The 41,880-nt window shown below is 26.6% G+C and carries 51 protein-coding genes; 1 reads left to right on the top strand and 50 read right to left on the bottom strand.

Going from position 1 to position 41,880, the window contains the following annotated elements; translation table 11 throughout:
* Positions 1-146: 146 nt before the first annotated feature.
* The 33 genes from spoIVB to dapF all read right to left on the bottom strand — a co-directional run bounded on the left by spoIVB (position 147) and on the right by dapF (position 25,093).
* Positions 147-1,328 carry a SpoIVB peptidase gene (gene spoIVB, locus SPJ33_RS02605; RefSeq protein WP_321116429.1) on the bottom strand — a complete coding sequence of 394 codons (1,182 nt, stop codon included), beginning with the start codon at positions 1,326-1,328 and terminating at the stop codon, positions 147-149.
* Positions 1,329-1,487: 159 nt separating this feature from the next.
* Positions 1,488-3,179 (bottom strand): DNA repair protein RecN, encoded by a 1,692-nt coding sequence (gene recN, locus SPJ33_RS02600; protein ID WP_321116428.1) that lies wholly within the window; start codon positions 3,177-3,179, stop codon positions 1,488-1,490.
* Positions 3,180-3,196: 17 nt separating this feature from the next.
* Positions 3,197-3,649 carry an arginine repressor gene (locus tag SPJ33_RS02595; RefSeq protein ID WP_321116427.1) on the bottom strand — a complete coding sequence of 151 codons (453 nt, stop codon included), beginning with the start codon at positions 3,647-3,649 and terminating at the stop codon, positions 3,197-3,199.
* 22 nt (positions 3,650-3,671) lie between these two features.
* Positions 3,672-4,499 (bottom strand): NAD(+)/NADH kinase, encoded by an 828-nt coding sequence (locus tag SPJ33_RS02590; protein WP_321116426.1) that lies wholly within the window; start codon positions 4,497-4,499, stop codon positions 3,672-3,674.
* Positions 4,500-4,513: 14 nt separating this feature from the next.
* On the bottom strand, positions 4,514-5,323 hold the full coding sequence (locus SPJ33_RS02585) for a TlyA family RNA methyltransferase (RefSeq protein WP_321116424.1): 810 nt from the start codon (positions 5,321-5,323) through the stop codon (positions 4,514-4,516).
* Positions 5,313-7,199, bottom strand: a complete 1,887-nt coding sequence (dxs, locus tag SPJ33_RS02580; protein WP_321116423.1) for a 1-deoxy-D-xylulose-5-phosphate synthase — start codon at positions 7,197-7,199, stop codon at positions 5,313-5,315. Before dxs ends, SPJ33_RS02585 begins: the two co-directional genes overlap by 11 nt.
* An 18-nt stretch (positions 7,200-7,217) precedes the next feature.
* Entirely contained in the window at positions 7,218-8,087 is an 870-nt protein-coding gene (locus SPJ33_RS02575) for a farnesyl diphosphate synthase (protein ID WP_321116422.1), read from the bottom strand.
* The gene (locus SPJ33_RS02570) at positions 8,077-8,298 is read right to left on the bottom strand and encodes an exodeoxyribonuclease VII small subunit (RefSeq protein ID WP_321116421.1); all 222 of its coding nucleotides are present in this window, start codon (positions 8,296-8,298) and stop codon (positions 8,077-8,079) included. The genes SPJ33_RS02575 and SPJ33_RS02570 overlap by 11 nt, the downstream gene beginning before the upstream one ends.
* On the bottom strand, positions 8,282-9,505 hold the full coding sequence (gene xseA, locus SPJ33_RS02565; protein ID WP_321116419.1) for an exodeoxyribonuclease VII large subunit: 1,224 nt from the start codon (positions 9,503-9,505) through the stop codon (positions 8,282-8,284). Before xseA ends, SPJ33_RS02570 begins: the two co-directional genes overlap by 17 nt.
* Positions 9,495-10,343, bottom strand: a complete 849-nt coding sequence (locus tag SPJ33_RS02560; RefSeq protein ID WP_321116417.1) for a bifunctional 5,10-methylenetetrahydrofolate dehydrogenase/5,10-methenyltetrahydrofolate cyclohydrolase — start codon at positions 10,341-10,343, stop codon at positions 9,495-9,497. The genes xseA and SPJ33_RS02560 overlap by 11 nt, the downstream gene beginning before the upstream one ends.
* 11 nt (positions 10,344-10,354) lie before the next feature.
* Complete coding sequence (gene nusB, locus SPJ33_RS02555; protein ID WP_321116416.1) at positions 10,355-10,759, bottom strand: transcription antitermination factor NusB; 405 nt, start codon at positions 10,757-10,759, stop codon at positions 10,355-10,357.
* A gap of 114 nt (positions 10,760-10,873) precedes the next feature.
* Entirely contained in the window at positions 10,874-11,257 is a 384-nt protein-coding gene (locus tag SPJ33_RS02550; RefSeq protein WP_321116415.1) for an Asp23/Gls24 family envelope stress response protein, read from the bottom strand.
* 81 nt (positions 11,258-11,338) lie between these two features.
* Positions 11,339-11,851, bottom strand: a complete 513-nt coding sequence (locus SPJ33_RS02545; RefSeq protein WP_321116414.1) for a SpoIIIAH-like family protein — start codon at positions 11,849-11,851, stop codon at positions 11,339-11,341.
* 37 nt (positions 11,852-11,888) lie between these two features.
* On the bottom strand, positions 11,889-12,494 hold the full coding sequence (gene spoIIIAG, locus SPJ33_RS02540; RefSeq protein ID WP_321116412.1) for a stage III sporulation protein AG: 606 nt from the start codon (positions 12,492-12,494) through the stop codon (positions 11,889-11,891).
* Positions 12,495-12,507: 13 nt separating this feature from the next.
* Entirely contained in the window at positions 12,508-13,086 is a 579-nt protein-coding gene (gene spoIIIAF, locus SPJ33_RS02535; protein WP_321116411.1) for a stage III sporulation protein AF, read from the bottom strand.
* Positions 13,087-13,091: 5 nt separating this feature from the next.
* The gene (gene spoIIIAE, locus SPJ33_RS02530; RefSeq protein ID WP_414627198.1) at positions 13,092-14,270 is read right to left on the bottom strand and encodes a stage III sporulation protein AE; all 1,179 of its coding nucleotides are present in this window, start codon (positions 14,268-14,270) and stop codon (positions 13,092-13,094) included.
* A gap of 36 nt (positions 14,271-14,306) precedes the next feature.
* Positions 14,307-14,690: a stage III sporulation protein AD gene (gene spoIIIAD / locus SPJ33_RS02525; RefSeq protein WP_321116408.1), complete on the bottom strand. Its 384-nt coding sequence runs from the start codon at positions 14,688-14,690 to the stop codon at positions 14,307-14,309.
* 11 nt (positions 14,691-14,701) lie between these two features.
* Entirely contained in the window at positions 14,702-14,899 is a 198-nt protein-coding gene (spoIIIAC, locus tag SPJ33_RS02520; RefSeq protein ID WP_321116407.1) for a stage III sporulation protein AC, read from the bottom strand.
* A gap of 14 nt (positions 14,900-14,913) precedes the next feature.
* Complete coding sequence (locus SPJ33_RS02515; RefSeq protein ID WP_321116406.1) at positions 14,914-15,432, bottom strand: stage III sporulation protein AB; 519 nt, start codon at positions 15,430-15,432, stop codon at positions 14,914-14,916.
* Positions 15,420-16,340 (bottom strand): stage III sporulation protein AA, encoded by a 921-nt coding sequence (spoIIIAA, locus tag SPJ33_RS02510; protein ID WP_414627197.1) that lies wholly within the window; start codon positions 16,338-16,340, stop codon positions 15,420-15,422. Before spoIIIAA ends, SPJ33_RS02515 begins: the two co-directional genes overlap by 13 nt.
* A 141-nt stretch (positions 16,341-16,481) precedes the next feature.
* Entirely contained in the window at positions 16,482-16,847 is a 366-nt protein-coding gene (locus tag SPJ33_RS02505) for a CD1247 N-terminal domain-containing protein (protein WP_321116404.1), read from the bottom strand.
* Between the two features lie 62 nt (positions 16,848-16,909).
* On the bottom strand, positions 16,910-17,467 hold the full coding sequence (efp, locus tag SPJ33_RS02500; protein WP_321116402.1) for an elongation factor P: 558 nt from the start codon (positions 17,465-17,467) through the stop codon (positions 16,910-16,912).
* Between the two features lie 213 nt (positions 17,468-17,680).
* Entirely contained in the window at positions 17,681-18,031 is a 351-nt protein-coding gene (locus tag SPJ33_RS02495) for a hypothetical protein (protein WP_321116401.1), read from the bottom strand.
* Positions 18,028-18,420 (bottom strand): hypothetical protein, encoded by a 393-nt coding sequence (locus SPJ33_RS02490; protein WP_321116400.1) that lies wholly within the window; start codon positions 18,418-18,420, stop codon positions 18,028-18,030. Before SPJ33_RS02490 ends, SPJ33_RS02495 begins: the two co-directional genes overlap by 4 nt.
* A 4-nt stretch (positions 18,421-18,424) precedes the next feature.
* Positions 18,425-18,994 carry a hypothetical protein gene (locus SPJ33_RS02485; RefSeq protein WP_321116399.1) on the bottom strand — a complete coding sequence of 190 codons (570 nt, stop codon included), beginning with the start codon at positions 18,992-18,994 and terminating at the stop codon, positions 18,425-18,427.
* Positions 18,995-19,405: a hypothetical protein gene (locus SPJ33_RS02480; protein ID WP_321116398.1), complete on the bottom strand. Its 411-nt coding sequence runs from the start codon at positions 19,403-19,405 to the stop codon at positions 18,995-18,997.
* Between the two features lie 29 nt (positions 19,406-19,434).
* Positions 19,435-19,914 carry a hypothetical protein gene (locus tag SPJ33_RS02475; RefSeq protein WP_321116397.1) on the bottom strand — a complete coding sequence of 160 codons (480 nt, stop codon included), beginning with the start codon at positions 19,912-19,914 and terminating at the stop codon, positions 19,435-19,437.
* Entirely contained in the window at positions 19,875-20,342 is a 468-nt protein-coding gene (locus SPJ33_RS02470; RefSeq protein WP_321116396.1) for a hypothetical protein, read from the bottom strand. Before SPJ33_RS02470 ends, SPJ33_RS02475 begins: the two co-directional genes overlap by 40 nt.
* Positions 20,323-20,757 (bottom strand): type II secretion system protein, encoded by a 435-nt coding sequence (locus SPJ33_RS02465; RefSeq protein ID WP_321116395.1) that lies wholly within the window; start codon positions 20,755-20,757, stop codon positions 20,323-20,325. The genes SPJ33_RS02470 and SPJ33_RS02465 overlap by 20 nt, the downstream gene beginning before the upstream one ends.
* Before the next feature lie 2 nt (positions 20,758-20,759).
* Positions 20,760-21,791, bottom strand: a complete 1,032-nt coding sequence (locus tag SPJ33_RS02460) for a type II secretion system F family protein (RefSeq protein ID WP_321116394.1) — start codon at positions 21,789-21,791, stop codon at positions 20,760-20,762.
* Entirely contained in the window at positions 21,763-23,154 is a 1,392-nt protein-coding gene (locus tag SPJ33_RS02455; protein WP_321116393.1) for a GspE/PulE family protein, read from the bottom strand. The genes SPJ33_RS02460 and SPJ33_RS02455 overlap by 29 nt, the downstream gene beginning before the upstream one ends.
* Before the next feature lie 81 nt (positions 23,155-23,235).
* Positions 23,236-24,246 (bottom strand): hypothetical protein, encoded by a 1,011-nt coding sequence (locus SPJ33_RS02450; protein ID WP_321116392.1) that lies wholly within the window; start codon positions 24,244-24,246, stop codon positions 23,236-23,238.
* Positions 24,247-24,274: 28 nt separating this feature from the next.
* A complete protein-coding gene (dapF, locus tag SPJ33_RS02445) occupies positions 24,275-25,093 on the bottom strand; it encodes a diaminopimelate epimerase (protein ID WP_321116391.1) in 819 nt (272 codons plus the stop codon).
* Positions 25,094-25,189: 96 nt separating this feature from the next.
* On the opposite strand from dapF, the gene SPJ33_RS02440 reads away from it, so the two are divergent.
* Positions 25,190-26,911, top strand: a complete 1,722-nt coding sequence (locus SPJ33_RS02440) for an NFACT family protein (RefSeq protein ID WP_321116390.1) — start codon at positions 25,190-25,192, stop codon at positions 26,909-26,911.
* 37 nt (positions 26,912-26,948) lie between these two features.
* Here the strand turns inward: SPJ33_RS02440 and SPJ33_RS02435 are convergent, their stop codons facing one another.
* From SPJ33_RS02435 to SPJ33_RS02355, 17 genes are all read right to left on the bottom strand, one after another.
* Positions 26,949-28,112 carry a class I SAM-dependent RNA methyltransferase gene (locus SPJ33_RS02435; RefSeq protein WP_321116389.1) on the bottom strand — a complete coding sequence of 388 codons (1,164 nt, stop codon included), beginning with the start codon at positions 28,110-28,112 and terminating at the stop codon, positions 26,949-26,951.
* Positions 28,113-28,144: 32 nt separating this feature from the next.
* Positions 28,145-28,687: a bifunctional pyr operon transcriptional regulator/uracil phosphoribosyltransferase PyrR gene (gene pyrR / locus SPJ33_RS02430; protein ID WP_321116388.1), complete on the bottom strand. Its 543-nt coding sequence runs from the start codon at positions 28,685-28,687 to the stop codon at positions 28,145-28,147.
* 14 nt (positions 28,688-28,701) lie between these two features.
* Positions 28,702-29,622, bottom strand: coding sequence for an RluA family pseudouridine synthase (locus SPJ33_RS02425; RefSeq protein WP_321116386.1), 921 nt, complete (start codon positions 29,620-29,622; stop codon positions 28,702-28,704).
* A gap of 109 nt (positions 29,623-29,731) precedes the next feature.
* The gene (locus SPJ33_RS02420) at positions 29,732-30,334 is read right to left on the bottom strand and encodes a DivIVA domain-containing protein (RefSeq protein ID WP_321116385.1); all 603 of its coding nucleotides are present in this window, start codon (positions 30,332-30,334) and stop codon (positions 29,732-29,734) included.
* Between the two features lie 16 nt (positions 30,335-30,350).
* Positions 30,351-31,118: an RNA-binding protein gene (locus SPJ33_RS02415; RefSeq protein ID WP_321116384.1), complete on the bottom strand. Its 768-nt coding sequence runs from the start codon at positions 31,116-31,118 to the stop codon at positions 30,351-30,353.
* Between the two features lies 1 nt (position 31,119).
* Positions 31,120-31,395 (bottom strand): YggT family protein, encoded by a 276-nt coding sequence (locus SPJ33_RS02410; protein ID WP_321116383.1) that lies wholly within the window; start codon positions 31,393-31,395, stop codon positions 31,120-31,122.
* An 11-nt stretch (positions 31,396-31,406) separates the two neighbouring features.
* On the bottom strand, positions 31,407-31,886 hold the full coding sequence (locus SPJ33_RS02405; RefSeq protein WP_321116382.1) for a cell division protein SepF: 480 nt from the start codon (positions 31,884-31,886) through the stop codon (positions 31,407-31,409).
* 13 nt (positions 31,887-31,899) lie between these two features.
* Positions 31,900-32,562 carry a YggS family pyridoxal phosphate-dependent enzyme gene (locus SPJ33_RS02400; protein WP_321116381.1) on the bottom strand — a complete coding sequence of 221 codons (663 nt, stop codon included), beginning with the start codon at positions 32,560-32,562 and terminating at the stop codon, positions 31,900-31,902.
* A gap of 94 nt (positions 32,563-32,656) precedes the next feature.
* Positions 32,657-33,391, bottom strand: a complete 735-nt coding sequence (locus tag SPJ33_RS02395) for a DUF881 domain-containing protein (RefSeq protein WP_321116380.1) — start codon at positions 33,389-33,391, stop codon at positions 32,657-32,659.
* 17 nt (positions 33,392-33,408) lie between these two features.
* Complete coding sequence (locus tag SPJ33_RS02390; RefSeq protein ID WP_321116379.1) at positions 33,409-33,747, bottom strand: small basic family protein; 339 nt, start codon at positions 33,745-33,747, stop codon at positions 33,409-33,411.
* A complete protein-coding gene (locus tag SPJ33_RS02385) occupies positions 33,747-34,484 on the bottom strand; it encodes a DUF881 domain-containing protein (RefSeq protein ID WP_321116378.1) in 738 nt (245 codons plus the stop codon). Before SPJ33_RS02385 ends, SPJ33_RS02390 begins: the two co-directional genes overlap by 1 nt.
* Positions 34,485-34,499: 15 nt before the next feature.
* Positions 34,500-35,264: a cell division protein FtsQ/DivIB gene (locus SPJ33_RS02380; RefSeq protein WP_321116377.1), complete on the bottom strand. Its 765-nt coding sequence runs from the start codon at positions 35,262-35,264 to the stop codon at positions 34,500-34,502.
* A 164-nt stretch (positions 35,265-35,428) separates the two neighbouring features.
* Complete coding sequence (gene spoVE / locus SPJ33_RS02375) at positions 35,429-36,565, bottom strand: stage V sporulation protein E (protein ID WP_321116376.1); 1,137 nt, start codon at positions 36,563-36,565, stop codon at positions 35,429-35,431.
* 25 nt (positions 36,566-36,590) lie between these two features.
* Positions 36,591-37,565, bottom strand: a complete 975-nt coding sequence (gene mraY / locus SPJ33_RS02370) for a phospho-N-acetylmuramoyl-pentapeptide-transferase (protein ID WP_321116375.1) — start codon at positions 37,563-37,565, stop codon at positions 36,591-36,593.
* Positions 37,566-37,610: 45 nt separating this feature from the next.
* On the bottom strand, positions 37,611-38,966 hold the full coding sequence (locus tag SPJ33_RS02365; RefSeq protein ID WP_321116374.1) for a UDP-N-acetylmuramoyl-tripeptide--D-alanyl-D-alanine ligase: 1,356 nt from the start codon (positions 38,964-38,966) through the stop codon (positions 37,611-37,613).
* Between the two features lie 11 nt (positions 38,967-38,977).
* A complete protein-coding gene (locus SPJ33_RS02360; RefSeq protein ID WP_321116373.1) occupies positions 38,978-40,435 on the bottom strand; it encodes a UDP-N-acetylmuramoyl-L-alanyl-D-glutamate--2,6-diaminopimelate ligase in 1,458 nt (485 codons plus the stop codon).
* 107 nt (positions 40,436-40,542) lie between these two features.
* The coding region (locus tag SPJ33_RS02355) for a penicillin-binding transpeptidase domain-containing protein (protein ID WP_321116372.1) at positions 40,543-41,880 on the bottom strand (1,338 nt) is incomplete at its 5' end.

Genomic DNA, 41,880 nt, shown 5'->3' with positions numbered 1-41,880 from the left:
ACCTTATTTTTTAGTTTTAGTCTATACTTTTTAATATTATTTTATTTATTTTTTCATTTTTCTATGTTCATTTACTTTATAATATTTCTTTCCTTAAAATAAAAAAATTTAGTAGTAGCTTAGACATTATAAGCTACTACTAAATTTTATCCTATTATTCCTGCATCTTTTAGCATCCAATCTATATAAATTCCATATCCTGTATCAGGTTTATTTATAAGAACATGTGTTACTGCTCCTATTATTTTTCCGTCTTGTATTATAGGGCTTCCACTCATTCCTTGAATAATTCCTCCAGTCTTTTCTAAAAGTTCTGGATCAGTAACCTTTATTATCATGCTTTTAGGACTAGGATTATCTTGATTTAACTTTTTAACTATTTCTATTTCATATTCTTTAGGTCCATTTTCATCTATTGTAGTTATTATTTTAGCCTTACCAATTTTAATTTCATCCCTAGACCCTACTGGAAGCGGACTTGTTCCTGTTTGTTTTAGATAATTACTTTTTTTGCATCCAAAAATCCCACATTGAGTATTTTTTTCAATATTTCCAATTGGACTATCTTCATTTGTAAAAATACCTTTTAATTCTCCTGGTATTCCCTTTTCACCTTTTCTTAAACTAATCACAGATGCTTCTAATAATTCTCCAGATTTAACAGTAAATCTAGTGTTTGTATCTCCATCTGTTATTGGATGACCTAATGCTCCAAATTTTCCACTTTTATCATCATAAAAGGTTAAAGTACCAACTCCAGCTGTTGAATCCCTTATCCAAAGGCCTAATTTATAATCATTATCTTCTTTTTTCATATTTACTAATTTAGTGATATTTTTTCCATCTCTATTTATTACTAAACTAATCTTTTCATCTTTTGAATTTCTGACTATACTCATTATTTCTTTAGCTGTATAAACTTTTTTTCCATTAACCTCAGTAATTAAATCACCTAGTTCTATACCATAAATTTTTGCTGGACTTTGACTTTTTTCTTCATCTTTGATTATATCAGAATAACCTACAACTAATACACCATTAGATGATAATCTTACACCAACACTAGTTCCACCAGGATATAATCTTAACTCTTTTACACTTTTTGTAGTAGCAAACTCAAGAGGATTCGCTCTAATTAAGTCTATATTTTTAGTATTATTGCAGACTGAATTATTAATACAATTAATATTACTTAAAATAGAATCTGATTTTGTATCACTTGCATATGTCTCATTTGATACACCATTAATAACAAAAATCATAGTCAATATAAGAATAGTTATCAAGGTTATTAAGAAACTTATTGATTTTACTGCTCTCTTTTTCATCTCTTCTCCTCCTTTGTCTATGTTCTTAAGTTACCCTGAAGACATGCCATCTATTCTATATTAACTTTACTATAATAGACAAATTTTTTTAAAATAAAAAAATAAAACCACAGAGTTAACGTAGTTTTATTTTTTCCTCATACACGCTTATATATGTATTTATATTGCTTTTAATTCTCTTTTTTTTGTATTTGAATTGTTAAACATCTCTCTTACATTTTCCAAAGTTGCATTAGTTACACTATCTCCACCTAACATTTCAGCTACTTGATGTATTTTCTCATCAGTTGATAATAATTTTATTTTTGTAAATGTTTTGTCATTTTTAACTTCTTTACTAACAAAATAGTGGTGATCAGATAATATAGCAATCTGTGGAAGATGTGTTATACATAAAACTTGATGATTTTTAGATACTTGATACATTTTTTCTCCAACTCTTTGACCAACTTGGCCACTAATTCCAGTATCTATTTCATCAAATATTAATGTTGGAATATCATCTTTATCTGCAAAAACACATTTTAATGCAAGCATTATTCTAGATAATTCTCCACCTGATAAAACTTTTTCAAGAGATTTTAAAGGTTCTCCAGGATTAGTTGAAATCATAAAGGTTACATCATCAAACCCTTTTTCATTAAAATCATCTTTAAATTCTACAAGTATATTCATTTTTGATTTATCTAGTCCAACATAAGCTAATTCTTTTAAAATCTTTTCTTCAAGCTCACTGCTATAAGACTTTCTAATAGAAGAAATCTTTTCGCCTACTTTTTGCATTTTTTCAAAAATTTCTTTTTCTTTTTGTTCTAATTCTTTTATTATTTCTTCAGAATGAACTAACTCTTCATATTGTTTTTTTAAATCATTATAATTAGATATAGCATTTTCAACTGATCCACCATATTTCTTCTTATAATTATTTATAGTAAATAGTCTTTCGTTTATCCTTGATAATTCCTCTTCATCATATTGGATTTCATCTGACATATCTCTAATTTCTCTTGAAGCTTCTTCTATATTATAAAAAGCTTCTTCTATAACTTCTCTTTTTTCTTTTATTTTGATAAAGTGTTCTTCAACAGAAGTTAATTCTGATATTACCTTAGATAAAGATTCTAGTATGCTTGAAGATTCCATTCCATTTAAAAAATTATAGCTATTACTAAGTGCAAGTGTTATTTTCTCTGAATTAGATAAAATATCAAATTCTTTTTTAAGCTCTTCTTCTTCACCTATTTTTAGTTTTCCTTTTTCTATATCTTCAATTTGAAATTTAATATAATCTACTAATTTATCTCTATCTTTACTTCCATTAATGTCTTTTATCTTTTCTCTAACATTTAATAATTCTTCTCTTAAAGCTCCAAATTTATCTAGTTCTTTTTTAATTTTTTCACCAATATAATTATCTAAATAATTTACATGCTTACCTTTTTGAAGTAAGCTTTGACTTTGATGTTGTCCATGAATATCTAATAATCTTTCTCTTATTCTTTTTAGTTGAGATACAATTAAACTTCTATTATTTACTTTTACAATACTTTTTCCACTTAAAAGTGTTTCTCTTGATATTATTAATGTATCATCAAATTCTATTTGAAATTCATTTAATATATCAAAAAGTTTATTGTCTTTAATATCAAATATAGCTTCAACTTGAGTCTTTTTTTCTCCTGTTCTTATTAAGTCTTTTGAAAATTTACCCCCAAGTACATAGTCTATTGCATCTATTAAAATTGATTTACCAGCACCAGTTTCTCCAGATAATATATTAAATCCTTCACCTAAATCTATAGATAAATCTTCAATAAGTGCAAAATTTTTAATATTTAGCTGTACTAACATCTATATCACCCATAACTCTACTCATTAATTCTATCTTTTATACTAGATACAAGCTTTTCTGCCCCTTCAATACTTCTAACTAAAATAAATATAGTATTATCCCCTGCAACAGTACCTGCTATATCTTCAAAGCCTAAACTATCAATAGCTTCAGCAGCTGCTGATGCACCACCTGTAAAAGTTTTTACAACTACCATTTTATCTACATTTTCAACATGTGTAACTGCATTTTTTAATATGTTTACAAGTTTATCATTAATGTTAGATGATTCTTTTGTAGGAACAACATATTTATATTTTCCTGAAGTTGATTGTATCTTTAATAATTTTAAATTCTTAATATCTCTTGAAACAGTTGCTTGAGTAACATCAAATCCTGATTTTTTTAACTCTTCTGCAAGCTCTTCTTGAGTTTCTATATCTTTTTCTTTAATAATTTCTAATATTTTTGTATGTCTTTTTGACTTCAATGTATTTCACCATCTCATTCTATCATTTACTTAAAATCTTAGTTCTTAAGACTTTAAAATAATCATAATCATCAAATTGTATTAACTTTACTTCTTTTTCCGCTCTATTTATTTCAATTATAGCCTTTTTATTTACTTCATATACTTTTTGACCATCAACAGTTAAATAAATATCCTCTTCTTCATGAAATGTATTAATTTTTATCTTGCTATCTCCTCTAAGCACCATAGTTTGCATACTTTTTGTATGTGGACAAATAGGAGTTATTAATATAACATCTAAATCTGGATAAATAAATGGTCCTCCTGCTGAAAAAGAATATGCTGTAGAACCTGTAGGTGTTGCAATAATAAGTCCATCTCCTTTAAAAGAACTATAATATTTATCATCAACATATATATCAAATTTAGTCATTCTTGATAGTGTTCCTCTTGCAATTACAATATCGTTTAAAGCTATCTGATCATCATTTTTTATATTATTTATGCTGCATTTTAAAAGCATTCTCTCTTCTACTTTAAAAAGATTATTTTTAAGCTTAAATATAGCTTTGTCTATATCTGAGATATCAACACTACTTAAAAACCCAAGATTTCCAATATTTATTCCAAGAAGTGGTATGTCTAACTTGCTTGATATTTTTCTTGAAACTCCAAGTAAAGTTCCATCCCCACCTAATACAATAAGAATCTCCATATCTTTTGAGATATCACTTACATTTATCTCATATGTATTGAATATATCTATTTTAATATCTTTAAATGCATCCTTTAACTTTTTAACAACTAAATTAAGAATGTTTCCTTCTAAATCTTTAGAATTATTTATTGCAATACCTATGTGTTTCATAAACACCCTACCTTCTATATTTCTAAATGTGAAGCAGATACTACTTTTTCTATATCTTCCATTTTAAAATCACTATTTTTTTCTTTATCCTTAGTAAAATATACTAAGTATTCTATATTTCCTTCTGGTCCCTTTATAGGAGAATAGCTAACTCCTAATACATTTAGGTTATTTTCTAGTAAGTAATTAACTATAGAAGTTACTACTTCTTTATGAGTGCTTTCTTCACGAACTACACCTTTTTTACCTACTTTTTCTCTTCCAGCTTCAAATTGAGGCTTAATTAAAGCAACAACTTCCCCATCATCTTTTAAAAGGTTTATAGTAGCTGGCATTATTGTCTTTAGTGATATAAAAGAAACATCTATTGATGCAAAATCAATCTTTTCTCCTATGTCTTCTGGTGTTACGTATCTTATGTTAGTACGTTCCATGCAAACAACTCTTTCGTCTGTTCTTAACTTCCATGCAAATTGTCCATAACCAACATCTACTGAAAAGACTTTTTTAGCTCCATTTTGAAGCATGCAATCTGTAAATCCACCTGTTGATGCTCCAATATCCATACAAACTTTCCCTTGCAAAGTTAATGGAAATTCTTTTAAAGCTTTTTCAAGTTTAAGTCCACCTCTACTAACATAAGGTATAGTATCTCCCTTAAATTCTATATCAGAAGTTACACTAACCTTTGCTCCTGCCTTATCAACTCTTTGGCCATCTACAAATACTTTTCCTGCCATTATATTTGTTTTAGCTCTTTCTCTTGATGCTATTATTCCTCTTTCTACTAATAATACGTCAAGTCTTTCTTTTTTATCTGCCATTTTTATCTCCTTGTTTTAGCAATCTTAATACTTCTTCTTTTATTCCTTTAGGATCTAAATTCCAATCATTATAAAGAATTGTAGTATCACCTTGTTCAACAAATTTATCATCATAACCTAAAGCCTTAAACTTACCTTTAAATCCATAATGATTAAGTGATAATAATATATTTGATCCTAAGCCACCTTTAATCACATTATCTTCTATTGTTATTATATCATATCCTTTTTCTGATAATTCTTTTAGTATTCCTTCATCAAGTGGTTTTATAAATGTTGCATTAATAAGTTTAGGATATATACCTTCTTTATTTAAAAGCTCATTTGCTAATATTGCATGCTGACTCATCTTACCAGTTGCAATTATTGCACACTTACAGTCTTTACCTTCTTCTAAAACTTCCCACTTAGAAAACTCTACCTTTTCTATTGGTTTAAGTTTTGAAATCACATCTCCACCCCTTGGATATCTTATAGCTACAGGCTTATCTTGATTAAAAGCCCATTTTAAAAGAATATCAACTTCCTCTAAGCATTTAGGAGCAATCACTGTAATATTTGGTATAATTGAAAGGTATGATATATCAAATATACCTTGATGTGTTTCTCCATCTTCACCAACTAATCCTGCTCTATCTATAGCGAGTACAACTGGAAGCTCTTGAATACATACATCATGTAATACTTGGTCAAATGCTCTTTGAAGAAATGTTGAATATACAGCAAATACTGGCTTTAATCCAGCACATGCCATTCCAGCTGCTAATGTTACTGCATGCTGTTCTGCTATTCCAACATCAAAAAACCTTTCAGGATATTCTTCCATAAATTGTCTAAGTCCTGTTCCATCAGGCATAGCTGCTGTTATTGCTACTATATCTTTATTTTCTTTAGCTAACTTAACTAATGAATTACCAAAAACTTTAGAATAATTACATTTTGCTATACTTTTAGGTTCTCCGCTTTCTAAATTAAATGGAGAAACTCCGTGGTATTTATCAGGATTTTTCTCTGCAAATTCATATCCTCTACCTTTTTGAGTTACAACATGAATTATTACAGGTTCATCTATATTTTTTGCTTTTGATAATACATCCTTCATAGCACTTATATTATGCCCATCTATAGGTCCTAAATATTTAAGTCCCATATCTTCAAATAACATAGATGGCATAACTAACTGTTTTATACTACTTTTCACTCTACTAAGCTTTTTGGCAATTCCTTTTCCAAATGAACTAGCACCTAATTTACTATTTATTCCTTTTTTGAATTTATTATACTCAGGTTCTATTCTTACTTTACTTAAATAAGATGATAGCCCTCCAACATTATTTGATATAGACATTTGATTATCATTTAAAATTACAATCATTTTTGTTTTTTTAAAGCCTAAATCATTTAATGCCTCAAGTGCCATACCACCAGTTAAAGCACCATCTCCTATAACAGCTATTATATTGCTATCTTCATTTTTTAAATCTCTAGCTCTAGCAAAACCTAATGCAGCTGATATAGAAGTGCTACTATGGCCAGTATCAAAAAAGTCATATATACTTTCATTTCTTTTTGGGAATCCACTCATACCATTATGTTTTCTTAACTTTTCAAAATCATCTTTTCTACCAGTTAATATTTTATGAATATAAGTTTGATGCCCAACATCCCATATTATTTTATCTTTTTTAAAATCAAATTCACTAAATAAGCTAAGGGTTAATTCAACAACACCAAGGTTAGAAGCAAGATGACCACCTGTTTTAGATACTGAATCTATTAAAAAATTTCTTATCTCATCTGATAGTTCATACATATCAGATATACTTAAACTTTTCACATCTTCAGGAGATTTTATTTTATTTAAAATATCCTTCATACTACCCCAACCCTCTTCTTAAAATTCCCTTACTAAAAGGTTTTTTGTTAATTCTACTAAATCATCTGTATTTACTGTTAAGCTTCTTAGTAATTCTATACATTCTTCTGTAAGCTTTTTGCATAAATCTTCACATTTTTCTATTCCATATACAGAAACAAAGTTTGTTTTGTCATTAGCTTCATCTGCATGAACTTTTTTGCCTAACTTTTTTTCATCTCCAACAACATCTAATAAGTCATCTTTTATCTGAAATACAAGTCCTAATTTTTCTCCAAAACTATTTAAATTATCTATATCTTGTTTTGGAGCTTCTGCAAGCAATGCACCAGATACTATTGAAGATCTTATAAGTTCTCCTGTTTTCTTAAGATGCATATATTTTAATTCATCTTCTGATATAGCCTTACCTTCACTTATAACATCAACAACTTGACCTCCAATCATTCCTTCAGATCCAGCTGCTTTTGCAATTTCAAGCGCTGCATTTAGTGCATTTACTCCATTTTCTTTTGCATTTTCCATAAGTAAAATCATAGCTTCATTTAAAAGTGCATCTCCTGCAAGTACTGCTATATTGTCTCCATACATTTTATGATTAGTAGGCTTACCTCTTCTAAAATCATCATTATCCATACATGGAAGGTCATCATGTATAAGTGAATACGTATGTATCATTTCTATAGCACTTGCTAATTTTAATGCCTTTTTCCAGTCCTTTTTATAAGCATTATATGTAAGTATTGATAATATAGGTCTTATTCTCTTTCCTCCTATATTTAAGCTATAGCTTTGAGCATCATATATTAACTTATTATAGTTATCTTTACCTAAAAAATAATTTTTTAAATATAAATCTATTTCACATTTTAAATCATTAATATCCATTGTTACTATCAAGCTCCACTTCTTCATTATCTTTTATTATAGATATTTTACCTTCATACTCATTTAAAGTCTTATAAAGTTTATTTATTAGTTTAATTCCTTTTTCATATTCTTTCATAGCTTCTTCTAAAGTTAATTCATTATTTTCAAGGTCATCTAAAATATCTCTTAAATTTTGAAGCATATCTTCATAACTAACTTTCCTTGCCATAATTTTCTCCTTTTTTATCAGGCCTAAATTCTCCTTTTATACTTCCATCTTTAAATATAATTTCTATATTTTTATCATCAATTAGCTCTTCTTTGCTCTTTATAACTATATCATCACTTTTTATAACTGAATATCCTTTATTTAAAATTGATAAAGGATTATTTGACATTAAAAGTGAATTTAACTCTTTTATTTTATCTTTTTCTTTATCTAATCTATTTTTAATAATCTTATCTAAGTCTTTTTTTATAGATCTAAGTTCTAGATTATTGCTTTCTATCTTAGAAATAGGAGAATTTAATGATAATATTCTTTTTAAAGAATCTAAATTATTTTTATTTGATTCTATTATACTATCAATATTTTTATTAAGTAAAGTTTCTATATTTATTAATTCATCTATCATTTCATTTTTATTATTTACAGCAATTTCTGCTGCTTGTGATGGAGTTGCAGCTCTTAAATCTGATACAAAATCTGAAATAGTATAATCAATTTCATGTCCTACTGCTGATATTATAGGAATTTTAGATTTAAATATTGAATAAGCTAGTTCTTCTTCATTAAAATTCCAAAGTTCTTCAGTAGATCCGCCACCTCTTCCGATTATTATAACATCAACTGATTTATTTTTATTAAAATATTCAATTCCTTTTATTATGGTTTTATATCCGCCTTCGCCTTGAACTTTTGCAGGATACAAAACGATATCAACTGATGTATTTCTTCGCCTTGAGACATTTAAGATATCATGTATTGCAGCTCCAGTACTAGCAGTTATAACTCCTATTCTCTTAGGATTTTTAGGTATTTCTTTTTTGTATTTTTCATCAAATATCCCTTCATTTGAAAGCTTTTGCTTTAATCTTTCAAATTCAATATGAAGCTTTCCAACTCCACTTTGTTCAATTTCTCTACAATAAAGCTGTAAATTCCCATTAACTACGTATATAGAAGCCTTTGCTTTAATAATTACTTCCATACCCTCTTCTAACACAAAGTCTAAATCTATTGCATCTTGTTTAAACATAACGCAATCTATTTTATTTATCTCATCTTTTAAAGAAAAATATATATGTCCGCTATAATGATACTTTAAATTAGAAATCTCTCCTTTTACAGAGAGATTATTTAATATAAAGTCATTATCTATAATTTTTTTTATATAATTATTAACCTCTGAAACCTTTAAAACTTTAATCTTCATTCTTTCTAGCTGCCTCACAAACATTATTAATTAAAAGTGTAGTTGTAAGTGCACCTACTCCACCTGGAACTGGAGTTATTAATGATGCTTTATCTAAAACGCTATCAAAATCAACATCACCTGTTATTTTTCCTTCAAATGATGAAGTTCCAACATCAATTATTATTGCACCATTTTTTACATACTCAGAGGTAATAAATTTTGGGCTTCCAATAGCTACAACTAGTATATCTGCCCTTTTACAAATTTCTTTTAAATTTTTAGTTCTTGAATGACAAATAGTAACTGTTGCATTTTCATTTAAGAACATTTCAAATGCTGGTTTCCCAACTATATTACTTCTACCTAAAATCACTACTTCTTTACCTTCTATATCCACATTATGTTCTTTTAATAATGTGATTATAGAATTAGGTGTACAAGGTAAAAACGTATCTTCTCCAAGATATAATTTCCCAACATTTTCATAAGTTAAGCAATCAATATCTTTTTTAGGAGATATTAAATTAATAACTTTCTTTTCATCAATATGTTTTGGCATAGGAAGCTGAATCATTATTCCATGAATGCTTTCATCATTATTTAATCTATGAATTTCTGATAAAAGATCTTCTTCTTTTATATTTTCATCTAATATAATTTTATCAAATAAAACTCCAAGAGAAGTTGCTATCTTCTCTTGTGAATTTAAATAGTATTTTGATCCATCATCATTTCCAACTAAAATAGATGCCATCTTAGGAACTTTTTTATTTTCTTTTATTCTGTTTTCTACAAAACTTTTTATACTTTCCTTAATGCTTTTTGAAACCTCTCTACCATTGATGATTTTATTCAAAATAAATCCCCCTATTTACCTTTATATATATTATCTAAAACTCCATTTATAAATGAAACTGATTTTTCATCTGAATATCTCTTTGTTATTTCTAGTGCTTCGTTTATAGCAACCTTTTCTGGTACATCATTTACATACTTCATTTCATAAACTGCAAGTCTTAATATTGCAAGATTTACCTTTGAAACTCTTTCTATTTTCCATTTTTGAAGATTTTCTTTTATTAAATTATCTATTGATTCTTTGTTTTCTTCTACACCTTTTAAAACTTCTTTTATGTAATCTAAATCTAAATTCTTTATATTTTCTTCATAATTATCAACAAAAGTTTCTATTACTTCATCATGTGACTCCTTTGTTAACATCATGCTAAATACTAATTCCATCGCTTTTTCTCTTGATAATTTTCTGCTCATATTTTCCTCCTAGTGACTTGTGTGTTTCTAATCTTATTATAGACTTATTCTAATAGTGTTAAACATTATATATTAAAGCAAGGAAACACCCTCTGAAAATATCAGAGGGTGAGCTTACATTTCCTTTGATTCTTTTTCTTGAGTCTTTGGTAGGTATATGTTTTGAACATATATATCTACACTGCTTACGATTAATCCTGTCATAGCTTCTACAGTATTTTTAACATTTTCTTGAACTGCTCCTATAACGTCTAAAATCTTCACACCATACTCTACAGTAACTGCCATTTCAATCTTTGCTCTGTCTTCCTCTAAAGTAACTTTAACAGATTTTCCTGATGATTTTTTACCTTTAAGTAGTTGTGATATGTTGTTTGTAACTCCGTGTTGGAATTCCATAACTCCATCGATTTCTTCAGCAGCAATACCAGCTATAACTGATACAACTTCATCTGAAATCTTAACAATTCCAATGTTTTCATTATTGAAGTTTTCCATTCACCTTGACCTCCTAGACTCCACATCTTGTGAAACTATTATCTTATGCCTATTATATCAAATATGAATTTATATTACAATTTATTTTTTTACTTCTATAGATATATCATTTATGTTTGCAACGTCTTGAACTATTTCTTGTATTTGTAAACTCATCTTTTCATCTATACCATCTGTTTTTACAAAAACCTTTGCTTTAGTTCCGTCTATAGTACATAATGCATCTTTTACACCTTTATTTTTTATGTTAATTTCAACTCTATTTTCATTATCTTTTTGTTTAGTTTTTTCTAAAAGTTGTTTTTGTGCACTAGTTTTTTGATCTTTTGAAGTATTACCATCTTCAATTATAGCTTTTAAGTTAGCAATAGTTTCTGCATCCTTTGATTCTTTTTCGCTTCTAGAATCATAGAAGAAATCTTTTTGAGCAACTGTTTCAGCATCTTTTGATTCTTCATCATCATTAGTTGAAAGCACTTGACTTAAATCTGTTGGATCATTTAAGCCTCCTTCATTAAGTTTTGTTGCTAAAAGCCCAACACAAATTATTAAACCTAGCAAAGTGAAAATAATACCAAATTGTTTTTTATTCATTTTAATAACCCCCCATCACTTTCTATTGAATTATATGCTAATTTTTCATAGAATATACATTTACTTTATCAATAGAAAGGTTATATAAATTTGATACAACTTTTTGTATTTCATACTTTGTTTTACTATTTTCAGCTCCTTCTGCTACAACAAAAACACTTATTACCTTTGGCTTATATGTTTGAATTATAAATGGTTCATTTCCCTTATTATCTGTTGTCATAACTACTTTTGAACCATCATTTTTTTGTTCATTTACACGTTTTCCACCTTCACTATCAGTTTCTTCTGTAACTGAAGTTTGAGTATCTTGATCATATGCTGGAACTTTTTTCTCTCCACTTTCAAAAGAAATCATAACGTCAACACTACCAACACCATCCATCTTTTTTAAGATTGATATAAGTTCTTCTTTTTGTTCTAATTCATATTGATTTGTTTCTTTGCTCTTATATGTGCTATCTTCTGAATCTTTATTTTCTACTAAACCTGACGTATAAACTTCTTCCTTATTATCAGAAGGTTTTACTACACTTAATCCTAAAAGCAATACTATAACAGCAATAACAATAGCAACTAATTTACTTACATTCTTACTTTTAAAAAAGTTATCTATACTCTTTCTTAATTTTTTTTTATCCACCCTTTTATCCCCTTTACTCTATTTTATATATGTCAATTTTATTCTCATCAATATTCAATTCTTTTGAGATAAATTTAACTACATCTTTATATTCTTTATTTACTGTATCTTTTTTATCTTTTTTAGAATTTATATCTACCTTGTCTATCTTTTCTACTTTCTTTACCTTTTTATCTTTAATCTGTATACTTAATTTATTTATTGTAAAATCGTTATCATTAAAATCTACTACACAATCAACATTGCATTTAAACTCTAAGTCTTTAAATTCTTGTTTTAACATACTTTCGCAATTTTTATTAAAGTTATCCTTAAAGCTATCTTCCTTTATTTTCATTATATTTTCGGTGCTTTCGTTATCTTTTTTATTAACATTATATTCTTCTTCATAACCACTAATTACATCTTTTAATTCTTGTTCACCATTTAAAATTATTGTTAAGATAGGATTTAAAATAACTGTTATAAGTATTAATCCTAAAACAAATTTTAAATACTTTTTCATGCTATTATCTGGTGCAATTAACTCAACTGCAGTCATAAATATTAATGTAGTTACTAGCGTGATCACAAATTTATTTAATAATTCCAAAAGATCTATCCTCCTACTATAAATTTACCAGCTGATGCCATTATTCCTAGCAAAATAAAGAACATAAGACTTACGCTCATAACACATGAAATAAGTAGTATAAGAGTATCTCCAGCTGATGCTATAGATGAAGTTATTCTTTTATCGCTTATAGGCTCAACTAAAGATGCTGATAATTTATATATAAATGACATAAGCATTAATTTTATTATTGGATATAATAGCACAAGTACAATTACAATAAGCCCTACACCTGTTACTGCATTTTTAATTATCAAAGAATAACCTGCAACTGATGTTATGGCATCTGAAAATGATTTCCCAACTATCGGAATAAAATTATCAATAGCAAATTTAGTCGTTTTTAAAGCAACTGCATCCATTGTATTTGCCGTAATACCTCTTATAGTTAAAGTAGCAATAAAAGCTGTTATAATTATTCCTTGAATCCAAAGTATTACTTGCTTCATTAATTTACACAAGTTATCTATTTTATGCTGATTTGACATATTATTTGCAAATTGCATTACAAAACTTATTAAAATCAAAGGTATTATTATAGTTATATATATCCTAGGTATTATTGTAACTGCTGTTAAAATTATTGGATCTAATGTGGCTGCTTGTACAAAACCTCCTGCTAAAGATATCATTGTAACTAATATAGGAAGTAAAGCTGCCATAAAATCTGCAATATCCTTAATCGTATCTGTTGCAACATCTATTGATATCATAAAGCTTTTTGTAAGTATCATAATTAATATTGAGTAACATGCAAAAAAAGCAATTTGCGATATATTGTCATTTTTAAAAGCGTCTTGTAAATTCTTTAATAAAGAACATAGTATAGCAATGACTATAATTGATATGACAAATTTTAATACGCTTCTAACTTCTTTAAATAATAGATTTACTACTGCCTTTAAAATCATTGAAAAACTTAAGTTTCCATGACCTTCTTTAATATAAGTTTTTACATATTCTACTGGATTAAGCTCATTTACTAATTCCACATCTGTTTTCATCTTATTTATATAATCATATAAATTGTTAAGTTCTTTATTAGCCTCATCATTAATAATCGTTTCTTCATTTATTTTTATAACGTTACCTTTAGCTTCTACAGCCTTTATATTAAGTGATGATATTTTTATAAATACAGCTAAAAAAATCATCATAAACATTAAAATCTTTTTAAATCTTGTATTCATAAACTTCACCTACAAAATCTTTAATATAGAATCTAAAACAGCCATAAGTATAGGTATTGCAAGAGATAAAATCATGATTTTCCCTGCAAATTCTACCTTAGAACCTATAGTTGATGCACCTGCATCTTTACATATCTCTGATGCAAATGATGCTAAATATGCAATAGCAAGTATTTTCATTATTATTCCTATATAAACAATATCTATCCCAGCTTTATTTGCAATACTTTTTAAAAATAAAACTATATTTTGAATTTCACCTATAGTAAAAATTAAAATAAGTGTCCCAGCTACAAGAGAAATTAATAAAGCTAAATCACTTCTTTTATCTTTAAAAAGAAGATATATAAATAAAGCTATAAGTGCAAAAGAAACTACTTTTAAAATACTCAAAACTTTTCACCTTATAACATAAACATAGTTTTAACTGATTGAAATAAATCTCCAATAAGTGAAACAATCATAAGTAATATAATGACTACTCCAGCTATATTAGTTATTACTGCTATGTCATCCTTTCCACTACTTTTTAAAACTTTATCTAATACTACTAATAATATTCCAGCACCACCAATTTTAAATAATATACTTACATCTAACATGAAAACCTCCTATTTTATAATAAAAATATTATTACCATTGCACCTATGCATATACCTAAATACCTATAAAGCTTAGTGTTTTTATTTGCTATTATTTCTGAATCTTTTATATTAATATTTAAGTTAGATATAACTAGATTAAACATCTTTTCTTGACCATATACTCCAAGTTCACCTAATGATTTTAAAAAATCTGATATAACTCTTTCATCTTCTTTATTTAAATAAAATTTATCCTTTTTATTTATATAAGCATTATTAAATTCATCATATACACTTTCTCCCTCACCTTTTGATAGCAAACTAGCTACATCTTTAAATAAATCATCAAAAGGTTCTCTACACTTTGTTCCAATTGAAAATAGTGCCTCAGGTAATGGAGTCATATTATATACAATTTCATTTTGAAGAAGTAATATACTTTTTAATATCTCTTTAAGATTTTCGTGTCTTTTTTTAAATCGTTCTCCTAGAATATATCCACCATAACAAAAGCAGCAAAATATTAATAATAAACATATTATTTTAAACATATTATTTCACCATCTCTCTTTATGGAATATATATTTTCAATTGTCCCAACGCCTAATCTATTGCTTAACACTATTATTCTTTCTATAATTCCACTTAATAAAAAATCATCAAAAGCTCTTCTTTTTTTAATATCACCAAGACTTGAACCATGCACAGTAACTACAATATTCACACCTGAATTAAATGCTGTATTTAATGCATCTATATCTTCCTTTGTTCCAATTTCATCACATATTAAAACATCTGGTGATAATGATCTTATAGCCATAAGCATTCCTTCTCTTTTTAAACAATTATCTAAAACATCTGTTCTAATCCCTAAATTCATCTGAGGAATACCATTATAGCTAGCCCCTATTTCGCTTCTTTCATCTATTACAACAACCTTTTTACCAGTTAGATTTTCTTTTAAACTGCCAGATGATAAAACCCTTGTTATATCTCTTAAAATCGTTGTTTTACCACATTTTGGTGGCGATATAATAAGCGTATTTTTAATAATATTATTACTTACTATATATTTAAGAACATCTTTGCTACATCCAATTACTTCTTTAGATATTCTTATATTTAAAGATGAAATATTTTTTATCGTCTTAATCTTGTTATTCTCCATAACACATTCGCCAGCTATACCAACTCTATGTCCACCTTTTAATGTTATAAAGCCTTGCTTTATCTCTTCTTCATAAGCATATATAGAATAATTAGATATTCTCTGAATTATAAATTTAAAATCCTCTTTAGTAACATTATTAGATAAAATAATTTCTCCTCTATCTGTATATAAAATTATTGGCTTTTCTATTTTTATGCGTATTTCTTGAATTTTTTCATCTTTATATTTATTGATTTCATCTAAAATTTTTGACGGAAAAATATTTAACTGTAATTTTTCTTTTATCACTCACTCTACCTCCTTCTGTACTATATCCTTTTATTCTTTATAATTAATATTTCTTTTAGAGATTAAATATTACTGTTTTTTAAAAAAATATGTAAAATAGGCATAAAAAAAAGAGCTTTGAAATCAAAACTCTTTAAATAACTACTTTATCATATTATTATTACAATATGGACATGGTATATTATTGTTTTCTTCTATAGCTGAAGCTTCAACAAATACAGGTTTATTACAATGAGCACATTTTATTTCCTTGTATTCATCTTCTATTTCAGTTAATTCTTCTAATGAAACTTCCTCAAATAATTCTTCTTGAATTCCTGAAAGATCATCATCCATATATTCTAAATTTTCTTGCATTGTTTCTTGGTTTATAGCAAGTTCTTCAATTTTATCTGTTATATCATTTAATATATTAAAAACTTTACTTAATATTTCTTTATCTTTATCAGTTTCTAATTCTTTTATAAAACTATTTAACTCTTGAATTTCTTTTCTTATATGATTCAAATCAACACTTCCCTTTATATTAAAATTGCTAAGTTCTTAGAACTTAGCAATTTATTATAATATTAAACTCTTTCCATGTATTCGCCAGTTCTTGTGTCGATTCTTATAGTGTCTCCTTCGTTAACGAACATTGGAACGTTTATTACAGCACCTGTTTCTACAGTAGCTGGCTTTAATGTATTTGTTGCAGTATTTCCCTTAACACCTGGTTCACTGTGTGTTATTAATAATTCAACAAAATTTGGAGCTTCAACTGAGAAAGCATCACCTTTATAGAATTTAATAATAGCAAACATATTTTCCTTTAAGTATTTTATAGCGTCTTCAACTTTTTCATAATTTAAAGGAATTTGATCATATGTTTCTTGATCCATGAAGTAGTATAACTCTCCATCAGTGTATAAATATTGCATTTCTTTTCTTTCAATTACAGCTTCTTGGAACTTAGCTGTTGGGTTGAAAGTTGTATCAGTAACTCCTCCTGATATAACGTTTCTTAACTTTGTTCTAACAAAAGCTGCACCTTTTCCTGGTTTAACATGTAGAAAGTCTACAACTGTATATACTTGTCCTTCATGTTCGAAAGTTGTACCTTTTCTTAAATCTCCTGCTGATATCATTAAATATCCCTCCAAAAGTATAAATTCAATTCCAAATAAGTTATAGTATTAAGTTTAATCATATATAATCATAATTTGGTTTCTTCTGACATACAATGTTATTTTATCAAAAGTTACTGTTAAATGCAATTAAATAACTTAGTAATTTAACAGTATTTTTATATATTTAAATTGTTTCCTTAAATATTATTATATATTTTATCAGTTTTTATACTACTCAAGTAATAAATTAAGCAAAAATCTTTTATTTTCATACTTTATTTCATAATCTGATATATTATATTCCTTAATGTTATTCATAAAATCAATTAAGCTTTTTTTATCGCCTTTAAAATCTATGTCTATTTTTGTTTTATCCTCATTATCTATGCTATTAATTTTTACACCTTTAATATTTTTAAAATCATTAAAAACTTTATCAATATCTTTTTTATTATAAGTGCATTCTATAATATTTTCATTACTCTCTATATTTTGTTCTTTCTTATTGTAGCTACTCCAAATAATCCCCTGAACAATTATAAGAATAATTAATAATGTATGTTTTATATAAAGCTTTTTCATCTTTCATCTCCAACCACATCTATAAAATATCCTCTTTCGTCATTATTTATCTTTATTATATTTGTTTTTTCTTTAATTTTTTCTAATGATTTATTATTCTTTATAAGCATTTCCCCACTATTATTTTTTATTTCTCCTAAATTTGAATAAGTTTCTAATATTTCAGCCCACTTAATAACTTCTTTTTTAAAATCAAAAAAGCCTTTATCTTTAGTTACCTCTAAAGATATATCTTCATTTAAATTTTTATTTTGCATAATGTTATTTATGTTAATTGGTAATACTAAAAGATTTCCTAGTAATAAAATTATAAGTCCTCTTTTTATGCTTTTCTCTTCTTTTTTAGCTTTTATTTTTAAAAACTTTTCTGGAATAAAATTTTTATTCATAAGATTAAACCTCTTCAATAATTAGATTTTTATACTTAAATGGATAATCAAATTTTCCTTTTATTATATCTTTCTCTTCTATGATTTTTTCATCTATGCTAAACAATACATTTTTAATTATTATATTGTTTTTAACTTCTATATAATAATGCTTATCTTCAATTTCTATTAAAGCTTCAAAATTTCTTTTTTTAATATTTTTTCGTATATTTTTTAACATCAGAAATTGAATTGGAGTAACTTTTATCTTATTAAGGTAATCTAAAAAAGGCATAAGTCTATCTCCACCTTTTATCGCATATATAAAAGTCTTTTTTTCTTTATTATCAATACAAAAATGTATTAAATAATTATCTGAATTAAATTCCTTTTTAATTTTATCGTTTATTATAGTTTTAATCTCCGAAATTTTAGTTGTATCATACTGCTTTATATAGATCTCTTCATCTAATATTATAAAACTTCCCTTTTTCTTCTTTTTAATAGTATCTTTCATATTTTCTATATTAATTTTTTCAAATCCAAATCTGTACTGATCTTTACATATGATAAATTCTTTATTATTTAATATCACTTAACTTAAAACCTCTCTTTTTAATACAAGATTTATTTTAAAATTTTTATTATCCTCTTCTTCTGTATCTTCTTTATCTATAAAATACTTATTATAAGTACAATACATAAAATCTTCTATTTTGTTTTTTCCATAACTTATCTTAAAAGTATCTGTATTTTTACAGTAAAACAATTTAATAATATATTCTTCACTGTTTACTATGTATTTTATATCTCTATCCATGTTATTTATAATTTCATCATTATTTCTTTCAATCCACTTATTAGTTGTTTCTATTATAGTTTTTTGCACTGCATTTAAATCTTTAATGCTTTTAGTTACATTGTATTTAGTGCTGTATCTTAAGTTCATCTTAAATATAGTCATTCCACTTATAAGTAATATCGTTATAAAAATGATTAAATTCATAGAATTTAACAAAATATATCCTTTTCTTTTTATAAACATATAAAATACTCTCTTTCATCGACTTTAAGTTCAGCATATAATAAATTTTTCTTTACATATATATTAAATTTTTCTACATCTTTTAAAATTAAATTTGATGTTTTAAATTCCTTAATTCCATCATTAATTTTATAATATTTTACTTTCAAGTTTCCATCTATAACTTCAAACTCTTTTAAGCTTATCTCATTATAGTCATCTACTTTTTCTTCATATTCTTTTATTATTTGTATACGATTGTTTTTTACCATATAAGTTGTATTATCAGATTCATTAAATATTTTTCTAATATTTAAAATAGCATTATCTATAGAGTCTTCACGATTAATTAGTTCTGCTCTTGTAACAGCATACTTATATGCTTCTAGCGTTGTATTTACTATTATCATAGTTAATAAGCTTGAAATAAATATATAAGCAATACACTCAATTAATGTATTACCTCTTTTACATCTTTTTCTTCCATCCAAAGCTCTTTTTCTACCTCTTTTTCTAAAATTATATCTTTATTATTTTCAAAAAATCTAAAGTTTAGTAAAAGCCTATTGTCTTCATTTTTTATCTTAATTATCTCTATAAACTTATTTAAATCAGTACTATTTATATCTAATACATTATCTGTTTTAAGCTTTTTTAAAGTATTATTATCTATGCCTATTTTTATTTTATCCTCCTTAAATTTATCTTCTAACTCCTCTATACTTGTATTAAATTTAATTTCATTTATTATATTGCTAAATATGATGCTATCTACTCTCATATCATTTCTTATTTTAAATGACTTATTATCTACCTTAACCATATTTAAGAATAATGTAAAACCTATACATATAACAAATATAGCTAAGATACATTCAAGAATCATTGAACCCTTGCTTTTAAATTTTACTTTTTTCAATATTTATATAGTCAACTCCTACTCTAATTATTATCTTATACATTTCTTTATCTTTAATATTTTCTAATATAGTTGTGCTAGCTATTGCCTGCCCCTTAGAAGTTATATTAATATTTTTATTTTTTATAAGTTCAATATAGTTAGGTATATCGATAGAATTTATTTCATCATCTTTATTCATTAGTTTTATCTTTTTATTTTCATTTTCTATTACTATATTTAAGTCTACTTCATTATCTAATGCATCTACTTTACCTTCTGTTATTAAATGCTTAAATGATACTAAAAAATTTTCTATTTCAACATCTCTGTTTAGTTTTTTATAATATCTAATTGATGTTCCGCTAAACGTAAAAATAATAGATACTATAGCTAAAACCACAATAACTTCTATTAAAGTAAAGCCTTTTTTCACCTTTATACCATTCCTCCATACATTCCATCAAACATCGGTAATATAAAAATACCAAGAAAAAATACAACTAAAAACGCCATAAGTATTATTACAGTTGGCTGAAATAATGCTGTGATTTTCTTAAATCTATCATTACAATTTTTGCTTAATGTTTCAGTTAAAGATTCAAGCCTCTCATCTAAAGAACCACTTTCTTCTCCAAGTTTAATTATTGCAATAGTATATTTTGAAGGCTTAATCACATTACTAATTGCACTTGAAATGTCTTCTCCTTTTAAGATTTTTTCATTTAACTTTTTATACAATTCGTTTTTACTGTTTTCTTCCTCGCAATACTTTAATGCTAAGGATAGATTAATTCCACTTGAAACAATAACCTTTATAAGCAAAATAATTTCATACTCTCTTATCTCTTTTAATATATTTACTTTTTTCATAAGCATAGAGGTTATATTTTTAAAATATGGCTTAATTAATATTATAGGTATTATAACTCCCCATATAATAATAAAAGAAAAGGCTGATATTTTAGATTCATTAGCCCACTTAGAAAAATTTAAAATTAGCTTTGTTATATAAGGAAGATTTCCACCTAAAGATAAATATATTTCTTCTAGCTGTGGAATTAAAAAGAATATAAAGAAATTACACATAAGTAACATACTTCCTAATAAAAATGCTGGATATATAGAAGCTCCTATTATTTCTTTTTTTATGTTATCTTTTCTTTTATAATATATACTCATCTCTCTAAATACATCATTTAATTTTCCTGTCTTTTCTCCAATAGAAATCATCCCAGCTAAAAATTGTGGATACAAATAATCAAATTTAGAAAATCCTTCACTTAAACTTGATCCTTTTTTAACTTCATCTGATATATTTTTTATTGATAATTTATAATCTTTTTTTAATGGAAATTCCTCTAATAATTCAATTGACTTTGCCATTTGAAGTCCATCGTTATATAAAGAATATAAATTTTCACATATTATAGATATATCTTTATAAGAATACTTCTTTATTTTCTTCATATCTTGTTAAATCTTCTCCATTAATAAATTTTTTATATTGGTTATGACTTATTATTCCTTCTAATAATAATTTCCTACATACTTCATACATTTGTTTATTTGAAAATAATTCTATATCAGAATAAATATCTTTAAATTTTCTTTTCTTATCTTCTCCTATAAAATGAACAGCACAAACCAATCTTCTTCCCTTAATTCCAGTAAAGTTACATTCTTCACATCCATTTTCTTTGTAAAGGTTATGAACTTTCCCCTCAAAAATATCTTCATATTTTATTTTGCAATTATTGCAAAGACAGCCTATAAGTCTTTGTGATATAGCTCCTACTAAAGAATCCTTTATCAAATAATTCTTTATATTCATATCTTCAAGTCTTAAGAAAACTTCTCTGCTAGATTTAGTGTGAATTGTAGAATATACCTTATGTCCAGTAATTGCAGCTCTTATTGCCATACTAGCTGTCTCTTCATCTCTGATTTCACCAACCATTATTACATCTGGATCCTGTCTTAATATGCTCCTTAGCCCTTCTGCAAATCCAAAATTAATTTTTCTATTAACATTCATTTGATTTATTCCTTGAATATTGCATTCAACTGGATCTTCTATTGTTGTTATATTTATATCTTTTTCTTTAATACTTGAGATAATTGAATATAATGTACTAGATTTTCCACTTCCAGTTGGGCCATTTATTATTACCATCCCATTTTTTATGTTTATTATCTTCTTTAGATTTTCTAATTGATAATCAAGCAATTTTAATCCTTCTATACTGTAATCTAATTTTTCTTGATATAAAATTCTTATTACCATTTTCTCACCATATATTACAGGCACAGTAGATATTCTACAATCAAATGTATCTAAATCATTTGTTATTAAAAACTTTCCATCTTGAGGTTTTCTTTTTTCTGTGATATCCATATTTGCATTTAATTTAATCCTAGATAGTATTTGATTATAATCTTCTTTTCTTAATTTCCCTATAATTGTTAGCATACCATCTATTCTAGCTCTTATAATTACAGAATTTTTTGAAGGTTCAAAATGAATATCACTTCCATTTTTATTTATTACCTTTAAAATAATTTCCTTTTCTATATCTTTATAGATATCAAACCTAATAGAAGAAAATAATTTATTGAATTTAATTTCATCAACATTTATAAAATTCGCCTTTTTTCCAAATAAAAACTCAACAAAATCCTTCTTTTCATTATTTTCATTGCAAGTTACTACGAAAATTTCTGAATTCTTTTCATATAAAGGTATTATCTTAAGTTCAATCATCTTTTCTGACTGTATTTTATATACACAATCTAAGTTAGCTTTTTCTATTAAACTCTTTATGAAGTCCACCTCCCTTTTATCTTGATTATTTCCATATTTTGTAAAAATATTCTAAGTAAATAAAAAAAAAGCCTTGATTAAATCAAGACTTTAATTAATATTTATAAAATTATAATTTCCCTCTCTATTACTTACAAGCGAAATGCTTCCATCACTATATGAAAAAACATCTTCATTATTATTGTTATCTGTATCATTAGATCCTATAAATAAAATATCTTTATCTGCTCCAAAAGATAATCCTTTATCTACATTAATATTTTTAGGAAATGAATATACTAATCGTTTAGCATCTTCTTTATCTATTCTGTATAATGATGGTAGATTTTCTGTTTCTGTTCCTAAAACATAATAATTATCTGATACTTCTATAATATCTTTAATATTTTTAAATCTATCACTAATATCTTCTATATTATTATCTATATTGATCTTTTTTAATAGATTTTTATCTTCCCCTGTCTTTTGAAGTATTAAAACTCCATTATCGCTTGATTTTAAAAACTCAACATATCCACTATCTAGCTTATATAATAATTCTTCTTTCTTTGCATTTAAATCAAACTTAAATATTCCATTTACATTATCACTAGATATTCCATAATAAACTATAGAATCATTACCTAAAAAATCATAAAACTCTCCTGATATTGCTACATCAGAATTTATTTCTATTTCTTTATCATTCTTTAATGATAATACCTTTAATTTATATCCATCATCATAAACCATATATGAAACATAATTTCCATCTTTAGATATCTTCATAAAACTATAATTTTTATCTTTTATTTCTTTTTCTTTTCCATCATGATAAATATAGTGTTTATTATCCCTTAAAAATATATATGTTCCACTTTCTATATTATAATTTGTTATAATATCACTAGTTTTTAAATTTTCATATTTTCCATCTTTAAAATTTAAAGTATTGTATTTTCCGTTTTCTTCTAATAACACAGCCCCATATTGTACCTTTATTGCTTCTACGTTATCACTTGTAAGCCCATCATTTTGCACTTTTTTTTGAGTACATGCAGTTAGAATAAATGAAAAACTTAAAAAAATTAATATATATATTGGTCTTTTTTTTAATACCATTCATTCTATCTCCTATTCTAATTATATTTTATAAAGTTTCACCCACACAAATATATTCTGCATTTCCAGTCATATATACTCCGTCATCTTCAATTTCTATAGTTAACTTTCCACCTGGAAGATTTGCTAATACTTTTTTATTTATTAGATTAAATCTATTTGCAACAACAGCTGATGCACAAGTACCAGTTCCACATGCAAGAGTTGCACCTGCTCCTCTTTCCCATGTTTTAACATTCATATTATCTTTATCTATTATTTCTACAAAATTTACATTAGTTCCTTCACTAAAGTATTCAAATTTCTCTATAAATTCACCTTCATTAACATCATATTTTTCAGTATCTTCTATAACAATTGTATGAGGCACTCCCATTAATACAGATGTTAATTTATATTCTTTATTATTTATTATTGTTTTTTCATTTATTAATTCTTTTTTATTATTTAAAGGAATATCGTTTCCAGAAAATGAAGGCATACCCATATTAACCTTAGCTCCAACAATTTTCCCATCTTCTTTTATAAGCGTTATGATTTTAATTCCATCTCCAGTTTCAACTGTAAAGTTTGTATCTTTAACATATCCTTTATCATAAACATATCTTCCAAAGCATCTTATTGCATTTCCACACATATTAGCTCTAGATCCATCACTATTTATAATAGTCATCTTCATGTTGGCAACATCAGAATTTCTTACAACAACTAATCCATCAGCTCCAATTCCAAAATGCCTATCACAAACTTTTTTTGCAATTTTAGTTTCATCATTTAAAAGTTTATTATCTAAATCTTCTATAAAAATAAAATCATTTCCTATTCCTTGCATCTTTGTAAATTTCATATTTTATTCCTCCTAAAGCACTGATTATTAAATTGATTATTACCTTAATTTAGTGTTATACTATCCTTAAATTATACAAAAGAAAGGATGATACTTTTGGCACTAGACGGTATATTTTTAAGCAGTTTATTAACTGATTTAAAAGAATCTATAATAGATTCTAAAATAGATAAAATTAACCAACCTGAAAAAGATGAAATAATTCTTCAACTTAGAAAAAATAGAAGTAACATAAAACTATTGATTTCAGCTTCTTCACAATTTTCAAGATTACACATAACTAATATACAAAAAGAAAATCCTCTTAAAGCACCACTTTTTTTAATGGTTCTTAGAAAGTATTTAGTTGGCGGTTTAATTACTGATATAACTCAAAAAGATAGTGATAGAATTGTAACAATTCATGTATCTTCTAGAGATGAGCTTGGATTTGACAGTAAATACCTATTAATTGTTGAAATAATGGGAAGACACTCAAACATAACCCTTGTTCGTGAAAGAGACTTAAAGGTTATGGAATCTATAAAACATATAACTCCTGATATTAACACATATAGAGTTTTATATCCTGGAGTAACTTATGTTTATCCTCCAACTTCTACAAAATTAAATCCTTTTAACTTTACAGAAAAAGATTTAATAAATATATTAGAAGATTCTTCTTATAATCTAGATGAAAATTTCTTCTTTAAAAACTTTACTGGAGTTAGTAAAATCTTATCTAAAGAATTATACTCTAATCTTTCTAGTTACAATTATAGTGTAAAGGATACGGAAAGACTATACAAATTTATTAAAAATTTATTTAATGATATAAAAAATAACCCATCATTTAATATATATGTTGATGATAATGGAATCTTAAAAGATTTCCATGCAGTAAAACTTTCATCACTAAAAGCTATAAATTATGAAGATCCTTCTAAAATGTTAGATGAATTCTATTATAAAAAAGATAAACAAGAAAGACTTCATAGCAGATCACAAAATCTTCAAAAACTTATTCACACTAATATTGAAAGATGCAATAAAAAAGAAAAAATACTAGAAAATACTTTAGAAGATTGTAAATCTAAAGAAGACTTTAAAGTAAAGGGGGATTTATTAACTTCATTTATATATAGCTTCAAAAAAGGTGATAAATCTATTACACTACAAAATTTTTATGATGAAAATTTGCCAGATGTAGAAATTAAATTAAATCCAAACAAATCACCTTCTGAAAATGTTCAAATATACTATAAAAAATATAATAAATTAAAAAAAGCTGAGGAAGAAGCATATATTCAACTTGAAAAAAATGAAGATGAACTTAAATATTTAAATTCAGTTTTAACTAATATTTTAAACGCTGACTCTTATGATGAAATAGAAGAAATAAAAAATGAACTTATGGAAACTGGATATTTAAAATTTAAAAAATCTTCTCAAAAAAAGAAGAATAAATCTAAACCTCTTCACTTTATATCATCAGATGGAATAGATATATATGTCGGTAAAAATAATCTTCAAAATGATTATCTAAGCTTAAAATTTGCAAATAAAAATTATATGTGGATGCATACTAAAGATATACCAGGTTCTCACGTAATAATATGTTCAAATGATGTGCCTGATAATACTTTAGAAGAGGCAGCTATACTTGCAGCATTTTATAGTAAAGCTAAAACATCATCAAAGGTACCTGTTGACTATACGTTAGTTAAAAATTTAAAAAAGCCAAACGGTGCTAAACCTGGAATGGTTATATATCATACTAACTATACAATGTATACAGAACCTAAAGAATTTTCAAATTTAAATCTTAAAGAAGCATAAAAAAGACTCGCAAAATTTATTTTTGCGAGTCTTTTTATTAATCCATAAGACATTGTACTACTGTATCTCCAGCATTTTTTATAAGCTTATTATCAAAATATTGATAGTAATAACATTTTAATTTTCCGTTATATAACTTTCTATTTTTTGATGATTTTATATTAAATGCTTTTTCAAATTCTTCATAAGAAGTAAGTATATTAAATTCCCAATCTTGATATCTCTTTTTATATTGTCCAAATATTTCATATAACTCTTTAACTTCTTTAGCATCACTTAATCTTTCTCCATAAGGAGGGTTTGATATTATAAATCCATATTTATGCTTGTTTGAGAAATTTCTAAAATCTCTTTCTTGGAATTCTATGTATTTAAAAACTCCAGCTTTTCTAGCATTAGATTTTGCTGTTTTTAAAACTCTTTGGTCTATATCGTATCCTATAAGTTTTAAATCTTTATCTTTTATAGCTCTTCTTGCACCTTCTCTAACTTGATTAAATATATCTTTTGGCATTGTAGGCCATGTCTCTGATACAAATTCTCTATTAAGACCTGGTGCCATATTTTGCATTATCATGCATGCTTCTATTAATATTGTTCCTGAACCGCAAAATGGATCAATTAATAAATAATCTTCTTTCCATCTTGATAAAAGAACCATAGCTGCTGCTAGTGTTTCTTTAAGAGGTGCTGCTCCTGAGTTTTCTCTATATCCTCTTTTATGAAGACCTGCTCCTGATGTGTCAATTGTAAGTGTAACCTTATCTTTTAATATACCAACTTCAATTTTATATACAGGACCATCTTCGCTAAATGTATCTATTCCATAAGCTTCGCTCATTTGAGTAACTATAGCTTTTTTTACTATAGATTGACAATCTGGAACACTGTAAAGAGTAGATTTTACTGATTTACCAACTACATGCATAACACCATTTTTAGGTATTATATCACTCCATTTTACCTTTTTAGTTCCTTGGAATAATTCTTCAAAGCTTCTTGCTTCAAATTCTGCCATATTTATAAAAACTCTATCAGCTGTTCTTAAATGAATGTTTGCAATAGCTATATCCATTTCATCTCCACTAAAATGAACTTTACCGTTTTCTGTCTTTAGATTTTCATAACCTAAAGCTTTTAATTCTTTTGCAGTTACTCCTTCTAATCCAAAAGTAGTAGTTGCAATTAATTTGTATTCCATTTATTTTCTCTCCTTTAAGTTTACTCTATAAACTAAACTTGATTTTCATATATTTTTACTGAGTCTTCACCATCAATTTCTTGAATTTTAACTCCAACAATTTCCTCTTTTGATGTTGGTATATTCTTTCCAACATAATCTGCTCTTATTGGCAGTTCTTTATGCCCTCTATCTATTAAAACTGCAAGTTGTATTCCTTTTGGTCTTGCAACATCTATTATTGCATCTATAGCTGCTCTAACAGTTCTGCAAGTATATAAAACATCATCAACTAAAATTACTTTTTTATTTGTTATGTCTACTCCTAAATCTAAGCTTTTAATTTCAGGCGTATCGTTATCTTTAGTTAAATCATCTCTATATAAAGTTATATCTACTGATCCAACTGGAATATCAACTCCTTCAATTATACTTATTTGATCTGATATTCTCTTTGCAAGAGGGTATCCTCTTCTCTTTATCCCTATAAGAACTATATCTTCAACGCCTTTATTTTTTTCTATAATTTCATGAGAAATTCTTATTAAGCTTCTCTTTATAGCTTTATCATCTAAAAGATTTGCTTTTAATTTCATTTTTATTCTCCTTTCTAATTTATATTATCTTTTCTTAAATTCTCTAATATTTTTTTATAATTATCAGGAAGTTCTGATGTAAATTCCACATATTCTGAAGTTCTAGGATGTATAAATCCTAAAGTTTTAGCATGTAGCATTTGTCCTTCACTTTTAAATTTACCTTTTTTAAAGCCATATGTTGGATCTCCTACTAATGGATATCCAATAGATGCCATGTGAACTCTAATTTGATGAGTTCTTCCTGTTTCTAATACACATTTTATTAAAGTAGCATTTCTAAATCTTTCTAAAACTTCATAATGAGTTACGGCTCTTTTTCCATCAGGAGTTATAGCTATTTTTAATCTATCCTTTTTAGATCTTGCAAGAGGTTTATCTATAGTACCACTATTTTGCTTTATTCTTCCTTCAACTAATGCATAGTATTCCCTTTTCATAGTATGTTCTTTTAATTGATCAGATAATTTATTGTGTGCTTCATCATTTTTAGCAACAACTAAAATACCTGTTGTATCTTTATCAATTCTATGTACTATTCCAGGTCTTATAACACCATTTATACTAGACAAATCAGTACAATGATATAAAAGTGCATTAACAAGTGTACCTTCATAGTTTCCTGGTGCAGGATGAACTACCATTCCTTTAGGTTTGTTTACTACTATAACATCTTTATCTTCGTATATTATATCTATAGGAATATCTTGAGCTTTTACTTGAAGTTCTGTAGGCTCTGGCATATTTATTTTAATTTCATCGTTTTCTTTTAATTTATAATTGCTTTTTACTTTTTTATTATTAACTACTATTCCTTCATCTTCAATTAATCCTTGAATAAAACTTCTTGATTTTCCTTCAAATTTATTTGAAAGAAACTTATCAATTCTTACACCTTTATTCTCATTATCTATAATATATATGATTTCATCCATGTTTAAGTCTCCTAAATATTTATTACTTAACAATTATAATATATTGCTTTAATTAACTCAACTCAAAGAACATATAAAAAATCAGCATTACAAATGTAATGCTGATTTTTTATTCTTCTTTATTTGCAAAAAAACTTTTAATTTCATCTAATTCACTAGGTGAAACTTCTTCATTTAAAGATGAGCTATTATTATCTTCATATGAAATATCTTTTATTCCTATTTCTTCATCAATTGGAGTTGATATTGAATAATTTTTAGTTACATCTTTTTCTAAATCATCAAATGTTTCTAGTTGTGCATTTATAAAGTTTCTAAATTTAGCTCTAAATTTTATAAATTCTTGTTTTACTCTATCAAACTCGCTATTTATTTGTATAACATCATTATGAGCTTTATCTACAATTCTTTGTGCAGTTTCATTAGCATTTTTAATTATAACTTCTGCTTCTTTTTGAGAAGCTTCTTTTGCTTGATCTGCCGCATTTTGAGCAAGAACTAAAGTGTTTTGTATAGTTCCTTCTATTTTAGCATAATGGCTAACTTGCTCTTCTAAAACTTCTAACTTTTCTTTTAATTTTCCATTTTCTTTATATAATTCTTCATAGTTATCTACAACTTCATCTAAGAATTCATCTACTTCGTCTGGATTATATCCTCTAAGACCTCTTTTGAATTCTTTGTTGTTTATATCCATTGGAGTCAATTTCATTATTTTCACACCTCTACTATGTATATTTTTTTATATTAATTTTAAATTTGCCACTCTTACTACGGCTAGTACAATCTCCCATGATATATTTACCATATCTTCTTATAGTTATCCTATCATCTTTTTTAACTTCAAAGCTCTTTTCCCTATTTACATTGTAATTTATAAGTACTGATCCTTCTTCTATAATTTTTTGTGCTATTGCCCTTGATTTATTTGTTAACTTAGCAACAATAGAATCTAATCTAATAGAGGAAATAAGAATTGTCTCTTCTTTAAATTCATAAGTTATTTGTTTAATATCTTCAAAAACTTCAGTAATTCTGCAAGGAGCTTTACTAATGCTTTTAAGATTCATTATTATATAGTCTGCAATATCAGAACAAACAGCTACATAACACATATTTTCTCTTACAATTAAGTCTCCTATTTTATCTCTTTCTATTCCTAAAGATAATATACTTCCTAAATAATCCCTGTGATTAATTTTAGCAAATTTTGATAAGTTTTCTATCTTTAAAACCTTTATTGGATAATCAATATTATAAATATTATTAAAAGAAATCATTCTTCTTTCTGATTCATTAAAGGCTCCAAAGCTTTCTACTTTTAAGCCTTTTATCTTTATTTCATCCTCAAAAAATTTCCATATGTTTGGAGGATAAAAATCACTTCCAAACATCGGAATATCTCTGTTATATGAAAGCATCATCTTTTCATATAAATTAATAGCTTTATTTTTGTCTTCATCTGAAAATACTTTTAATATAACTTCTTTGTTCATATTAAAATACTCCTAAAATAAACCTTATTATTATCATTTTTAATATATCAAATACTATAAGTGCAAATATAGGTGAGATATCTATAGGCATATCTCCAAGTAATTTATTTTGAATAATTCTAAAAGGTTTTAAAATAGGCTCTGTAAAACTTGATAAAATTGCCATAATACCACTTGTATTATCTAGACTAAACCATGAAAAAGCACATTCTAAAATAATAACAAGTTCTATTACACGAAAAAGTAAGCTAACAAAATTAATTAGAATACCTTCCATTTAATATCCTCCTATTGTTTTGACCAGTTAAATAATGCCTTTGAAGTTAATTCACTTTTTAATTCACTAGTTACTTCTACATTTGATGGTGATAAAAGATATACTCTCTTTTCAACTTCTTGAATATCTCCATGTAATGCATAGCATGAACCACCAATGAAATCTAATAATCTTTGAGCTGTTCTTATATCAAGATTAGTTGTATTTACAACAACGATTCTTCTATTTCTAACAGCATCACATATTTCCATTGCTTCTTCATAAGCAGTTGGCTTAGTTATTAAAACCTTAGCTGAAGCTGAAGTGTGGATATTTACAACCTTATTAGATTTTTTTCCAGATATAACAGGTTCTATACTTTCATCTATTGTTATACCTTCATTTTCTGATTCTTCAAATTCATCATCTCTTATTTCATCTTCATCTCCAAATTCATCTTCAAGATCTCCAAATCCTAAAATATTTTTCATCTTTGATATCATATTTGCCATCTATCTTTTCCTCCTAAATATTATAATCTCTTTCTCCAAATATTCCTGTTCCTACACGAACCATATTTGATCCTTCTTCTACGGCTACTTTGTAATCATTAGTCATTCCCATAGATAATATTTCCATATTTATATTATTAAATTTTTTATTTTTTAAACTTAAGAAAATATCATGTGTCTTTTTAAAATAACTTCTATTGCTATTTTCATCGCCTTTTGGAATAATAACCATTATCCCTTTAACTTTTACATTTTTACATTTTTCTACTGCTTCAAGCATCTCTTCTAAATCTTCTAGCAGGATTCCACTTTTACTTTCTTCTCTGCCTATATTTATTTGAATTAATGTATTTGCTATTAAATCTTTTCTTCCATAAAGCTCTTCAATCTTATTTAAAAGTTTAATACTTGAAAGAGAATGTATTAAATGAACTTTACCAACTATATATTTAACTTTATTTGTTTGTAATTTTCCTATGAGATGCCATCTAACATCTTTATGAAAATTTTCTTCTTTATAAATAAGTTCTTGAACTTTATTTTCTGCAAAATCTCTTAACCCATAATCATAAGCTTCTTCCATTTCTTCTAAAGTTCTAGTCTTAGATACTGCTAAAAGCTTAACATCATGAGGCAAAAATTTTTCTATATTTTTTATATTTTCACTTATACTCATAAAGCCCTCCTAAAACAAAGAGTCGTAACCCTTTATATACTATTCTTCATTTGTTTGCAAATTCCTCTAATTTTTTTACATTTTTTTATTTTTACTACTTTTTTGTATATTGATTCATATATTCAGTGGAATTTGCATTATTATCTTGCATCATTACTATATTATCTTTTTTTTCTATCTTTACTGACAATTCTCTAAACATAAGCTTTCTAATATAGCTTCCATCATCTAATAACGCTGATTCTAATACATCTGGGTCTCCAATTGCATAAATATAAAAAGGCGCATATTCTGTCACATCATCATTAAATCCTAAAAATGCCCAGTTACATATCACACCAGTATTTGGAATTACCCTATGACTATTGATACTTATCGCCTCAGCACCTGCTTTTCTTAAATCATTTAATACTAAAGCCATATCATTATCATGAAAGATTTTAGATTTAGTTTCAAATGCAGTATCAGTTTCTGAATTTATATTTCCATCATTTATTTTAAGTAAAATCCCTGGCCCACTAACCTTTGTAAGACCTGTTATCATACCATAATGTTTTAATTGTTCTTTCATAGCATTTAAAACTTTTTCTTGCTTTTTATCATCTTTTTTATATTTATTTATGGTATTTTGTATTTCATCATTTCTTTCTGTTAAATTACTTATCTCTTTATATAAATCATTTCTTTCATTAATGGCATTTTGATAATCCTTAGCACTAAGTTGAGTTGATTTTTTTATAATTTCACCAAAATTAGTATTAAACGTTATAAGTAATCCTACAAATATAGATGCAAAAAATACTATTAAGCCTCCATTAGACCTTTTCATACATCACCTCTTACTATTTAACGCGATTTAATCTTTTCTAAGATTAATCTTCTTATTATAGCAAAATTATTAAATACACGTCCTCCAAATACAATTACAGCAGCTATATATATTGGTATCCCTAATTTATCACCAAGATATGCGAGACCAGCAGCTAATAATGCATTCCCAAAAAATCCCGATATAAATATATCTGGTTGAAAATTTTTTGAAAGATTTGCTCTAATAGCTCCAAAAACCGAGTCTAAACATGCAAGTATAGCTACAGATAGATATGGAGAAAATTTTTCAGGAATATTAACATCAAATACAAATCCAAATATAATTCCTATCAATAATCCTATAAAAGGTACCATTATTCTTCCTCCTTATTATCAGCTGATTTTAAATAATCATCTTTTATTGTTTGAGTTGTTTTATCTATAACTAAATCATCACTTTGCTCAACTTCGCAATTATAATTTTGAAGAGCACCAAAATCTAATGAACCTGGAAAATTTAAAGCTACGCTTAACCTTGTTTTATCTCCAATTGCTTTTATAGTTATAGCTTCATTAGGAGTAACCTTTCCTGCTGTTCCAATCCATATATAATTACTAGAATTTTTTATCCCTGTCTGTGGTGTTATTCTATAACCATTTATTGAAATAGCTTCTGCCTTTGAATACCATAATAAATTAACTAAGTGTATAAGTTCTTCTTCAGTGATACTTGTTCCAACATTATCGTTACTTGATCCAAATATAGATGTTTTTGGAGTTATTTTAATTATAACCCCAGGACCTTCTACATCAACTAAACCTAAATGCATTCTAGCAGAGTCTAATTGATTTTTTATCTCTTTACCAACATTACCTTCTTTTGAAGCTGCATCTTCTAATTTTTTAAGTTCTTCATTTAAAGCATTATTTTTATTTTGAAGACTATCCTTTTCCTTTTTTAAACTTTCAAGTTCTGCAACAATATCATTTTCATTATAGTCTTTCACGCTATTTTCATTGCTTTTATTTAATGCCTTAAATTGGTATGTCAAAAGAAACCCTAATAATATACAAACAACTGCAATAGAAATCTGTGAAATAGATTTCTTCATAAAAAATACCCTCCTCTATTTTTCTTCTTTAATTACTGGAGTGCCATCAAAGCTTAAATCTATATATCCCTTTTTAAAATTAAGCTTTTTATCTTCTAATATGTTTAATGCTATATTAACCTTTTTTATTAAATCATTACCATTTCCAACTTTAACTTCAACATTATCAAAGTAGATAATGATATTATTAATATTAGCTACATTAACCATTGTTATTTTATTTTTAGTTGTATTTGAGTTTTTTATTTGATAAAGAGTTTCTAAAAACTCCTCTAGTCTTTTATCATCTTTAGTATCTATGTATTTTTCTCCAATTTTGCGCTCTTCTGATTTAATTCCATTAAGCTCTATAAGTCCATCACCTTTTAGATTTTTAACCTTCTCTAATAATACTAAATCCGCACTTATAACATCATATTCGTCACCACTTTTAACATAATATCCTACATCCTTTTCTTTTATGTTTATTTGAACTGTTGAAGGAAAATGTCTTTTTAATGTTATTGTATCAACATACGGATCTGATTTTAACTTTTGCTCTATCTCACTACTTTTAACAAAAAATATATTTTTCCCTTTAATATACTTAAGCTTTTCTTCTATTAAATCTTTAGTAACCAATTTTTTCCCTTCGATATCTACTTTTTTAATATCAAAAAATCCAGATTTAATTACAACTAAGCCTCCAGCTATCAAGCATACTAATATTATAAATATACTTTTTCTAATAAGTCTTTTTCTTTTTGTTTTTTTTATAAACTTATTTTTATTTGTTCCCATCCTATCTCTAAACCTATCCCTATCTCTTTTTTACATACATTAATATAATATCATTGTTATAATTTTTTTTCATTAAAAATTTCTTAACAACGAATTAATTATTATTTATATTTTTACAAAAAAAGAATTTAATAGATGTAATTCTATTAAATTCTTTTTAGACTTTATTTGCTTTTTTTAATTCCTTGCTTTTTATCCGATTGTCTAGATATATTAATAAGTATACCCATTGCTATCATATTTATTACAAGAGATGTACCTCCATAACTTATAAAAGGTAATGGAACTCCAGTAACTGGCATAGAACCTGTTACAACAGCTATATTTATAATTGATTGAACAGCTATAACTGCAGTTATTCCTATAGCTAAAAGACTTCCATAACTATCCTTAGCTCTCATAGCAATCCTTATTCCTCTCCAAACAAAAACAACAAATAATGCAATTATTACAAGACATCCGATTAGCCCAAGTTCTTCTCCAATTATAGAGAATATAAAGTCATTATGAGGTTCTGGCATATAAAGCATTTTTTGTCTTGATTGACCAAGACCTAATCCTGTTACTCCACCTGCTCCTAATGCATAAAATGATTGAATTAATTGATATCCATTACCAGCTGGATCTTTCCATGGATTTATAAAATTAAGCATTCTAGCTCTTCTGTAAGGTTCTCCTAAAGCAAAACCTAATGCCGCAACCCCTAGTACTGGTGCAACAATACCAAACATATGACGTTTTCTTGCACCGGATGCAAATACCATTAAAAATGTAACTATCATTATTACAGATGCTATACTAAGGTTTTTTTCTGCTAAAACTAAAGCTGCAAAAATCCCTGCAACAAAGAAACTTGGAATAATACCATTTTTAAAACTTTTTACTTTATCACCTTTCTTTTCAAGAAACATTGCAATATATAAAACTACAACATATTTTGCAAGCTCAGATGGTTGAAATGATAGTGGTCCAAGTTGAATCCATCTTTTCGCACCATTTACTCCTGGAAAAGCAAAAACTAAAAGCAATAACGGTATCGTTACAATAAGTGCTATTAAAGTATATTTTTTAAGTTTATGATAGTCTAATGCAATCATAAAGAACATAGCACCAATTCCTAATATGCTCCAAATCACTTGTCTTTTTAAGAAATACATACTATCTTTATAATTAAACATAGCATAATATGAGCTTGCTGAGTATACCATTACTACCCCTACAGCAAGTAATAATATTATAGTACAAAATATACCATAATCAATCTCACCCATTCTCTTACCCTTGGGTTTTGTTTTTTTCATAATAAAATTCCTCCACCTTATAAGACTAAAGCGAAATAGCCGCTATAATACAAAGGATAACAGTAACAATTGAAAATACTGTAACAACTTTAACTTCTGACCATCCTAATTGTTCAAAGTGATGGTGAACTGGCGCCATTTTAAATACTCTCTTACCAGTTGTTTTAAATGATACAACTTGTATTATTACTGATAAAGTTTCAAATACATATATACCACCAACAATTACTAAAATAAATGGATTTTTTAATAATAAAGCAATACTTGCTACTGCTCCACCTAAAGCTAATGATCCTGTATCACCCATGAAGATTTTAGCAGGATATGCATTATATCTTAAGAATCCTAAAAGTGCTCCAATTAAAGCTAATGCAAATACTGATATATGATAATTATGTTGATTAAATGCAACAACACTAAAGAAAATTAATACTATTACAGTTACAGTTGATGCTAAACCATCTAATCCATCTGTAAGGTTTACTGCATTTGTTGCTCCTGCATAATATATTATTACAAAAGGAATATATAAAATTCCTAAATTTATTTCTGTTCCTAAAAATGGTACTACAATACTAGTTCCAAGTACAGTATAAGCATAATAAGCCATAGCTACTGAGAATAAAAGTAATAATAACATTTTTTGCCATGCTCTTAACCCTAAATTATTCTTGTGTATTATCTTAAGCATATCATCTAAGAATCCTATGAAACCAAAAGCTATCATTGAATATAATACAACCATACCTTCATCAGATATATTATATCTCATAACAAGCATTACAATAGTAACTGATATTATAAATATAATACCTCCCATAGTTGGTGTACCTGCTTTTTTAAAGTGGCTCTTTGGCCCTTCTTCTCTAATATTTTGTCCAAATTTAAATTTGTGTAGCATTGGAATAAATATAGGTCCAAGTATCAATGATATAAGAAAACCTAATACTAATGCTAAAATCGTGACTGGATTAATAAAACTACTAAAAAATTCCCCCATCGTTACCACCAAAGTTTTTTATACTTTGATAGTTCACCTCCTTCGTTAATATTTTATATTTTTTAATGCTTCGACTATTTCTTCGAACTTTTCTCCTCTTGATGCTTTAACTAAAATAACATCTCCTGGTTTTATGATTGAATTTAAGTCGTTTATTAAATTTACCTTTGTATTATATAATTTTATTTGTTCTTTTTCAAAACCTTCTTTAAAATCATCTATAAATTCTCCAGAGCAAATAAGCATATCAACTTTATCATTTGCATATTTTGCAACTTCTCTATGAGAATTTGATGCTTCATCTCCAAGTTCTCTCATAGTTCCTAAAATGGCTATTTTTCTTCCATCTCTACTACTTAATACATCAAGTGCAGCCTTCATTGAATCTGGGCTTGCATTATAACAATCATTTATTATTTCAATTCCATCTCCATCTATAAACTCTAATCTCATTGATGTAGCTTCCATATTTTTAAGCCCATTTATCATCTCTTCTACAGTTAAGCCTAATTCAAATGATGCTGCTATTGCAAGAAGTGCATTTAATACATTGTGCTTACCTACCATAGGAAGGTTTATTCTATGTGACTTTCCGTTGAAATTTAAGTCAAATGAAGTTGTTTCTCTTGTTAATTCGATATTGCTTGCATAATAATCATAACCTTTATTATATCCAGTTTTTATTATCTTATACTCTTTATCAGAAACTGTACTTAACATATCATCTTCTTCATTTAATATAAGAACATTATCTTTATTAAAGAAATCTGTAATTTCCATCTTAGCCTTTAAAATGTTTTCTCTTGTCTTTAAATTTTCTATATGTGATACTCCAATATTTGTAATCATCGCAATATCTGGTCTTGCACAATCTGCTAAGTTATGAATTTCATTAAAGTCACTCATTCCCATCTCTAAAACAGCAACATCAATGCTACTATCTAACTGTAATACCATAAGTGGCAGACCTATTTCATTATTAAAGTTACCCTTTGTCTTAAAAACTTTATATTTTCCACTTAAAAATGCACTAACTAAATCTTTAGTAGATGTTTTTCCTGTAGAACCTGTTATTCCAACTACTTTTAATCCAAGTTTTTCTCTATAGCCTTTTGCAATATCTAAAAGTGCCTTTTTGCCATTATTAACTTTAATTACAACACCATCTACATCATTTTCTTCAAATAATACTTCGTCTACTATTGCAATTGTAGCTCCTTTTTCAAATGCTTCTTTAACATATTTATTTCCGTTAAAGTTCTCTCCCTTTAAAGCTAAAAATACATTACCATTTTTTATATTTCTTGTATCTGTTGATAATGTATTAAATATCTTTTCTTCCTTATCAACTATAACCTTTCCATTACAATATTTAAGTAATTCTTCAAATGTTAATTCCATAAATTACACCTCTAGTTCTTTTTTAATATTTCTTCTATAACTTCTCTTTCATCAAAATGTATTGTTCCTGTATTAAGTATTTGATATGTTTCATGCCCTTTACCAGCTATAACAATTACATCTCCATTTTTAGCAATTTCCATAGCTTTTTCTATTGCATCATATCTATTTGTAATCTTTATATAATTTTCTTTAGATATTCCATCTAATATATCATTTATTATAGCTTCTGGATCTTCGCTTCTTGGATTATCTGAAGTAATTATTGCAATATCTGATAAATCTGTTCCTATCTTACCCATCTGAGGTCTTTTTACCTTATCTCTATCTCCTCCACAGCCAAAAACAGATATAAGTCTTCCTTTAGTAAATTCTCTAGCTGTTTCTAGTATCTTTTCAAGTCCATCTGGAGTATGAGCATAATCAATTATTATTTCATATGGAAGATTATATTTTCTTGATGCTCTTTCACATCTACCTGGAACAACTACATCTTCTAAGCCTTTTTTTATGTCTTTTAAAGCTATCTTAGATGTATAGCATGCACCAATAGCTCCTAATGCATTATATATATTATATTCTCCTGGTATAGGAAGAACAATATTTTCTTCTTCACCGTTTATTTTTAAATCAAATGTTATATCCATGCTTTCTAAAATTTGATTTTTTGCCATTATATCAGCATTTTGTTTTAAGCTATATGTCTTAAAATTATTTATATTTTCTTTTTTTAAATCTTCAGTTATTCTTACTCCATAGCTATCATCTATATTTATTATGCTAACTTCACTTCTTTTAAATAATTTATATTTTGCTTTATAATAGTTTTCAAACGTCTTATGGAAATCTAAATGATCTCTTGTTAGATTTGTAAATATTCCAACTTTAAAATCTATCCCATATACTCTGTCTAATTCTAATGAATGAGATGAAACTTCCATTACGCAGTGCTTTACGCCTTTATCGACCATTTTTCTAAAAAGTTCTTGTAACTCTAAAGATTCTGGAGTTGTTCTTTCAGTTTCTAACTTTTCATCTCCTATGTAATTTGCTATTGTTCCTATAAGTCCAACCTTTTCTCCAACGCTTTCAAAAATATCTTTTATCATAAATGCAGTTGTAGTTTTTCCGTTTGTTCCTGTTATCCCTATAATATTAAGCTTTTCGCAAGGGTTACCATAATATCTAGCACCTAATTTAGCAAGAGCTTTTCTTGTATCATTAAACTTAATAACTGTTACATCTTCATTAGATACATTAATATTCTCTTCACAAATTATAACTTTAGCTCCCTTTTCTATAGCACTATCTATAAACTTATGTCCATCACTTGCAAATCCTTTTATACAGACAAACATATCTCCATTTTCTACTTTTCTACTATCATAGTTAATGCTTCTTATATCAATATCACAATTTCCCTTTAATACTTCATAATTTAATCCTTCTAATAACTTAGATAGATTCATCTAATCATCTCCTTTAAAATAATATGCAACTTTAATAGTTATATTACATTTACTATTTAAAATAGCATGTAAGGCTTTCCTCCCTACATGCTATAACAATCAAGAATTTAATCTTTATAATCTGAGTTCAAAGTTAACTTAACGTTTGTTCCTTTATTAATTAATTCTCCACTTGGTATGCTCTGGTTGGTTACTTTACCTTCACCTTCAAAATTAGCAGTTATTCCAAGATCTTTTAAAAGTTTACTTGCTGCATCTTTAGAATATCCACTAACATCTGGCATAATGATAGCTTCTTTATTTTCAGTATTTCCTTCAGTATATAGAGTTATTTTTGTTCCTTCTTTTACTGAATATCCTGGGTATGGTTTTATATTTGTTACTGCTTTACCACTACCTTCTATATTATAGTCTAAATTTGCTTCTTTTAAAATCTTTTTAGCTTCTTCAATATTTTTTCCTCTTACTTCTGGAATTACTGCATCTCTAATTATTGCTGAATCATTTTCATTTGAAAAATCGCTTTCTAAATAATTAAATATGTCTGTAAATAAAACTTTTGCAATTGGACTTGTTACAACTCCAGCATAATAATTTCCATTACTAGGCTCATCAATAGTAATCATTACAGTTACTTTTGGATCGCTAACTGGTGCCATACCTACAAATGTTGATATATATTTTCCTGGTGCATAAGTTCCAGTTTCAGGATTTACCTTTTGAGCAGTACCAGTTTTACCACCAATATGATATCCTTCTATAAAAGTTCCTTTTGCAGACCCTGCTTTAACAACTCTTTCTAAATATGTTCTAAGTTTTGCTGTAGTTTCCTTATCTGCTACAGTTGTCTTAGTTGGTTCAAATGATCTATCTATTACATTAACACCTGAATCATCTACATGAGAAACCTCTTTCATAACATGAGGTTGTATTAATGTTCCACCATTTGCTACAGCATTAAACGCTGCCATAAATTGAACTGAGTTTACTGCATTAGTTTGACCAAAAGAAATTGTAGCTAAATCTGTAGCTGAAATATTGTCAGGATTTTTTATTATCCCTGGCGCTTCTCCTGGAAGATCAATTCCACTCTTTTTACCAAAGCCAAATTTATTTATATATTTATATAGTTTATCTTTTCCAAGTCTTTGACCAAGTTCCATGAAACCAACATTACAAGAATTTTGTATTATTTCTGGGAAGGTTTCTGTTCCATGCCCACTAGTTTTCCAACATTTTATTTTTCTATTTCCAAAAGTTAATGATCCATTACATACAAACTTATCATCTTCATGCACAACATCTTCTTGCATAGCAGCTATAGCTGTTATTACCTTAAATATTGAACCTGGCTCAAACGTATCATTTACAAGTCTATTTCTCCACATTTTTTGAACCTTATCATATTCAGTTTTCCCTGTAAATTCATCTGCACCTTCAAATGG

It is taken from the genome of Clostridium sp. (assembly GCF_034179595.1).
Lineage (GTDB): Bacteria > Bacillota > Clostridia > Clostridiales > Clostridiaceae > Clostridium.
The sequence above is the reverse complement of the archived record's forward strand: the minus strand, read 5'-3'. Positions and strand labels throughout refer to the sequence as shown.

Excerpts from the sequence above, each read along its gene's own strand:
- SPJ33_RS02460 (WP_321116394.1), bottom strand. The coding sequence starts at position 21,791 with ATGAAGAAAATAAAGAAGTATTCTTATAAAGATATATCTATAATATGT.
- SPJ33_RS02545 (WP_321116414.1), bottom strand. The coding sequence starts at position 11,851 with ATGAATAAAAAACAATTTGGTATTATTTTCACTTTGCTAGGTTTAATA.
- SPJ33_RS02385 (WP_321116378.1), bottom strand. The coding sequence starts at position 34,484 with ATGAAGAAATCTATTTCACAGATTTCTATTGCAGTTGTTTGTATATTA.
- SPJ33_RS02585 (WP_321116424.1), bottom strand. The coding sequence starts at position 5,323 with ATGGCAGATAAAAAAGAAAGACTTGACGTATTATTAGTAGAAAGAGGA.
- SPJ33_RS02420 (WP_321116385.1), bottom strand. The coding sequence starts at position 30,334 with ATGAAATTGACTCCAATGGATATAAACAACAAAGAATTCAAAAGAGGT.
- mraY (WP_321116375.1), bottom strand. The coding sequence starts at position 37,565 with ATGGGGGAATTTTTTAGTAGTTTTATTAATCCAGTCACGATTTTAGCA.
- SPJ33_RS02570 (WP_321116421.1), bottom strand. The coding sequence starts at position 8,298 with ATGGCAAGGAAAGTTAGTTATGAAGATATGCTTCAAAATTTAAGAGAT.
- SPJ33_RS02425 (WP_321116386.1), bottom strand. The coding sequence starts at position 29,622 with ATGGATGAAATCATATATATTATAGATAATGAGAATAAAGGTGTAAGA.
- SPJ33_RS02550 (WP_321116415.1), bottom strand. The coding sequence starts at position 11,257 with ATGGAAAACTTCAATAATGAAAACATTGGAATTGTTAAGATTTCAGAT.
- SPJ33_RS02515 (WP_321116406.1), bottom strand. The coding sequence starts at position 15,432 with ATGTTTAAAATAATATGTTTATTATTAATATTTTGCTGCTTTTGTTAT.
- spoVE (WP_321116376.1), bottom strand. The coding sequence starts at position 36,565 with ATGAAAAAAACAAAACCCAAGGGTAAGAGAATGGGTGAGATTGATTAT.
- SPJ33_RS02415 (WP_321116384.1), bottom strand. The coding sequence starts at position 31,118 with ATGAACAAAGAAGTTATATTAAAAGTATTTTCAGATGAAGACAAAAAT.
- recN (WP_321116428.1), bottom strand. The coding sequence starts at position 3,179 with ATGTTAGTACAGCTAAATATTAAAAATTTTGCACTTATTGAAGATTTA.
- SPJ33_RS02395 (WP_321116380.1), bottom strand. The coding sequence starts at position 33,391 with ATGAAAAGGTCTAATGGAGGCTTAATAGTATTTTTTGCATCTATATTT.
- SPJ33_RS02365 (WP_321116374.1), bottom strand. The coding sequence starts at position 38,966 with ATGGAATTAACATTTGAAGAATTACTTAAATATTGTAATGGAAAGGTT.
- efp (WP_321116402.1), bottom strand. The coding sequence starts at position 17,467 with ATGATATCAGCAGGAGATTTAAGAAAAGGTACAACTTTCGAACATGAA.
- SPJ33_RS02490 (WP_321116400.1), bottom strand. The coding sequence starts at position 18,420 with ATGAATAAAAATTTTATTCCAGAAAAGTTTTTAAAAATAAAAGCTAAA.
- SPJ33_RS02575 (WP_321116422.1), bottom strand. The coding sequence starts at position 8,087 with ATGGATATTAATGATTTAAAATGTGAAATAGATTTATATTTAAAAAAT.
- SPJ33_RS02480 (WP_321116398.1), bottom strand. The coding sequence starts at position 19,405 with ATGAATTTAATCATTTTTATAACGATATTACTTATAAGTGGAATGACT.
- spoIIIAE (WP_414627198.1), bottom strand. The coding sequence starts at position 14,270 with ATGTTTATGATGATTTTTTTAGCTGTATTTATAAAAATATCATCACTT.
- SPJ33_RS02360 (WP_321116373.1), bottom strand. The coding sequence starts at position 40,435 with ATGAATCTATCTAAGTTATTAGAAGGATTAAATTATGAAGTATTAAAG.
- SPJ33_RS02590 (WP_321116426.1), bottom strand. The coding sequence starts at position 4,499 with ATGAAACACATAGGTATTGCAATAAATAATTCTAAAGATTTAGAAGGA.
- dapF (WP_321116391.1), bottom strand. The coding sequence starts at position 25,093 with ATGAAATTTACAAAGATGCAAGGAATAGGAAATGATTTTATTTTTATA.
- pyrR (WP_321116388.1), bottom strand. The coding sequence starts at position 28,687 with ATGAAATTAAAAGCAAATCTTTTAGATGATAAAGCTATAAAGAGAAGC.
- SPJ33_RS02435 (WP_321116389.1), bottom strand. The coding sequence starts at position 28,112 with ATGGAATACAAATTAATTGCAACTACTACTTTTGGATTAGAAGGAGTA.
- SPJ33_RS02390 (WP_321116379.1), bottom strand. The coding sequence starts at position 33,747 with ATGGTACCTTTTATAGGATTATTGATAGGAATTATATTTGGATTTGTA.
- SPJ33_RS02405 (WP_321116382.1), bottom strand. The coding sequence starts at position 31,886 with ATGGCAAATATGATATCAAAGATGAAAAATATTTTAGGATTTGGAGAT.
- dxs (WP_321116423.1), bottom strand. The coding sequence starts at position 7,199 with ATGAAGGATATTTTAAATAAAATAAAATCTCCTGAAGATGTGAAAAGT.
- spoIVB (WP_321116429.1), bottom strand. The coding sequence starts at position 1,328 with ATGAAAAAGAGAGCAGTAAAATCAATAAGTTTCTTAATAACCTTGATA.
- SPJ33_RS02400 (WP_321116381.1), bottom strand. The coding sequence starts at position 32,562 with ATGAGTATAAGTGAAAATATAAAAAATATAGAAAAATTTTTGCCTCAT.
- SPJ33_RS02380 (WP_321116377.1), bottom strand. The coding sequence starts at position 35,264 with ATGGGAACAAATAAAAATAAGTTTATAAAAAAAACAAAAAGAAAAAGA.
- spoIIIAC (WP_321116407.1), bottom strand. The coding sequence starts at position 14,899 with ATGTTAGATGTAAGTATATTATTTAAAATTGGTGGTGCTGGAATATTA.
- SPJ33_RS02450 (WP_321116392.1), bottom strand. The coding sequence starts at position 24,246 with ATGGTATTAAAAAAAAGACCAATATATATATTAATTTTTTTAAGTTTT.
- xseA (WP_321116419.1), bottom strand. The coding sequence starts at position 9,505 with ATGAAGATTAAAGTTTTAAAGGTTTCAGAGGTTAATAATTATATAAAA.
- SPJ33_RS02495 (WP_321116401.1), bottom strand. The coding sequence starts at position 18,031 with ATGAAAAAGCTTTATATAAAACATACATTATTAATTATTCTTATAATT.
- nusB (WP_321116416.1), bottom strand. The coding sequence starts at position 10,759 with ATGAGCAGAAAATTATCAAGAGAAAAAGCGATGGAATTAGTATTTAGC.
- SPJ33_RS02410 (WP_321116383.1), bottom strand. The coding sequence starts at position 31,395 with ATGGAAGGTATTCTAATTAATTTTGTTAGCTTACTTTTTCGTGTAATA.